We start from the raw sequence: 42,412 nt of genomic DNA on the forward strand, positions 1-42,412 counted from the left end.
ACAAACAATCAGCAAGACTGCTCACACGAGCTTTCATCAACCCGGATGGGCATCTGTTGCCCACGGGCCGGTGCTCTTCCATTTCTTGGAGATAGCACTATGCACACCCCCGATCAGCTTTCACTGGCTCGAATTGACACAGCCTTCGACCAGTTGAATTCGCTACTGGACGCTCGCGGCGTTCTTGATGACGAAGCGACACTCCGTGCCACAGCCATGCTGCGTCTGGAGATCGCTCGCGCTATGGGTCAATCTGACCGCATTTCTGCAGCTGAGCTGACGCTTCAGGAGATGAACCCACTTCTGCAAGGTTTCGACCTCCGAACGTTCTCTGGGTGGACATCTGCCGCACTCGCACTGTTGAAAGGTGTGTCCCCAGGTACTGCCCTCTGGGATCAGGCCTTCGATGGTTACCTTCTTGAAGAAGGGGGCTTTCTGGTGGCCGTGGCCGCTTCTGAGGTGAAAAACGGCCAGATCCGAACGTTGGATGGCCAATACGACGATGCCACCCAGGTGGACTCGTCAGCCTGGGACAGTGGTCGTGAAACATGGGATGGCTGCAAAGACCCGTCACTGGGTCGTGATGTACTTCTTAACCCGAAGTTGGTGGTACTGGAGACCATCCCCGCTGATTGAGTGGGTTCACCCACTCCTTACCTGTGAAGCTTGAGCCCCTTGGGGTTCAGGTCTTCCCAATGCCCCTTTCATTAGGGGGCTTTGGCAAGATCCATATCGCCAGCGTTCCGCTGACGATCGAAGCGGTAGCTGACCGTTCCCGTAAGGGTAGAACCAGCATTCACGCGGTTTAGCCGTACCTCAACCTGCCGGGTTCCAGACCCGGTAGGGGCTGTCCCTGGCTCTTCCATTTGGAGACTGTCATGACAGCAGATACTTTGTCGCGCCCAACGGGTGCTTCCCTTCTTTCGGTGAATCATCAACTATCGCTCGTGGTAGACCTCGATGAGCGTGGTTCGTTTCGCGCGCATGTCGAGAACTGCCTCGGCCGTTCGATCTATGAGTTCAGCAATGAAGACCCTGAGACTGGCCAGCCCGATGCCGATGGCCTGTGGCTTGTTGAATTCGGGTTCATGCGCCATGCCCGTGATACGGACGGCCTGCTGGACTACCTCCGGACCATGGGAATTGTTGGAGCAAGCGCAACACTCGTCATCGAGGAGTGAACCATGCATGTCAACGAAATCCGGGATTTCATTGAACGTGCTCCCAAACGGTTTGCCTTTGATGGCCAGCGAATGCGGAATCACGCGCATGTCCGATACCAATGGTTTTCCCAGATTTCCATTGGGTCGATCGATTCACGAATCAACCGCAGGGCGGGGATCGTAGACAAGTGGATACCGTGGGTGAACCCCACCTACAAATCCATGTCCAGGCACAGAAAAAAAGTTGCCAAACGGTCACAGTTCATCAGGGGACTGGGCGCCTCACCGTTCTGAACGACCCCGCGCGTATCGGAGCTTTCATCATCAGCCCCGGATGGGCATTGCCTGACCGGGGCATGCCCAGTTCAACCTTCCTCAGGAACAACAGCATGTTTAGTTCAAATCCATCATCACTGCTCTCTGGGCCCACCCCCCGCGAAATGGAAATTTCCATACACGCTGGTCCCAGCCGTGAAGCCGACATCACCGCTCTCTATGAGCAGCGTGATGCCTACATCAGTCACCTGGCAGAGCTGGGTTGCATCAACCTCCAGAACCTTGGTGAACTTGATCGTCTCGGTCGAGTTAAAGTGGCCAGTGCCCTTTGGGGCCTCTGCACAACGGAGGCTCAACAAGCGCTCCTTGCCGATCAGCACCACCAGGTGAGATCCTGTGCAGTGATCTCGTCCAGGTATCACTGACCTCTCATGCTGGACTTCTACTACTCCACCATGCAGGGGGGTAAGTCAACGGCTCTCCTGCAACGCCGCTACAACCTGACCTCAATCGGTCGCCGCGTGTTGGTGATGACCAGCTCGCTTGATGACCGATTTGGGGTTGGCAAAGTGACATCCCGCCTCGGCCTCCAGTGTGAAGCGACGCTTTACACCAGAGAAACGGTGTTCACCATGTCAGATGCCTTCATTGGCGTCGATGAGCTGCTGATTGAAGAGGCGCAGTTTCTGACGGCTGTCCAGGTGCAGCAGATCCATAAGAACCTGTGCACGGGGCAAGGCCTTCAGGTCGCTTGCTTTGGTCTTAGAACCGACTTTCAGGGCAACCCGTTCGAAGGAGCCGCGTCCTTGCTGGCCTTGGCCGACAACCTGCACGAGATCAGCACCTTGTGCCTGTGTGGGACGAAGGCCACCATGAACCTTCGAGTCGATCCCAACGGTCATCCTGTCCGCGAGGGTGATGTCGTCGAAATCGGCGGTGACAGCCGCTATCGGCCAGTATGTCCAAAATGCTTTTACTGACCCCTGCGGGCCTCTAACGAGGCTTCGGGGAAGGTGGGGCTCAAACAGATCCTCTGAGCCCCCTCTATGGGGCCTCAGGGCTTTCCAAAGGTATTTCTCGATGCCTTTGGAAAGCGATTTCAACTCGCTGGCCTAGAGTCAGTGAATGAACCGGCAGCTGGCCGTGCCTCCCCTGGCAAAACAGCATCCCTTTGGCGCAAGCCAATTTAACCCTGTCGGGCATCATGCCCGTTAGGCAGGTGCTCGACTTTTTCTAGGAGATCACCTTGAACACAAGAGCGCGAACCGTGTCAGTCCTCGAAGGCGTGGCAACGATGGAGAGCGGAGATGTCGTTGACCTGACATCCATACAGGCGACGCTGAACGAGGCCTTCGCCGAGACCGGCGATCAGCGATACATGCGTGCCTCGGACAATCTGGCCAGGATCACCGGGCTGGAACAAACTGCTGCTGGCTTCATTCCTTCAGCCGCCACCTGAGAAGCTAATCCGAAACTCTTAAACCCATACGTTCCTGCGCAAACAAGGAACTGTCGATGCGATTCCAGTTGGCGAAAGTCCGTTGATTGCGGCTTTCTTCCGAGGGGTGCCGCAACGACCTCTGACCAACGCCAGTTCCATTGACTGGTCTCAAATCAACGTCAGCCGAAAGGCATGCCGTTTCGAACCCTAAAGCCCAGCGCGCTTCCTTCGGGAAACGCCTGGGCTTTTTTTCGTCTATGCCTTCCTCATGCACGTAGCGAAATGGCCGGGAGCAAAGCCGACTCTGTGATGGTATAAGCCCGCATGCTCAAAATCCTCAGAACACTTTTTGGCGCACCGGCCGTACCCCAAACACCAGCTGGCAACGACGCAACTGAAGATATTCAGGGTCATCACACTGGACATCGTGTAGTTGAGCAAGCGGAACCAAGCGTAGTCCACGGCGCATCAGAAGCGCGTCTTGAGGAGGTGGGGGCAGTCCAGCCAGGACCTGGAGCTGAACCGGCGCCTGAGCCTGTGCCTCAAATCCCAGTTCCCAAGTCGCAGGCTGACATCGATGCTGAGCTGCTTGCATCGCCATCGTGGATCAATGCTGTAGCCAAGGGTGAGCAATCCTGGTCCGAAAATATGGACGCTCTGCTTGGTGCGATCCAGCTTGCTCAGGATGAGGGCAGGGCAGTGCCCTTGATGATGCTGTCCCAGTATTTCTGGCTCAAAGCGCCGATGGCTGAGCTGGGAACCCAGAGGCTTCTCACCGAACTGCGTGAGCGCATCGAGAAAGACTTCGCGGTGAAGTCTTACCGTACCTACATCGAGGACAAGACCAAAACCCGCTGGAATAGCTACCCTCGCTCTGTGGACTTCTACGTGGGGGAGTACCTGCAGGTGCGGCCGAGCTACCTGGTAGGACTCCGCGATCTGTTCGAGCGCATCCCGGAAAGGATCGCAGTTGTTGAGGGGCATTACGACACCTTGAACGCTGGCGTCAAGGAGTTCAGGCCTGCAGCTGGAGGGGACAACCTTCTGCGCTTCAAGGGCTTCTTGACGAAGTACGCTCAAGAGCACTTGCCGGGAGTGACCCCTCTGGACTTTTTCCCTGGTGACTCACCACGCTACATCCGAGACTACTTCCAATCTGATATCAAGACTTCGGGGTACCTGCTGCTCTGGGCGATGATGGATGTGGTTCAAGTATCACGTAGTGGGGCGGCTCCATCGTCAACATCTCAAATTGGCATTGAGTTTGAGCGCAAGTTGATTGCAGAGATATCGGAGAGATTTCCAGCAGCACGCATTGAGCCAACCCCTGCAACTGGTGACCAAGGAGCTGATGTGATCTTGGTTGTCGATGGCGTGAAGATTGTCATCCAGGCCAAGAAGTACACGGGGGTAGTTGGGAACGCCGCCGTACAGGAGGTCTTTGCTGCCATGCAGTTCTACGACGGCGACTATGCCATGGTGGTCACCAACTCGCGGTACACGCCTGCAGCGCAGACGCTTGCCACCAAGATCGGGGTTGAGTTGGCCACAGCTGATGACTACCTGCGCAAGATCCAACAGCTGCTTGTGTAGCCACTTTTTGATGCACAATGAGGGCTGTGGTGCAGTTGGGCTTCTGTTTACCTTCCGCTGCGAAGGACAGGTGGCCTGAGTCTCACCACCCAAAATGCCTTTCGGCATTTGGTAAGGTAGCTGGCCTTGCTTTCGGGCGAAACAGCATTTCAGGCTTTATGCCACTCCACCCCCTGGTGGTTCCGGCTCCCGCCAGGGGCCTTCCATTCCTCCTATTCAGGAGATGCTCCCCATGCACCGCGAACCGACGTTATTCGGACTGACAACAGAACAGTTGGCAGAGGCTGCGAAAGATGCTGGCCGACGTGCCATCTTGAAATCGGTCAAGGCCGGAATTCCCGTGACTGGATTGTTCGAAGGTAAGGTGCAAACACTCTCGCCCACCGACCCACGCATTCAGCGCCTTGTGCAAGGTCTTGAAGTGGACAGCCGGGAACGATCTTCGTTCACTTCCTAGCGACAGGTCTTTGTCGGCTGGCTGGGCGTCATATCGGGTATTGCCCGTGGCTTAATGCCACGGTTGCATTGCTCCCAAACCAGCTCCCGAGCCCACGATAGGTGGGTTTCGGGGCTTCCCAAAGGGCCTCCCCTGGGGTTCTTCGGAAAGCGATTTAACACACCCGCATACTGCAGGTGTTTTGATGCGGCAGCTGGCCGTGCCTCTCTTGGCAAATCAGCTTTCATAGGCGTAAGCCAAATTCAACCCTGGCGGGCATCCTCCCCGTCTGGGCGTGATGTCTGTCCTTTTCAATGGAGAACATCACAATGAAGTATCACCTTCCGGACGACACCAGGACGGACTGGGCCTTGAATGAAACGCGAGGCTTTGAGCCCAACGAACGGCAAAAGCTTGTGATCGAGGCTGTGCGTCGGGCGATCGATGAAGCCAAGCTCTTCTATACCAAGGACGTGTATGCCTACAGCGTCAAGCTCCTGATGCCGGACGCTGAGACCCTCTCGAAGCGCTCCACAATAGTGGAGGGCGGCGAGGTTGGCATGGACATCTACTATGCCAGTCGATACATCGATGCCCGCAAGGCCTTCGCCCGGGAAGACGCTGCAGCTGCGAAGCTCAAGCCGATGGTCGGAATGAAGCTGGGAAAACTGAGGTTGCAAAACCTCAAAAGCTGCACTGCCTCCGTCATCACAAATGTGGCCGTCGATTCCATCATCGTCGATGCCTCTCACGGTCCCAAACGGATTCGCTTGACAACGGACGCCCGTGGCATTGCGCACATGATGGATTTGGCCTTCGAGTTGGGTCAACGTGAAACCAACTTCGAGCAGTTCTGTTCTGGGTTGCTCACGCCAGCCAGTTTGCGGCCCAGTGAACCAGCGCCGACTGCATGTCTGAGTCTGTTCTAAAAGACCCACAGCCGCCTTTACGCGCATCTCTCAACCAGGATAGGACACACCAAGGCCACAAGCAGCCTTGCAATTCTGGCCTTCGGTATTCATAAACAACCCAGACGGGCACACGATGCCCGCAGGGCCTGTGCTCGTTGTTCGACAAGGAGAACTTACATGAGCACAACGACGACACAAATCACTGGTGCCGATGACCAGCCCCCAACTCTTGACCGTGGCGTCTTTCTGCTGGCTGAACTCAGCTGGGGTGACGATGCCTATGCCGAACATGTTCCCACTGCCGCTTTGTATCGGGTAACACCGAAAACTCTGGCAAACCTCGATCATGTTTTCGGCCTCATCGAGGCGGGTGTTTTGTCGCCTGACGGTGGATTCGTAGCCATCCCTGAAGGCGACGCTGCACTCCTTGGGTGTGTGGCTTTCACAAGCGATAACGCCCTTGCATCAGTACCTGGTTTTTACAACCATGAGCATGATCAAGTCATTTACCTAAGCGGATCTAACAACATGGAGATCGACGGGGTGAAAGCTGACTTCCGACCCGAGTCCGAGGTCTTTGCTCCACTCCCCGGAGAAGAGTTTGCCTACATGAGCATTCGCGTGCAGAAGGAACCTGATTTGGACCTGACGCTGTGTGCGTCGGGTCGTTCTGGGCCCTGGAAGCTCAACGGGTATCTTGAGCGATGGACCAATCTACGAGGTTTGATCCTTGACGGTTTGGCAGTACCTCGCAGCTGATTTTTCTGCGGAGCAATGGCACACCTTTGAAGTGGATCTGAATCGATAGCTCTGGGCCCCTGTGGGTCCAGTGCTTTCCCAAACATTGCATCTGGAGTGTTTCGGAAAGCAGACTCTTCCCTTCAGCATGATGCTGAGGGTTTGACCGGCAGCTGGCCGTGCCATTCTGGCAAAGCAGCAACCCAAGGCGAAAGCCATTTTCAACCCTGACGGGCACTTGCTGCCCTCGGGCCGGTGTCCGTCGTTCATCAAGGAATACGGACATGACACACACTACTTTGGAACAGGATTCCCTGGCTGAAAAAGCATTTGCTGACTATCAATTTGGGACCAACATCATGGTCACCGACTCATCTGGGTGGGCGTACACAACACCTGGCAATGAGCGGACTCGCAAGGTCTTTGTCGAGAGTCTTGGTATTGATGGAGAGCACGCACAGACCTCAGTTCTGTCCTTCACAGTTCGGTTTGATCCGATCACTGGCGGGTTGTCCGAGGCTTATGCCATCGACGAGAAGGGTCAAGTCTGGGGCTCCCTGCCAATGACTCCGCTGACAGCCAAGTTCGTCGTCGGCGAGTGGTCCCACATGTTTGGTGCTGGTAACTCGGAGACTCGGTGCCGGATCGTGATCGATCTGAAGAAATCCTCTCTCGTCGCTGCGCAGGAGTGGGTCGGGTACAAGTTCGTTGCTATTCACGGTGAACGCTTGAAAGACCTGGCCGAGAGCGTCATCGAAGTCAACTTAGCACACGAGAACATCGACGAATGGGCCCCCGATCCGGTGCTCACCGACGATCTTCCTGATTGGGCGATGGACACTATCCACGCGGATGTGAATCAGACAACGCATGAACCCTTGCAGGGTATCCCCTGCGAGATCGGTCTGCGCCTGACGCTGGACGTAACGTATTCGCTCAACGGCGAGAACGCGACAGAGATGATGAGTCGTTTGCAGAAACTCTGCGAGCAGGCAATTGGAGACGGGATGTTGACCGGTGAATCGGACGCAGAAGTCGTCTCATACACCATTGATGTGGTCGGTTCCCCTGATCCCATCAGCGAAAAAGAGGTCGCCGACTTGATGCTCAATAGTATCGAGAATGGCTCCCTCTCACTCGAAAGCATTCCTGACAAGCTGGCCCAGTATGGGCTCATGGAACGAAATGCTTTCATCGATGAAATGCGGGAGCGTATCGCGCATCTCGCAGATTGAACTGACTTAGCAACCAGGTCCCCTCGTGGGGCCTGGGCGCATTCTGAAGAGCCCTGGTAACTCAGGACCCTTCAGAAAGCGATTTCACGACTGCCTGCTTATTGCAGCGGTTTGAAATGGTAGCTGACCATGCATATACGCAAAACCAGCGATTCCTCGTCGGCCACGGCCGATTTCAACTACCCAGACGGGCACCACTGCCCAATGGGGTTGGGTCCGTCTTTTCACAAGGAGATGACCCATGACAAATTGCACCGCAAGGGTTGCGCAAACGAAACTCGGTATCAGTTTCGAACAGTGGAAGAACCGCCCAGTCTTCAAAGCCCACTGTCGAACCTACAAGATCGCCGCTGAACTGTGCGGTTTGACTCAAAGCGTAGGCTGCGGCTCGCTGACGCTCAGCGGTGAACATGCAACAGCCCTTCAGGGTTTTCGCCGGCTTGCGGCCTTTCGTGATCCTGGCGCAAATGCCTTGCGTTTGCGAGTTGCTCGCCACATCAAAGAGCAGCGGCGTGAATCGGCACTCATGGTGTAAAGACTTCTTTCCACCTCAAGAGATTGTGCGAACCCTGAAAGCGTTTTCCGAATTGCGCATCAACTAGGACTGCGCTGAAAGTATTTCTCCACCCAGACGGGCCCCTGTTGCCCGATGGGCCGGGGCTCGTCATTTCCTCAAAGGATTTCCCATGACAAAAGCCCAAATGACAACGACACCCGCAAAGCGTTACTTCGTGGACGTGACCGGTACCGGTGATGCGATCGGAGCTGCCAATCTGGCTGAGTTCACCTTGGACGAAACGGTAGCTCGCGACATCCTCAGGCTCGCAGGCATGGCCCGCGATATGAAGCTCAGCCGCCTTGAGCGATTCGATAACAGCGCATCATTCTTCATGCACATGCCTGGATGCCCAGAAGCCGATGCATTGGGCGATGAGAACGATGTTCGTGTCGATTGCACGAGTCTCGTGGTGACAGGCACTGACTTCTACTATCGTTCTTACGAGAAACACAGCGGCGCTCCAATGTCCTGTGCACACCAGTCTTTGACTGAGTTAGCAAGCCACTTCGGGATCGAATGGAGTGTCCCAGCCGACACAAAGGAGGAGCTGCTGCAATGGCATGTTCTCGGTGCGCATGGGAATGGTAATTTCTTCGATATTCATGTGCATGCACCAGAGCCACTGGCTGCATTCGGTGTCGCAGCAAAGATGCTTGAAGAAGCAGACGAGGAGGGTGATGCCCAGTTCTTCGCTGCTGTTCAGGATGGAAGTCGATACGAGCTTCCCGGCGATAGCGTCGTGGATCTATCGACAGTCCTGGATCCTGAACAGAAGGAAGTTTTCTCGGTACCCGACAGCATCTGACCGGACATCCCCATGAATGCCCGCGAACAACTGAAGGCTGCAGCTGATTGGCTCGGCTGGCAGCATGAGAACCTGTCCTTTGGATTGGTGAACTCTCTTGATGCGCTGCGTCTCTTCGACTATGCGCAATCCAACGGAAATCTGCCTGAAATGGCAGATGAATGGACACCTCGTCAGCGGATCAAGGCGCTCGGCTACGACCCTCTTGCGCTGCCCGAGGCAGACCAGGGCAGGGTAGTGGCAAGCACTGGCGCTTGCGAAGCCTGGGATGCCCTTCATGAAGCGCGTGCACTGATTGATTCTGTTGCATACGTGGCCGCTGAAGGGGATAGCTCAACGGTGATAGCGTCAATCGATGCCGTCATCGCAAGACCCTCACATTCCAAACGGATGAGTCGGTAGATATGAAACTCCTGAGACCCACCTGGGTTTCAGGGCTTTCCAAAGTGCCTCGCAACAGGCGTTTTGGAAAGCGAATTCATGACTGTCTGCGTAAGGCGACGGTTTGATGTGGCAGCTGGCCACACCCGTTAGGGAAGATCAGCATACCCGGCGTAAGCCTCTTCTTAAACCCCAGATGGGCACCTGCTGCCCAACGGGTCGGTGCCCGTCTTTCTCAAAAGGAAACGGAAAATGACCCTGAAATGCGAAATCATCAGCAAAGGCCGCTGTCAAGCAGTGACTGGCTCTGAAATTGAAGAACTACGTGTAGCGAATGTGTCTTGGTTCGCCTACTGCCAAAAAAGACTCACAAAAAATCATTCCGACGCTCTTTCAGCGTTGAATAAGCAAACACAAAAAGACCAATCCCGACGTGCATCAGTTGCTCAATGAGCCGGTGAGCTGCTCTCGTCGATAAAAGGAGACTGACGATGTTTTACGACGTGCCCCTGCTCATTCCGCCCCTTGAGGCCTTCATCTTGGTCGAGACGGGTGGGACAATAAAACGAGGAGTGGTCACCGGCCACGACACGAAGGATGGAAAGCCGATCATCATGTATCAGCATGACCATGTGATGCCTGACGAATCTGTCATCAAGGCCGAAAAATGGGCTTGGCTTGAGCAGATCGTTGAGATGTCGTTTTGATTATTTAATGCCAACCCAGACGGGCAACTGACGACCGCTGGGCAGGTGCCCGTCTCTTTCAAAAGAAAACGGAAAATGCACGCAAACCGGAGAGTGCAAATGACTTCAGATATGACAATCATGGTCCGCCGACTGACCGGAGACACTTTTGAGTGCGTCAATGGGCACGGGCGCCTTCTTGCAGGCCTTAAAGCCACGGGAAAGGTGACGGTCCAGGAAACTGAGACCATGGAGACATTTGACGTTCACGAAGTGGATGGTCAGATTGTCATCCTTGATGACGGGAGCAATGATCGCGCAAGAACGATTGCTGCCCTCGCAATTAACCGGGCTCGTCAAGCCTGACATTGGTCTTCAAAGCCCAGTGCGCATCTTCGGATGTGCCTGGGCTTTTTTCATTGGTGTAACGCTCTAAGATTCCTCGATGTGGAGGCGGCATGCGGCCTGGGATGCGTAAATCGCCGCTCCAAACCGTTCATGACAAATTTGGAGGCAGCAGTATCCTGGGCACCTTCGAGGTGTCCCACATCCAGTCTTGCCACGATTGCGAGCCGTCCAGATACCTGTGCTCCCCCATGTGCAAAGCCCCAGAGGCGATACCTGCACCGAAATTCGCTAGAGGAAGCCTCAGGAAGGGCTCAGAGCGGTCAGCGGGGTAGACGATCACACGCTGTCCGCTCTCATCGCCTACAGGCACTTCAATGGGAATGCAGGGCATGTCATCCATGGCCTGGTTCTTTGCGGCTTCCGGTTCCAGACCTTGTTCTACATGGTGTCGCCTCTTGCTGTTCGCCAAGGCACCAATGTGCGAACTGCGCACCAGCCACACGACTGAAACGCCACTGGCCCGATAGCGCGCGGTCCTGCTCCGGTACTCGTCCCAATGCTGTTGGGCCAATTGCACCTCGACAGCAAGAGGCCCACGTGCCGTCTGCACCAAAACGTCTGCCTGCCATTGTTCGCCCGATGGTGTCGTGCCAGGCTGCTCGACCCTTGCTTGGTGGCCAGCGGCCCGCATTCCGAGCGCCAATTTGATCTTGGCGATTTGGTGCTCGACGGACTCTGGAGCAGTCGCGCCGCCCAGGCCCGGTGCCGCAGCAAAGAACTGTAGGCCGTGAGGGCTGCGCTTGAGAACGGCCGGAATGCGGTGGCGGCTGATGACAAACGTGCCTATCGGCAGCTTGCGCCATAGCGCCCAATCATCTGAGGGGGTAGTGAACGACTCGACTTCCAGGCCTGTCGCTGCGACGGTCGCAATGAGGCTCATGGTGCGATTGTCCTGCAGGCCGCACCCGGAGCGGAGATGCGCGATTCAGTGGGGTGCGCCACAGTCTCATAAAACGCCAAATCTATCTCACAGTTCTGCGTGTCTGACGAGCAGTGCCAGCGCAACGGGTGATGGGACCGTTGGCCGGAATATAACCCAAGCACACACGCTCGATGTCTCCTCTGGATGCCGCAAGGGGGGCGGACTTGAGGTTAAATGTTGCAATGGCACGCCTCAAAAGACTCCTGGCAAACGCGCACCGAATTCTGTCCGAGCCCATCATACCCATGTGGCCGGTGGAGCTGCTGCAAATGGTGGACGCGATGGTTTTCAGCATGCCCGAGGGCGCGACGCCGCCCGCGCTGCCTCCCACGCCATTTCGGAACCTGCAAGTCGTTTTCGACGTGATGGGGCAGGGCGCCCAGGACATCCAGTTCTGGGATGGCGGCTGCATGCTCCTTTCGATCCGGCGCAAGGCCAATGGTGGCAGGCTGGGGGCCAGTGCCACGGTACTCTACGTTGCGTGGCGCAGCCGGGTTTCAGGTGACAGGCGAAGGCTGCTGAACGAGTGTGCAGCGATGTGCGGGGTGGAGATGGAAATCGGTCGCCGCCAAGGTGGCGAGGTGACGGTGTTGCGGCACCGGCACGAAGAATCTGGCCGGAAGACCTGGGAAGCCTGGCCGCCCCAAAAAGGATTGGTGATCGCGCGCATGGGCCACGGCACCCGCGTCATATTCGTTGATCCGGTTTCGCGCGAGTATTGAGCCCTCGGTGGCTGGGCCCGGTTACCGAGATTCCTTGATTTCGAGGCTCCACGCAACCTGGCGTGACAAACAGGGACTTCTTCATCCTCTCTAGCTCCTGCGACGAGACGGGCAGGGCGCGCATCGAAGAGGCCGCTGGGCTTGTCATAGCAGCTCGGCCAGCCATCACACACAGCATGACGGTGGGGGTCCGACTCTGATCTGATCCTTGTTGCCAACTCCTGAGAGTCTCATCTATGATTCTGGCTTCGGTCCAAGAGATCGAAGCGGACTTAGGGGCCGTTGCGCTGGCGTGCAGAATCTTGACGAGAACCCCAAAAAATTGCTCCCGACCCCATCTCCACGATTCATCCTCCCTCGTGGTGATAGCCAGCGTCACCGCGACAACCAGGAAGAATCACATGGCTATCTCCGCTTTCGTCTCTACGTCCGGCAACCTGCCCAAGCTCAAAGCCAAGCAGCTCTCGAAGGCATTCCCCCATCTCAAACTCTCGGCAGCACAAGAGGCGACAGCTCGCGCCTTGGGCTATTCATCGTGGTTTGAATGCTCGCAACGTGGAGCGCTGGGCCAGCCGAGCCCCTCCGATCAGGAGGCTGGGTTGTCGGTGCGTGTGGCCAGGTACTACCACCAGGCAGGCGTGCTTATGAGCATCGGGATCACGCCTTACGAGGCTGATCGTTGGGTGCGCACATGGGGGCTGACAGGCCAACCGACCTTGGCCCCTGAATACGGGCGCTCAACGTACTTCGCCTGGAACGAAGCCCTTGAGCGATTCGAGCGCGGAGAAATTGAGGAGTCCCTTCTTTTAGAAGAGTTCGGTGAGCAGTGCTACTCAAAGTATCCCGAAATTGATCGCCCCCAGCGAGTCTGTCCGGGGGTCATCTTAGGCCCCATGGGAAAGTACCCGCACTATGTCGTTGACCCCGCAATAGCCGCGCAGATTCCAATCTATCTGCGCGGTCCCCATAGCAACTTTCACTACGAAGATGATGGCGACGTGTTGGCGATGTGCGTTCCTGGCTTCCCGGCTGGCAAAGCAATGGTAAAGATTTTCCCCAGGCTCAATCGCATTCAACATGAATGGCACTTTGGAACCAAGCATCCAGAAGCAAGCGATAAGTCCATCGCCAAACTGGTTGCAGCAGCAATGGCGCGACCTGATGAACTCATGGTGGTATCCCAACGCTGGATGCCTACGCCAGGGGGGGAATACGACCACAGTCGATATGCATTGGCTTGCCTCCGAGGATCTGATTTCGCGGCATTCCTAAATAGAAAAGGGGTCATTGATCCATCGTCTGTCATCTGGTTTCGCGACGTGGAACTGTCCAGGCACTTCGAAGAATGGAGCGATTGGTTGGATGGCTTTGTGTGGGGACCAGAGCTTCCACCGTTGCCCGTGTTCGAGGGGGCAAGGAAACACCAACCCAGCGTTCCACTGTATAGCTATCCCTTCATGAAAGCTCCCATGTCGGGAGATGAGTATGGCGGGAATTCAGAGCATCATTGTCTGCTCCCTCTGGATGAAGACTACGACGATGAGTACGCGACTGATGAAGCCGATTTCGTTGGGGAATTGAATGGTTGAAAGCAAGACCCCTGTTCAAGGGTTTGGTGAGGCTGCAGAGGCAGATGTTCTCCACCAGATACCTGAAGACGAGCGAGTATGGTTCGCCGACCGTGAGAGGTTGGGATGGGTGTTCTGCGTGGGCTTGTCGCGCTACGCGTCGGAGAGGTCTGGGCGAAAGACTGGGGCTATGTTTAGACTGGTCACGCCGGCAACTGGAAAGCCAAACTTCGAGTGCCGGTTGCAGTGCTCGGTGGGCTCCAAGTCTGTGACACTGACCTCAGGGCCATGTGGATCTTCACGCGAAGCTTTCGAGCGCGCTATGGACCAAGCAGCGGGGCTTCCGTTTCATGATGAATTGAACTGGCAGGAGGCACTTCGTGAAAAGGTGCCTTTCGATGGCATGAGGGCTCCTAAGTTCGTGAACTCGGTTGCAATCGGCATGCCTGCAATCGTCTGTTCTCTGCACTGGGGCAATAGGGAGCACTCTCGTGAGGTTCATTCCAGCAGCCATATCAGTCGCGTGGATGCCTTCAACGACGCTATTGAACTAGCAATGGCCATGGGCCCTGCGCCCGCAGCGTCCCTGGCAACAGTTAAGCAAGTGCCCAGTGCCCGACCCATTGCTTGGGTTTCTGCTGTTCGATCGCAAACGGGAGATCGGCTAGGTGGAGCCCAGGTGTCCGTGGACTTTCTTGCCACTGGAGCCGACGTGATTTGCCGAATCGATTGGGGTAATGCGTCACGTCGTAGTGTTCAGTCCCAGCCAAAGGCGACCCGAGTGGTAGCGTTCGATCAAGCCATGTTGCTCTTGAAGCGCACACTGGTCGAGTCTACAAATCAAGATCCGCCCGTGGTTGTCCCACGACCAAAGTCGGGACCCATGGGGGCGCAGGACAGAGCATTGCTCTCTGAGGCGAAGGAGCGCTGGGGCGTTGAGCGCACCTGGTTGATGAGGCTCGACAATCCTTCCACCGCGCAGATCCAACGGCTCCATGACTTGAACACATTTCAGGTTTTGCTTGACTGCTTGCGGTGTTACGAAATTGATCGTGGGGCTCGCGAAGTAGCTCTTGGCCGCATCACCAGGGAGCTGCAGCGCATCCATGGTGAACAAACCGATTCGGCAAAGCGCGTTCGGTTCGCCGCCAGTTTGCGAGCGCTACTTGGAAAGCGTTTTGCTGAGGCTGGAGAGACGGTTTCGTTGAGTCCATCCTTCGCCAGCCAGGTCATGTCTCGGGGGTATCAGCCAAACACTGTCATCCAGGAGCTGGTGAAAGAGCAGTTGCTGAGAAGGACGCCAACGGGCACCTTGTCGGTATCAACGCTCGGGGCGAACCTGCTTGAACGCCACATCGGTATGGACGTGAGCCCCGGAAGCGTAGGGGCGAGCTTGCCGCAGGGAGTCATGCGGATGCTCCTGGATCTCAAGGACGCGAGAGCCGAAGGCGCAACGTGGCTTTAGCACCCCCTTGAAGTGGTCCCGCAAAGAAGCGGGTCGTGGATACCGCGTTCTGACTTTCCTTGATGTTGAGGATCGGCGCGGGATATGATCGAAAAAGAGCCTACGCGGCGCCCTCTCTGCATTTCATCAACACCATCGAATTACAGAGAGCTACATGACCGAGATCACACGCGCCAAGACCCTGCACCAGGGTCAATTCACCCGGCTTGTCAAAATCACCCAGGCCACCTCGCGGTACCCGGAACGCGACGTTCTAGTGCTGATACTTGGGCACCACCTCGGCATGCGCATCACTGAGATTTCGCGCCTGACTGTTGCCGATGTGATGCACGGCTCGGGTAAGCTGCGCAGCGAAATCAGCATGCGCGAAGCGATCACAAAGGGGTGTCGCCAGCGATGCGCTTACCTGGCTTCCAAGCCTGCTATCCAAGCCCTAGAGACCTACCTGCAGTACCGGATCGAGCGCGGCATCGGCACTTTGGTCGGCATTGGCCCATACAGGGGCTTGCTGCCCCATCAGCCTCTGATTTACAGCAGCCGGGGCGATGGTATGTCTCAGAACACCAAGAGGCGTGTTTTAGAGACAGGTCTGCAGCGCGACTACAAGGCCTGCGACAGCCTGCAGGCCCATGTGACGAAGCTGTACCAACGCGCAGGCATCAAGGGCGGATCAAGCCACTCCGGGCGCCGCACGTTCGCCAGCAAGGTGCTGGCCACCACGGGCGACATGGAGACTGTGGCTCAGCTTCTGGGTCACACAAGCATCGATTGCTCGCAGCGGTACGTGGACGTTGATCAGGGCGTGCTACAGGCGATGTTTGCCGATGCGGTCTAAGCGCCTTACAATATGCAGTTAAGTAAGGAGATTTACATGACTGAATCCACGATTACTGCCAAGGGACAAACGACCGTACCGGCTGAAATTCGGCAGGCCATTGGCGGCGTTCCCGGAACGCGGCTCGTTTGGCATGTGCTGTCTGGCGGGCGCTTGTCCGTGCGCGTCAAGAACAAGTCCGCAGCCGAGGTGAAGGGCATCGTCAAGGCCCCTAACGGGCGCCGCCTCGAAATTGAAGAGATGCGGCCTTGATGATCACCGGCTCTGTCGATACCAATGTCCTCGTGCGCTTGGTCGCGCAGGATGATCCACTGCAAGCACAGGCGGTGGATCGTCTTTTTGCGCGTCATGCCAAGAAGAGCGAAATGCTCATGGTGCCCATTACCGTTGTGCTGGAGCTGGAGTGGGTGCTGCGGTCAAGGTTGAGCCAAACGAAGACCCAGGTGCTTGAGACGATTGAGGCGCTTCTGACAGTTGTTGAGCTGAGTTTTGAGGCCGAGGATGCCGTCGAGCAAGCCTTGCTTGACTACCGCGATGGCAATGCGGATTTTGGGGAATGCCTGCACCTCGCGCTTGCGCGCAAACAGCGGGCATTGCCGTTTTACACGTTCGACAAAAAGGCCACTAAAGCCTCGGGGGCGAAGGCGTTGTAATGGCAACCCAGAAGAAGCCTCCGGTAGGCGACACGACGCGAACCGAACGTGCGAAAGCTCACCTTGAGCGACTGGAGCAAGCCAGTGGCAAGCGTCTGCTTGTTGACCTGGATGCCGATGGGCATGCGGCGCTGAACGCGCTTCTCGCGGACGGCTACGGTGTCACAAACAAGGCGGTCGTTAATCGTGCACTGATCGCCGCCAGCAAGCGGATTAAAAGGGCTTGACAGCGTTTATATAAACGCTAGAATGAAACCTTCAAATAGTGGGGCCCACAATGATTCGTACCAAAGAGCAGCTTGTCACAGCCCTCGGCAACGGGAAGCGCTTGAATGGACAAGCGGGCTCGCGCCCTTCCGCTCCATGGAACTACGAAGTTGATGGCGTGACTGTCCACGGCAACGCAGTCCAGGCTGCAGACAAGGCTGGTTTGCTTGTCTGCACGGTGAGGCACTGGAACCACTGCGCATACCGCGTAAAGCGCACCCCAAAGGCCACGGCCTGAACCAAGGAAAAATGTGAAATGACCCTCATAGATCGATTCGTCAAGTGGGCAATCAGCCTCAAGGGTGCATCAGCACTATTCGTTGTTCAGTCTTTCGCGGTGCTTAGCATCTTCGGAGAGAACCTAACAGTCGGTCGCTTCATCGCTATTGCGTGGCTTTGCGTACTTGCGGCATACATCGGGGCAATAGGTGGCTCTCGATGGCAAGCGAAGCAAGTTGATTCACCCAGACCGGCTGACTAGCTATTCGCAGTGGCTTCCGCTTACAAGCTGTTCGGCATGAGACAACTCTGGAAGCGCACCCCTGAAGGAAGACACCATGCCTGAGATCGGTGCGGCCAATGTTATGCACAAGGTTGAGCCTGATTTGTACCGTGCTGAAAACGGGTTCACTGCCCGTCGCGAGGATGGGCTGACTCCCACCGGGAATCCGGTTGGCCTGAGATGGGTGTTGCGCGATGCCTCGGGAGCTTGGGTGGATGTTCACCAGTACAGGCATGACCTGTTCGAGCACAACGGTTTTCGGACCTCGTACTGAACTGAGAGGAAAAAAGCATGCACAGCGAAAGCCCCAATAGTGATGGCGAATCTCTGACAGTGATGATCGCCGGTACATCCGGCGAACCAAAGTCGCTGATGAGCTTCCTGACCCCTGCCGAGACCACAAAGATCATGCAGTGGTCGAAAGATCAGCCTCGCAGCCCTATGGGTGCAATCGACATGATGTCTTGGCCAGGGTGGAAAGCGGTCATGGAACGGCGAGCAAAAGATGCTGTGGAGAAGCCAATGGCGCCTTGGTTTCATCTCAAAGGCAAGTAAAGGAAAGAGTCATGCGTTTGAGTTACTGGTTCATTTTGGTTACTTTGGTTTTGTGCGGAGGGCCAACGCTTCTTGATCTCATTGGATTCGATGTGCTACGCGAAATTGGTCCAACGTTCGCAACTGGCTGGTTGGCGTGTGCCGTTATTGGCCTGATCGGGGCTGTTGTATCGACTTGCATCGAAAACCACAGAGTAAATAAAGCAAGTGCCTTGGAAAGCACAAACGCTGAATAGATCAAGGAAGCCAGTGAAGAGACCAACCGTTATCAGCTGTAGAGTCTTCGGCGGTCGCAGCCCACTCACGGGAAAACCTGTTGGTGAGCGCCACCGTTGGGATGGGGGTGCCTGGGGTGTTGGGCGATGCGATTTCTGTGGGCATACCCTGGATCAAGTCCTTCAGAAGCCGAAACAAGGCTTGTCCCTAGAGCAAGCAATTGAGGCTGGAATTACCCAAGAGGATGAAGCCGGATGGCGGCCTAGCTGGGAGCCGGGGCAATACGGCGTAACCAAGGGTTGGTACATACGGCGCAAAGCCGTTGGACATTGGGGCTTTGAGTGGATGAGGGACGCTCGCGGGAATGCTCTTCGGCTTGACACCAAGGAAGATGCATTGACAGCCATCGCTGTCGCTGCAGCGGAAGACGAGTCGAGAAATAGGAACCAATCAATGACTTTGAAGGTGCTTGCATGTGAGGTGGATGGGGTCAAATCTGAGGACTCAGTTGAAGACCTTGATGCGGCACTCGCGCTTGCCAAAGCAAAGCGGAACCAAAGGCATCACCGCGTTGAAATTCTGGATGGTGATTTGACGACGCATCGCTGGGATCGAACGCATGTAGTTGGTGAGAACCGCTGGCGAAAGGTCAATCCGGGAGAAATGCGATTGCTGGGGCCTGTTCCTGCGATTGTTCGTGTCGCGAGGCGACAAGTCGCGGTTTGAGAGGAAAAAGGATGCACTACAAATTGGGATGGATTGACATTGCCATCGTATTTGGCTTAGGTCTTCTGCTGACAGCAATCGTGTATTCCATTCTTGAAATTCAGAGTGGCAATCGGCATCGTGAAAGCGCGTTGAAGCAAGAGATTGCCCACAACCTTTCAACGAAGTGGAACGACTGCACTTCAGCAAGGAGGTGGGTGGCTGACTTCAAGTGCCCCCAGTAAAAGGAATTCATGACAAAGAAATCAGAGGACAGCCTCGCGTTTAAGACCTTTCTTTACTGCCCTGTTCCTGGGCTTGATCTTGTAGCAGGTGCAACAGTTCTCGCCGTCACCGCTGCAGCCGAAGCATGTGCTGATGGCATCAAGAGCGCCGTTAAGGAAGGGGTCAAAGAGGCAGTTGAGGACTGCCAGCGAGCTGCAATCGCCTCGGGGGAGGCAGTCGTGCAACGTCAGCTTGCACCTCTGGCTTCTAGTCTGGAGTCCATTGCATCCGCTGTAGGGGGCGTGGCTCCGAAGCCTGTAGATGGCAACACAACAGGGAAGCCATGAATTTCAACTACCACGAATGGGCTACACGGCACGTGCGGCCTGGCGTTCACAAATGCAGCCCCGGCGAGCATTGCCTGTATGTCGCGGCATCATTGTTGATGTTGGCGATCTGTGTCGGCGTGCTTTATTGGGCGGTCTGGTACCTGGTCGCAGTGTTTGCTGACGCAATTGCTTCAACCGCCCAAAAATAATCTAGGAAAGCTGAGAAGCATGGTCGCTCTACTGTTGGACCTGGAAAACTTGATGCACACATCGTTTGTGATCGAGGCATACCGAACAGTTGAGCGTGCGCATGGCCAACCCCCTGCGGAGTGTTTTGCATTCGGTTCGCACATGCATGTTGCGCATACAGAACAACTGGCTAGGCGCTTAGATATTGAAGTCGTAACGACCAGCTATGGTGTGAAGAATGCAGCGGACAAGGAACTCGTTCGAGTAGCAAGAACACTGTGGCCAAATCGGAGCGACACAATCGTCGTGGGGTCTGGTGATCGCGGGTTTTTGAAGTGGCTCCGAAATCTAAGGGCTGAAGGGCTGAGATTGGAGTGCGTGGCGCGCGACCACCAAATATGCAAGGAAGCCCAAGCAAGTTATGACGCCCTCTATCGGATGGATGCCAAGAGGATGAACCTTCCAACACCTGCGGACCTGCGGCAGGCCGTTATCGACTGCATCCCGCAGATTCAGGCTGGCCCTGTTTTGATGGAACATGCGACCGGAATCTTGAGAGCGAGCAGGATTATCCCTAGGAATACCCCAGGCCCCGTCTTTTTCGACAGGCGCGCCAACTTGTTCAGGACAGCGAATGGAGGCCGCTTTGTTGGACTTCTTTAGATTGATGGAAACAGCCGCATGCCAATGACTACAACGCCACCCACTTCGCTGCTTCGTGTAGGCACTTTTGTCCGTGTTCGGGATGACCACGAGGATCGGACGCGCGCTGGCCGCGACGGTATGGTTGCCTCCAGTTCTGCGCAGTGTTTGGGACTGATCTTCGGCGCCGACCGGGATGGGAGAGAGCAGGGCACCCGTTCGGTGGGCATTGAGGCCTGGGATGCTGCTGAGCTTGATCTGGCCACCGCCGAATTCTGATCCAATTAAAACGCATGTCTGACACGCTTCGCACCAGCGCCCAGTGGAAGGGCCAAATCGTGGTGGCTACTTGCGAGTTCAAGAATCGCGGAGGCGACACGTTCCATGCCGGGGACCGGCTGATCGTGAAGCGCAAGCTGCGAGATGGCTCGTTCGTGCTTGCGCGGCCTGCTGCAAGAGTCAGCGGTGTTCAGTCGGCAATGTTCATGTTGGACCCGGATCAACGTCAATTCTGACCATCTTGAAGAAAACCACTCCGTGCCCCGCTACAAGACACCATCGTTCCAGAAGACCTATGAGGCAATGCTCGCGGCTGCGCGGGACAAGTCGAGTGAGCTGTACCACGATGGGAAGCCGCATCGTGGTGCTGGTCACCGTACAGCCTTCTGGGATGGATACGCGGGCCTGGAGAAAACGGCCAATGTTGTGCCTGGCACGCTGAGTTCTGTGTGCTACGCGGCAGGCAAAGAATTCGCCAAGGCGAACCCTGGGATCGCGGTCGCTGATGCAGTTTGGACGCCCGGAGTGACCCGCCAAGGTGGCTCGAAAGTTTGAAGGGAAAGAAGACCATGGCAATGCAAATCGACGTTGAAACTCCAGAGGGTCAAATTGCAGCGGAAGCTGCTGACGATCTGGTCGTTATCAACAATGCTCTGAAGCGCGAGTTCCCCGGAGAATGGTTGACCAGAGCCTGTCGAATTGGGAACGTCCCCCAAGCCCGACGTGAGCGTCTGCGGGCCATGCTGGCTCAGAGGGTTGAGCAGCTCGATATGACGACGGCGCAGGGCGGCTTGTCTCATGGATGCTTCACCGTGTCCCAAGCCTGAAGAAGGAAAGCAGATGCTCCCAAAATCAACGTTGCATTCTCTGAGTCACCACTTGGCCTTGAGCGTTGTCGCGATATTGGCATTCATTGTTGTCAGCGACTACATGCGTTTTCGTCATTTAGCAGAGAGCGGAAGCGACGTGTGGTACTCAACTTCTTGGCTTACTGCGCCGGCAACCAATTTCATCTTGGCGGGACGCGATTCCAAAGAGTTCTGGCAGACCAATGCGGTCGGGAATGAGCGGTGGCTTGTCCGAGAAGTTGGATACGAGGACACCACGTTCTGGACAGATCTCAAACGTGAGGCGGTACCTGGCAAATGAAGGAAACATCCATTACAGCGATGACTGAAATCCTCCAGCGTATTGAATCGCTGAATGTCAATTCACGAGCCATCACTGCAGAGCCAGTGCGCCCGCGCATCAAGGCCCTAATAGACGCTGGATTGTTGAAGTCCTCTCGCATGCTCAGCGGCCCCTTAGGCTTGCCCACGGGCGAGGTCTGGCTGCGCGTCACGGACGATGGCCGCAAACTGCTCACCAACTGACTCTGGAAAGAACAAATGTCAAAAGCAAAACGGAATGGAGTGAACGGCTGGACATGGAGGGGCGTCTCGCTCTTCTTTGCCGCCATAGCTGCAGTTTGGGCTGTCCGCATTTTTGTGGACTCCACCATCCACCCTGTTGCGGATAGCAACACTGTGATGAATCTAATGGATGCATTGATGGTCTTCGTCATATCTTGGACGACCCCAATCTTTACGCTAGTAGCTCTGTTCTCGTTCTGGCGCGGCCCTTGCAAGTCGCATCCAAATTGGATGAAGTGCGTAGTCCCTACCTAGTCAAGGAATGCTCTGTGTCAGCCAAACCATTGACAAAAGCGGAGGCGAAATGGCTCGCTGATCTTGAGAAGTTGTTGCAGTCATGCCCATCAAATCGACTGGGCGCATACACAACTGGAGACGCCACGCTGTACATCTACGACAGAGATGTGTCAGACGCTTGGTTGGCTGTGAATCATCGTGCAAGAGACGTGTTTGATGCATCTGAACAGCATCGGCGTGCTGGTTCGCAGTTGGGTTTTATTTCAACCGGCATTCAAATTGACAGCTGTGCAGGTTAGTACATCAAGGAAACAGTAGTGCATTACCAAGTCATTGCCATAACTGGTGAGATTGTGGCCACCGCTATAACCAAAGAAGAGGCATTGCAGATGGCCAAGATCCACAGTCTGTCAGCTGATCGGGTTTTTGAGATAAACGATCAGGATGGGTGGATCGGGCTAGGAATTGGGCTGGCTTTGTTTCTCTTTTGGTTGGGGTGGCTTATCTTTCAATTCAGCACTGAGCAGTTAAAGCTCGACTGGCCAGTGCTGCTTGGAAACCCACTCCCAACCTTATTTTTTATCGTCGTCCTGCCCATTGTGGGGATCGTTCAGATTGCAAAGGGATGCAAGCAGATTCTTGATTCTAGGCGGGTGGCAAGAGGAAATCGTCGTTCGGAGGTTGAACTACCAGCTCAGTGAGCTTTTGGGTCTGCAAGAGGCTTATGGGAGCGACCCGGCATACAAGGAAGAAGTCCAGTCGATAGCCGCAGAAATCTCCGGAATTGACGATGCCTTTGTTTCTTACCCAGCAGCCACATTCTTCTTAGCAACTGCCTGAAGCACGAAGGAAAAATGACGATGGAAGCATTGGATCTAACAGTGACCAGCGCTGTGTTCGCCGAGGAGGGGCAAGATGTGAGCAATCGCGTCCTTCTAGCTATACAGCCATATATGCATGCTCAGTTACCGAATCCGCTCTGCAGCGGTGATGCGGTGCGACTTGGACAGTCAATTCTCATCTTGAGTAGCGAAACTAAGCCTGCGAATTTGCTGGCTCCTGAATTTGCCTGGATGTAAAGGAAATCAACCATATGGGACAGGCATCACAACGTGCAGCACGACTAAAAGGCCTCCAGTTACTCTGCGTAGGGCCTTCTACCCTCGACACGCACGGTGCTGCGGTGGTGTTCGTTTCAAAAAACCTCCCTGATGCCAAGCAGAGATTGCTTTCAGCAGTTAAGGATGTGATGACAAAGCATCGAGCACTGGAAACGCTTGAACGCCTTATTCGCGAGTGTCAGGAGGATGTGGGTTGGATCGTGGTGACGTACACGCCAGATGGAGGCGTTCTCTACCAACAACTGGTGAACTCACTGGAGGCCATTGGACATGTTCTCAGTTTGCTCGGTGAGGGTTACGCGGCGCGTAAAAGCAGGTGGACTGCAATGGTGTTTGGTACTCCAAGTGATCTTGAGACAGTGCGCTCGCAGGCGGCTAGGTTTCAAGCTGATGTTGAATTGAGTCTGCCAGCCGTTGCACCTGTCATTGCCGTTCTCCAAGGGCCTGATCCAAAGATTCTTCTTGAGATTCCCCGCTCGGATGTTGACCAAATGAACTTGGCCCCAGCATTGCTATTCTTCGATACCTTCACTACGAGTATTGAGGCGGTAGAAAGGATGGCAGGCAATGTAGTTGTGAGCTTTTCAGGCTATGACGACGACCCCAGATTCCTCGGGGAGGTTCCTGCTGTGAATGCGTTCCTGCGCCAGTTAGTTTCTTTTGCGCCGTGGACACCGCTCGTGTTGGACACGGCGTGCTTCCTTCTCTTTGTGAAGGCGCTCGACAGTCGTGTGCTGATTCAGAATACCGGCGACCAAAGGATCTTGGTTGAGTCTTCACCCGCCGTCTCTAAGTCGATTCTCGATGGCTTCACATGGACAATCGCAGAGTTCCTTGCTAGTCGATTATTCGTAAATGAAGTACCAGCATCTTTGAGAGGCAATATTCTCGAATGGAATGCATTCTTGAATTCAGGCCCAGACGTGAGACCGGCGCCCGAGTGGGATCTTTGAGCTATAGGAAATAGGCGGGATAGCGTGGTCGCAATAAACCAAGACGTTACACCTCCACTGCCTCCATTAAATCCACTTCATTACGACGAAGATGGGGTGATGATTGGCCACGATGTAGTTCCGATGGAGGACCCGTCAGACGGTGTTTTCTGGTGTCAGGTTTGTGGGGGGCATCCAGATGACCCAATTCATCAGCCGGGATACAAATCTTGAAGGATGAGACGCACGCCCATGACTACAACGCCACCCACTTCGCTGCTACGTGTCGGCACTTTTGTCCGTGTTCGCGATGACCACTAGGACTCGCGCTGGCCGCGACGGGATAGTTGCCTCCAGTTCTGTGCAGGGTTTTGGGCCTGATCTTCGACGCGACCGGGATGGCGGCACCCGTTCGGTGGGTATTGAGGCCTGGGAGGCTGCAGAGCTTGATCTGACCACACCCTAGTTTTGGTCCCAGGAAAAAGCATGGGACGCGCACTTACCTCCATAGCCGCATGTCAAGAGGCCAATGCGATGGCGCTGGAGAAGGCCCAGTTGCTCTGGTCGTCGAATGCGCCCTCATTGCCTGCGGTGCTGAGCTGACAGTAGTGATCACGAATCTCGCGCGGCGCATGCACCTCTAGCTCTCGTTCCCGACGAAAGCTTGAAACGAAAGAGTTGTATGTCACACGACCAAGCGCGGACGATCCTGGCCAACTCCGAGGCAACTATCGCAGTGGACGAAGAGGCGGGCACAGCGACGATCAACGGGACTGTCACCATCGAGGAGCTGCAGGCCATTACGCAGCTGCTTGAGTACGACGCCTAATTCGAGAAATACAAAAAGGCAAAAGCTTGCATCTGACCTGATCGGAGGCTCAGTGTTGCTTTTCGTCGCTACTGAGGTGGCGGCGGCATGTAACACGATGCCTGCAGAACACCTATTCAAACTCGATTGTCTGTTCCCGTTTCTGATCAACCACCTCAAGCTGGCGAAACAGGGCCGATTGGGTCGCTTTTCGGGGGTGGTTTGTGCGGTGTGGCCCCCGACAATCTGGTCAAAAGGAATCCTGTCTATGAAGAACCAGTACGGTCACGGTCTTTTGAGCCCACTGCTTGTCGTATTTGTGACGGTGGTGGCAGCTATCACTGTCTATGCGACCTGGGGCCCGGTATACGAAGAGCAATGCGTAGAACCATCCGTCCAAGAGATTGAGGCCGCCAAGAGGATCAATGAACAGGTGTCAAGTCTATATGGCGGCGAGTACACGCCCAAAGCGAAATGCTCGAAGCTACGTTTACGCTGATTCAAAGGTGAATCCGTGTCTGCCAAAACATTGACCAATGGCTGAAGCGAAATAGCTCACTGATCAAGAGATGCTATTGCGGTCATAACCATAAAAAGCGTCTTGGCCATGCAAAACTGGTGATATAGCCATGTAAATCTACGATAAATAAGTGTCAAGCGCGTTTGTGATGCCAAACATTTCACCGTTATAGGTATTGGAAACATCTGATGAATATCGGTGCGGTCCCTTGCACTTGAGAGGGGCTTTGACGAGCTTTTCAAACAGACGGTTGTCCAGGCTGGCTAATCAATGTAAGATTCTTGCATTGCTAATTAATTGCAATATCTTGCGAAAACGTGAAGACTACCCCCGTCAATGTCCAAGGCATATTTGTTTTACTTTCTTCTAACTGAAATTTGAGAAGCCTGGCTATGTTGAAGAATGTATCAGCGACCTTTCCCTCTCCCTGGGAATCTGCTTTTAAAACCATTAAGAGCTTCATCCATGCTGAATCGACAGTAAGAGGCGAAGTCCTTACAGCCAATGCACAGCAAAATCCTCGGAAAGTGCACAAAAAATATGAGTGGACTCCGGAGATCGAGGCCCAACTCGGCACCATGGGGGATCGACAGCTCGCACAGAAGCTCGGTGTTTCCCGTACCCATGTCGCCAACCGTCGCAAGTTGCTTGGAATACCGGCGAAAGTTGAATCTGAATCACCCAGCGGCAAAATCGATTGGTCCCCATCAATGGACGCCCTGCTTGGAACCTTACCTGACAGTGAGATTGCAAAGCAGCTGTGCATATCTACAACCAGTGTCCGTAGACGGCGCATGTTCCTGTGTATTGCTCTCAATGTGGCGCCAAGAATAGCCGACACGTTGACCGAAGAACAAATCGCATTGCTGGGAAAAGAACCTGATAAAAAACTCGCTGCGCAATGGGGAGTATCGGCGAAAGTTGTGCGGGCCCGCCGAAAACAAATGAATATTCCCGCGTATGACTTGTCACGCCGCTGGACCCCTCATATGGAAGCCCTGCTGGGAACCATTCCTGACGCCGAATTAGCGCAAAAATTAGGACTTTCCAGCAGGAGAGTAATTGCGCGTCGTAAAGCCCTGAAAATCCCGGAGGCAGGACCGATGCCGTGGACTCCGGACATGGATGCACTACTGGGGACCATGAGCGACTGGCTTCTGGCCAAGAAGCTTGGATGCAAAGCAAATATTGTTAGCAGTCGTCGTAAAAGTCTGAATATTCGTGCATTTTCTGGCAATGGCCGAGTCGTGAAGTGGTCGCCTGAAATTGATACCTTGTTGGGAACAGTACCCGACATGAATTTAGTTAAAAAGTTGGGGATGTCTTACGGGACGATTCGCAACCGTCGTATTGCATTGGGAATTCCTGCGTTCACAGAAAAATTTTGGACGCCGGAAAACATCGCGCTGCTTGGGACAATGCCGGATCACAAAATTGCTGAGATGATAGGAGTAGGTCTCTCAACTGTCCGCTCGCGGCGGAGGGAGCTGAGCATCGCGCCTTATTCCGATATTGGTGTCAGAACAAGGCAATGGACAACAGAACAAGATGCTTTAATGGGTACCATGACCGATTTGGAAGTAGCGCAGAAATTGAAACTTCCATATACAGCGGTACGCCAGCGCCGCATTACTCTTGGCATTCCCTCTGTTCTTGAGACGCGATGGACGCCCGACAAAATTGCGCTATTGGGTACCATGTCAGATAGAAAGCTTGCCATGCAGCTCGGGTTTAGCCGCTCTGCAGTGATCAAGCGTCGCACAGATCTTGGCATAGAGATTCAAGACATGCGCCACCAAGGAAAGAGCCATGTAAAACGACCGAAAGGGAATGCATAAACATGAAAAGCTGGGAGCTGGGGTCTCGCACTGGCTGCGCCACTTAAAGACACAGCAGAGTAGACAGCGGCATGGAAAGCGAAAGCCGCAGAACACCTGTTTTAATCGGTGGCCTTATGGCCCGCTGGTGGGAAAGAAGCCCGACCGTCTAACGTCATGTTTTTCCTTGAATTTGCGTGTGTTTTCTGCGCATGAATATAGTTCTAAAAAATTGGTGTATATATGGAATTGTTGTTGGTGATAGTTGTGGTTTTGATTGTGGGTTTTTATATCAAAAACAAAAGAAAAGACGATGCATCACCAGGAGCATTTCAATCGCCAGATTTCGAAGACTCGGGAACTCAATTCGAGAGTGGCGGGGTCAGGGACATCAATATCATGCAAAGCGATCGTAAAGGAGGTCTTCGGGATGTTGGAGATATAGGTTTGTAGTTTCCGTGAAAATCTTCATCAAAGAGTCCTATGTTTCAAGGCCGATAAATGCTCACTCCCATCCAAATTGCGCACGTCGCTGCAGTGTTTCCTGAAGTAAAGGCCCAGATGGAGACATATCTTGCCGAAGGGGTAGACGTAGTGATTGGCCCTCAAGACGAGTGCGGTCCGGACGTGCCCCCTATTGCGATCGCAGTTGCTTCTGATCAGGCATTCTGGATCGACTGCTGTGAGACTGTTGAGAAAGCCAAAATGCGTGCCCAAGAGCTTGGGCTCAACGTCGTTCGTAGCTAATTTTTCTTCTCGAATGTCCTGCATTTTCAAAGCGACAGGTCGTTCGTTTTTTACAACCCAAAGCTCACTGCGGAAATCCAAATAATGAAATACAAATACATCGCGTTCACCATGCTTTTGGGTGCAATGGCTATTCCAGGTATGGGGGCAGCACAGACCGTTCCTGCATCTGCCAAGAAGTTACAGCCGACGTTAATCACGTTCTCAATCGACAAAGGGACTGAGAGGGAGTCTCTGGGTAAAATACAAATTGAGTCCTGGAGATCAGTTGCTGGAAAATACTCTTTACTTCCGAAGTCTGACGGCGATTTGATGATTGCTCTCTTTAAAAAGGGTAGTGGGTTGCCAACGGCGATTGTGCCTCTTGCGAGCCTGGTTTCTGCCGAATGGGTTTCGCTTAATGTTTTTTTGCCAAATCGGTTCGCAACGAACGAAAGTAAATTCGAAGACATTGACACTACCCAGCTGTGGAAATGCGACAAAGGAGCAGCGCCAACTCCTCAGACCTGTTTCCAGCCTTCAACCGGGACTATAACGATGCAGCCTATATCTGGTGCTGTCAGAGTTCAGTCCATTCAATATTTCAGTGATTTATGGGCATTGGCAATTTCCTGCTCGACATCGCGTTGCCCTAAGCGTGAGCTAGTTCAAAAGTTTGCTTTGATGTCTCCAGACGAGTATCAATCACTTTTTACATCTAGGAATGCTGAATACAGTTCTATTGCAAATGCGGAGGCGCAAAAGCAGAAAGTCATTGCCAATGCTGAACGCGAAAAAGAAAAAATAGAGATTCTTGATCGAATCAATAATTCGCCAGCAGGAACCGTGGTTAGTTGCGAATCAACCACTTTATTGATTCCTGGTCGTAAGTTGTCTGAGGTGACCTTTCAATGTATCAAATTAGCGAACAAGTGGGTCATTCCATTAAAGGATTTGATCGCTGCTGGATGGTATGTAACGGATGAATCACGAACCCCAACCTTGAATCAAATTGGAGAGCGGGCTGACAAAATCTGGCTTCAGTTGCGCAAATCTTGATTCTAGAGAAAGGATTTCTCATGCCAATGTCACCTGAAGTAGCGTCAGCTAGGACGAGAATTAGAAACCGTCAGAGAATATTATCGACCATCAGCCTGTTTTTCATCGCCGTTCTGCTGGTTGGTGGAACCATCATCAAATGGCAATTGTTGGACATGTTCCCTTGGTATGGAAGGTGTCTGATAATTTTGTTCTTGTGGTTGTCTCCGGTATTGGTTTTTTATTCTCGACTGTCGAAGAAACTGTCAGAAACGTAAGCCTCTTCTTGAGTGCATAGAAGAATGGTTTTGGAGCACATAGTTTCGACTTGCAATGGAGTCGAAACGAAAGAGAATTAGTGCTTAAATCGACTTCGCCAATTTTTTTTGATGGATCGCCAATGTCTGATCTCAACTATCTCGACGAAATTGCAAGGGAAGCCTGGGACGGTGAATACCGTCGTGTGGGTGTCCTTTCCACAGGAGAGCGTCTTTACGTCGCCTTGGCTTCTGGGCGCATGCGAGAGCTTGCACCCAACGACTCGATCGCATATGCCGTGGATCGTGTAGGCCCAGAGTGGATGGCCCACATGCTGACCGTGTGGCGTGCTACGCCACAGCCCCGTGATTGATCCCAGGCGATCCGCAAATGCCGCATCACTCCAGGCGCGCAGTCTGCTTTGCCTACGGCCCGACCAAGCCCAGTGAGGGAGCTTGATTTGGCTCGATACATTGGCGCTGTTCGCTTTGGCGATGGCCATCTTCTCTACTTCGTCTACGACGGAACGACCGACATAGCCCTACCAAGTCTGTTTCACACTGCCGAAGAGGCGTCGCAGCACCGTCGTGAAACGCCCGCGCAGCTGAGAAAAAATCTTTCCCTTGGTGAACCGGTGGGTGTCATGCCATATTTTGAGCAGGCGAACCCTGAGGTGCATTTCCACACCAGGGCTGACCGTAAGCTCATGCTGTTTACGGGTCCAAGATCAATCGAGGAACAAATGACCGCCACAAAAGGCGGATGGTTCGGACTCGATTGACCCAATCTCATATTGATGGAAGGAAGGCCCCCGTGAGGAGCGGCAGGGCATGACATGCAGACTCAATCGAGCACCGAGGAAAAGCGATACCAGCTCCGCCAGATGGTTTTGATCAATGCTGGCACCAACAAGAATGTTCCCAGCGCGCGCATCACCGCTATAGATCCACGCGGTGGCGCGGCCGTCCTTGGTGCCAATGGCGTTGGAAAGACCACGACGCTACGCCTCTTGCCTCTCTTCTTCGGCTACCTTCCCAGCAAGCTGGCTACAGGTGCCAGTGGACCTTCAGGAACGATCCGGTTCCTGCTCCCAAACGACACAAGCGCCATTGCCTATGAGTACCAGCGCGGTGATGTGGGGGACCTTCGCCTTGCAGTGCTTCGCAGGCGCACTGATGACGAAAATGCCCCGGTATATCGAATCTACCGAAGTGGCTTCGATGAGCGGCTGTTCGTCAAGGACGGCCTCTTTCTAACGGACGCTGAGTCTCAGGATCAGGCCAACGAATTGGGGATTGAATCGACCAAAATGCTCTCATCCCCAGAGTACCGGTCTGTAATCCTTCGTTCCTCAAATCCGCTCAAGGACAAGCGGTTGCGCGACTATCGCGTAGAGCATTCCTTCGGCCCCAATTCATTGGACCTTCTGGACCGCCTGATGGGCGCCATGTTGATGGACAAGGTTGATCTGAATGACATCGTTCAGGTCGCCATCAGCCGTGTCCAAACAAACATGGGACAGAGCGAACACGGGAAAATTCCCTTCAAGCAGAAGACCTCTCAAATCGAAGATTGGGTGTCGCTCCGCCGTGCATGCGAGGAGGCGATCCAACTTGCCCCCAAAGTGGCTGAGCAGAGGGACGCTATCGAGAAGTATGCGAAGCTTGAATCCACTCTGCGCGGGCTGTATTGGAACGTCAGCAACCTGAGAGACCTAAAGCAAAGCGCAAAAAAAGAGGCGGCGGAAAGTCTGACCCTTTTGAACACTGGTCGCGCAGCGGAAATCGAATTGGAAACCACCGACCGAAACGCCCTTGAAGCATTGGTAAGCGAGAGAAATGGGGAAGCTCTGGCTGCGGCCACGCTAAGTAGTGAGCTTGGAGCCAAGTGGGAACGCTTTGTAGAGCAAGACGCTGCAGTTTGGCAGACCAAAATTCTCAACGAGCCCGCCTTGCTGGAAAAAAAGGAAAGATTGGGAACACGTATCGGGCTGACCACAGCCGCGATGACGGAAGTGGTAAAGGGTTTCGATGAACTGAAAAACACAGCGACAAAAGCCACAGCGGAGATAGTCAAGGGATTTGAGGCGAAAAAAACCGGCCCGCGCGAAGAGTACGACGCTAGTGTTGAAAAGATCAACTCGCAGGAGGTTGTCTCCAGCAATGAGGCTCGGAATTGGTTTGAAAAGAAGGCCAGCGATCTTTCCCAGACAATCACGCAAAAGTCGATTGAGCTGGGGGGGTGGCAAGCCACGGCTAATAGACCTCAAGCTGACAAGCGATTCGTCGATGCCTTGCGAAGTGCCAATGAAGCGCTCCTTTCGCATGGCAGGTCGTTGAACAGTGCACAGCAAAACCTTGCAGTCAAGACGGCCGCCCAGGTGACCGCGATAGCGGCCTTTCAGCATCAGGAGGAAGTGGTTCGGCAGATGCGCTCCAAGCTCAGCATCGCGGAAACTGAATTCGACAACGTGCAGGCTCTTGCATCACCCGCCGAAGGAACCTTGCTCCGCGCGCTGAGAAACCATCCCAATGATCACTGGAAATCGAATCTAGCGAAGACCTTGAACGAGGAGCTGCTGAAGCGCTCCGATCTTGCACCAGAGTTCATCGAACTGGAGTCGTCAACGCTGTACGGGTGGGGACTGCACCTAGACCAGGTTTCAACCCCAGCTTGGGCGGACGATGAGGCTTCGCGGGCAGCGATTCAGGTCGCACTGGATAAGGTATCGACTGCAAAAGCCCACCTTCAATCGGCCTTAAGTGCATTGGAGACTAGCTCGGAGGCTGTCAAGACCGCTGTTGCCGACCTCAATCATGCGAAGGGTGAACTAGCCATCTGTGAAGGCCAGGCCGACACGCTTGACATCACCAAGGAACAGGCAGAGCAGGAACTTTCCAATGCAACCCGTGACGCTGGTACTAGAGCTGCAGAAAAAGTCGAGGAGTTGAACGCTGAATTGGCGGCGCTCAACCGAGATTTGGCAGGAGTCGAAAGCGATAAAAGCGCCCGTCTCGCCAGTATCCAACGCGAATACAACGACCTACGTAATGCTGCTCTCGTAGCCAGAAATAGCGCGCTGAAACAGATCGACCAGGCTATCGAAAAAGCGGAACGTGAACTTCAAAGCGAACTTACGTCCCTGGATGAGCAGGTAGAAAAACGCTTAGCAGACAGCGGGGTTGATGTCGAAGGACTTTCTGGGCTGCAGAAGGAACTGGAGGATGTCAAGGATGAGCTTCGCCAAATTGAGTCCCACAAGCCACTTGTGGAAGCCTGGGAGGAGTTCCAGGCAAAGGGTGGCATCGCCAGCGTTTCAGCGGCCAGGGATGTTGCCAAACAGGCGGGCGATCGCGCTGAGGCATCTCGTCGTGACCTCAATGCATTCGATGACAAAGTCCGCAACAGGAATCGCCAGTTCAACACTGACGTGGAGGCTCTGGAGAGGCGAATTTCTGAGTTGGAGATTGAGGCGAACAGTCTCGACCACCTATTGAGCAGTTTTGATGGGCGCCCAGCCTATGTGCAGCCAACGACAACGCTCAAAGATAAGGCGGATGTTCTTCGAAGTCAGGTTGAGGAGGCGCGCTCAGACATTGACCTGGTGATGGGGGGCATTCGAACCCGCCACAACCACATCTCAGGGAAGCTGCTTTCTGGTCACAAGCAGTTGGGCAAGTTCGTTGAAAACTGGCTCAGCCAAGACACTGCTCGCATGGGGTCAGACATCGGTCAGGCGATCGCGTTGTGCCAGTGCCATGGACAGATTGGCGCTGAGGTCATTCGGCCCAACAATCTGGAGCTGAAGACCATCTTCGCGAATATCGACGCACTGCACAACACGCTTCTGAATTTCAAGACCGAGGTGGGCCGCGTCAACCGCCAGGTCCAGGATGGTCTCAGCGGCGTGACCTGTTTTGAACGGATCAGTGACCTCAAGCTCAGGATTGAGACCACCTTCGAGGATCTAGGCTTTTACACGAAGCTGAAGAAGATGGCCGAGCTGATCAAAAACTACCAATCCAGCCCCGCCTACATTGATGACCGCGAACTCGCTCCACGGGAGATTGCCAGTGCACTGGGCGACTTTTCAAGCGTGTTGGGCCGTGATGGGAGCCTTGAGATCAATCTGGGGGCGTACATCACGGTCGGTGGCAGCGTCGTTGACAACGGCACGCTGCGCGAGTTCAAGCGTCAAAGCGAACTTGAAGCCATATCCAGTAACGGCCTGACCAGCTTGGTGATGATCACCTTGATGATCGCCCTGGTGAACACCATGCGCGGAAGCGATCCAGTGTACGTGCCGTGGCTCACGGACGAGATTGGAGATTTCGACAAGGGGAACCTCAAAGCACTGCTGCAGATGCTCAAGGACAACCGCATCGATTTCGTGACCGCCTCTCCTTCACTGGACCTGATGCAGCGCGGGTACTTCGCTCGACGGTATCTCTTCGAGGATCGTGGCCGGGTGCGCTTGTATCAACCGCATCCATCAAGCGAACCTAAGGCGGTCGTGGAGGAGACCAGCGTATGAACACCCAATGCACACGATTGCTTCTGGAAGGGGAATACATCTGCGACGTACGCTATCCCACCGAGTACGAGGTTCTGCAGGATCCAGCTGAACAGGAGAGGGTGGATAGCTGGCTTGCCGGCCTGAATATGCGTCTCGCGCGCTTGGGGGGGGATGGGGCGTTCTTCATGGCGCCTCTTGTGGTGACCGCCCTTGACCAGGCACGCCTGCGCAGAGAGTTGCTCGATTTTCGTGATGTGTACGGGCCTGCCGTCGTGATGCTTGACTTGATCCGTCAGGCGGACAGTCTTGGTCTTGTGCTTTCGCCAGGTGAATACATTCCCTTGTTCGAGCTGGAGTCTGCGGTGGCCAACTCGGGCACCCTGGAGATGTTGCTTCGGAGCAAGTTGGCGGTGATCCATGATGGCAATCCACGCAACAGCGTACGGGAGAACCTGAGACGCCTCCTTATGCACCTGGCCAAAGATGGCTATGTGTACCTGGCCTCCAAGGAGACGGAGACCTACCGCGTAACAGGCAAGGTAGAGCAGCTCTATGCCGTGCTGCAGTTCCTCAGCGAGAACAAAGTGATACCGGACACGGAGGTCGATGAGTCGGAGGTAGATGATCCGGATCTGATTGACTTGGCCAACGCTGATGAGGACCCCCTATGACTGAGCGTAGCGATCAGGTCGAGAAGCTGCTCGGGGTCCTGCACCGGCATTCCGAACTCGTATCCGAAGCATTCGATGGAGAGTTGACTGGCGTCACTCGGCAGCGTGCCAAGGCCATCGAATCTCTTTTCGAGGCCGGTGCCCTCAAGCCTTACGACGAGGACACCTACCGCCTAAACCCTCGCCTTCGTGAGTTCATAGCGGATCATTTGTCCAGCTATCACGCCTACCAGTCTCTGCGGGGTGTATCTGGAACGCTGCGCCAGGCTAATGCCCAGTGGCGGGAGTTGCGCCGTCTCAAGGAAAAGGGCACGCGGCGGAACGTGGACACCATACTCGCCGCCCTGGATGAATCGATTGCCGATATCGCATACAGCATCGAGCACAACTTGGCGATGCTCTACGTGCTCCTAGGGTCGCAGTTCGGGAACGTGGTGGGACTCCAGGCGAAGATCGCGCAGAACGCCTATTACGCCGCCCAGGTTGTCTCATTTCTTAGGGACATGGAGTACATCCGGCGATTTGTTGAACGCGTGGATGATGAAGCCATTGCATCGGGTTTAAGCGGGGTGAGAACCTTGATTTCCCGCAGGCTGGGTTCTCGACTGCTGGGATGGACAGGGCAACTCAAGGATGCTCAGGCAGCAATCACCCGCAGGCTCTTTGATGCTCGGCGTATGGAGGCTCGGCTGAAGAACCTCTCCAACTTCGCCCTTTGGCTTGACCGTAACAAAACGACTACTGGGTGGGGGCTCGAAGGCGTAGATCTGCAGAATGCTGCGGTGGCCCTCTGGCGGCCTGAGCGGATCAAGGTACGGCCGCAACCTGACGTTGGGGATTCTGATGTACTGGTATCTGAGGGGCTTGCCCGGATCGTAGGGGCACTGCCTCCACCCAAGCCAGAACCGAAAGTCAAGCCTCCACCTGTTCCCCAGAGGATGATCACTGACGAAGACGACGGCGTTGTCATCGAGGAGGAGGCCCCCCACGAAAGGGCGCTGCGTGAATTCATTTCCGCGTTGAATGCCCCGGAAGCTGGGTATCAGTCCTTGGCCAGTTTCAAGCGCCAGTACCCTGACCTCGCAGACCTGGATGAAGGTGCATGGTTGATGTACGGCTTTGCTCAATTGCAGGGCCCGGAGTACAGGCTGGAGGTTCTCTCTACACCGATCCCAGGTGTGTTCGTTCTCAATGAACCCTTTTACGACATCTTGGTGAAGAGAGAAGCGCTGTGAGCCTTACATCGGCGGAGCGAGCATTCCTTCAACGTCTGGTCGCGGTGAAGCCTGCAGACCGCGAAGCTGGGAGCGTAGCGGTGTTCTTCTGCAATGAATACGGCTTAGGGAAGCGGGCGGGGCGCTATGTCCTCTACGAAGAGCGCCATTATTTGCATGCAGAACAGCTGCTCCGACTTCATGGACTTCCAACCCAAGGACTCGGATCCGGCGCAACACGTGCTACGGCAGCTCAGTATGGCGGCATGTCCGAAAAAGCAGGCACTCTTGGTCCCCATGAGGGAGAGATTGCCGTGGTGGCAGGCCCTGGATGCACGTTGAACGGCATGCCTTGGACAAGTCCTCCTGGCATGTGTCTGGTAAGCACGGCAGAGGCACTGAAACCGATAGGCTGTGACGTGATTTGCATCGTCGAGAACTGGGAGGCCTTGAAAGCAATTCACGCTTACCGTTGGATCGACGTGTCATCCAAGGCAGTTCTGTATGTTTTCCGGGGTGACAACAAGTTCTCTGCAGCGAACGTTGGGGCCCTTTTGGACGTACGGCCCGAGCCCCTGTGGGCATTCGTTGATTTTGATCCCGCAGGATTGGGAATAGCCTGCGGCCTGCCGGTTGCTCGCCTTCAAAAGCTCCTGTTTCCGGCGTGGGAATGGATGGCTACAGCATCCTCGAATCAGCGCGGACGCCAGTTGTACGCCCAACAGGAGCCTCAGTGGGGGGCTACCCTTGATCGTGCAACAGCCGCTGTAGTTCAGGTGGCATGGAAGGCCCTCAAGGAGGGGAGGGCTGGCCTCACCCAGGAACGCATGCTTTTGGCCCCCAAGTAGTGATCTATGAGGGCAGGGCCCGTACCGCATCCATGACCTTTGCCCCCAGCTGACGGGTATTCATGTCTTTGCCCGCTCCATTTGTGACCTCGATGCCCAGCTTGGCAGCAAGTTCGCGCAGCACACGAATCGTCGGTGTGCACGCCACACCGCCCTTCGTTACCGTGATGGTAGTGCTCTCGTCCCGCATGATCTGGAAGTCATCGTAAGCGACAATCTCAGGCTCGCCTGTCGGGGTGGACAACACGACACTGACATTCTCTGCAGGGAGCAGATCCGTGATGCTGGAGATCGCGTCCATGACTTGATCGCCCCAACGTTTGGAGACAGCGAGGGTGCGGCCTTCTGCGTGGAGAAGCATGCTGTCTTGGCTGAAGTAGCCGCTACCCGGGTTCCCAGTCCGCTCAAGGAGCTGTGCCTCACTCAGTTGGCCAGGCGCTGACAAGAAAACGGAATCACCTTTCGACGGTAGCGCTCTTGCGATTGCATCAAGCTTCACACCCTGTCGAAGTGCTTCCGCGATGATTTCGTAGACGACGCGGCGGCCTGCCAGGTTGGCGAAGGTCCTGCCATCGATGGACAGGTTGTACTTCGTCATGTTGCGCTCGGAGGATCTTACGACGGCCTGCTGTGCTTCCTTCTCGCGGATGGCCACCTGGTACTGCGCCGCTTCGGGGAGCGGGATCACCTGCTGCACATCGAGCAGCAAGCGGCCGTCAAGCAGGTGAGGGCGCATCTGTACACACCGCAGGTCAAGCCCTTGCTTGTTGAGCCATAGGACTGTCGTGCTCAATTCGGTGCCGAAACTAGCCGCTGCCAGGACGATGCGCACCTCCTCGTCCAACTCGACACGCTCACCGTCGTCAAGCTCCAGAAAGTCGCGTATGGCCTCCTCTGGGTCATTGGTAGAGCCGATGCTTGCGAGGTACTTGCGATGTGCCTCCACAGCTTGTTCGAAGCGCATTGCGCTGATCATGGCCGCATAGCGAATCGCCTGCAGCTCCATGCTGGCCCCGTCTTCGCGTTTGAGTTCAACAACTACCAATTTGCGGTCCTTGTCGAGGCACAACAGGTCGATGCGCCGGTTTGCGCCAACCCAGTCGCCAAATTCTTCGGCCAGGACCATGGTTGCCACACCTGGAGTGATCGCCGAGATCTGAGCACGCAGGGCCTTCTGAATGTGCTTTCTCTCATACTTCCCCATGCTGGAGAAGCTGGTGAGAGGTATGGGTGAGAGGGAGTCGTCACCACTCATTTCGTAGAGGGCCATGGTCTTCCGGGTGATTTCTGGGATGGTTGTTCGACTATAAACGTGGGACCTACTCGGCTGCGAACCAACTATCTGTTATGCCCTCCTCAGTCTCTTTGTCAGCTTATTCGCCCGAATGGGTCCGAGCCCGGTGTCTTGAGGAAGAGTGCCCCCTCCATCCCGGCATGATTAAAGATAGGAGGTGGGAGATCTTGAAGGCGTGCGTAAAGCTGAAGACCTACGACGAAGACCAAGTAATTCTCATCGGGCTGACGCGCAGATGTCCTTTGGACAAGCATGATCCTCTGTAACTGAAAGCGTTGCTCATCGCATGATGGATTGATGTGTGCATGCACACTAAGATAGCAAGGCCGTCGAGCGACTGGTCTCTGCCGAATCAAATCGGCTCGTCAATGCAAATGAAAGGGTCTGCCGAAAATGGAAGTCACAGTTCAAGTGGATGAAGCATCACTCATTGATATGGAAGTCTCTGCAGATCAGCTTGCGGATGCGATCAAACGACAGATCGAGGGAGGCTTAGATCTCGATGGAGATGGCAAGTTGTATCTCAACGACGTAGCAGTCAAGGTTGTGGTCTCCGAGGCCGACCAACAGCAGTTGGCTTGACATTCACGGTCTTTGCGCAGCCCAAACCCACAATCCCTAGCCCAAGGAGGTCAAGATGATCTTGGCGAAGAAAAACGGATGGTTGATCCTGGTGCGCGTACTGCGCAAGACCCGCAACGGCACGCATGTACAGCCCGTAGATAGCCATCATTCCCAATTCGTTTCGAAGCGGGATGCATGCAGCATGTTGTGCAGCGACATGAGCACTGCAATGGCGTTCGTGAACGGCACCGAGCGGTGAAGAGAATTCAGATCACGGCGGATGTGCGAGAAGTCCGCTCAGGCCTGACGCAAGCCCTCGATGCAAACCAGGTGGTCGAGGTCCACTATGCGGAGATGACAATCGGTGACTATCTTCTGTCACCTGATGTTGTCGTAGAGCGTAAAGCGGCACATGACTTCGTTGCAAGCATCTTCGATAAGCGTCTCTTTGGCCAGATCGCCCAGATGAAGGCGACATACCCTCGGGTGATCGTCTTGGTTGAGGGTGATGTTTTTGCCACCAGATCCCAGATTGCGCCAGAGGCTTTGCGTGGTGCGCTTTCCTGGCTGGCCGTCATCGAAGGGGTCAGCCTCATTCAAACCCGCAACCCAATCGACTCGGCCAGCTTCATTGAGGTGATGGCCCGACACGCGCAGGAAGGTCTGGGCTACGAAATCTCTCTGCGGGGCTCAAAGCCCAAGGACTTCAAGGTCCTTGCCCAGTTTGCGGTTGAGGGGTTGTGCGGGCCCGCTACGGCAAAGAAGTTGCTCGCGCACTTCGGGTCGGTTGAGCGCGTCTACAGCGCTACGACGGATCAGCTTTGCGAGGTGAAGGGAGTCGGCCGCAAAACCGCTGAACAGATTCGCGAACTTGTCACCTACCAGGTGAACGGCTGACAAAGCTCCACTGCCCAAGAGGCTCTCATTCTGTAGAGGGCCTATGGACCTGACTTCCACCAGTGCCGGTGTAGACCCTGGTCAGTAAAATGGTGTGCATGAACACGAAAGCCAGGGCCGCGCCCCATGAGAACAATGAGCGTCTGAAAGTGCTTGTTGCTGAGGCCGGTCTCACCCAGGTAGCGGCGCTTGCGCTTTTCAACAAGGACATCAAGGTCCGGCCTCTTGCAGAGTCAACCTGGAAGGGCTACTTTTGTGCTCGCGATTCCAAACGCTATCGTGGCTTTGGTCATGAACTCTTGGCGCACGCGGAGGAAGTGTTTGGAAAGCAGCTGCACGCTGCCGACAGCGAAAAATGATCCGAACTCCCCGAAGTAAGCTGGTCTGGGTCGTAGCAGGGACGATGCTGACTCTTGCAGGCGTGTTCTATGGGGCGAAGCAGCTTGGGAGAATTTCCGCAGAGAAGGACCACGCCCGCCTGGATGCTGACTTGGGGTTTTCGGTGATGGGGCTCGCTCAACCTGATCGTGCACTTCTCGCGTTGCTTGCGTTGGAGTGCGATTTGGGAAGCAAGCCAGAAGGCAGGCAGGAGACCCTCCAATGTCTGCGCTCTGCTGCCGCATATGGCCCCAGGGTCATGCAACACTTCCCAAACGCCCCCGATCGGCTGGAATCGATTCTTACGACCAGAATTGGCCGGAGCTAGCCGCCGCCCGCCTGCTCTGGGCGCAATCCTTCATTTCCAGTACACTTCCCGGAACCGATTTCCAGTCTCAGATTGGCAGTCAATTTGTTCACAACGGTGCCAATAGCGCCTTTGTGAGCGGTAGCTGGCCGTACCCTAGGGTGAAGCAGCATCAACTGGGGCTCTACGCCCTTTTCCAGCCCACCGGGGAGTTCATCCCCACCATGGGTTTGTGCTCCTCTTTTTCATTGAGGAGCGAACATGAATTCCCACGGCACTGCTTGTGCCTCCCAAGAAAACCCCACCAATGGCCAGAAACGGGCCAAGAAGGGTGGGGAAACAGGTCCAAATGGGGAGTGGTACCCCCCGGGTGCCTTTATCGCCACCAAGGACCTCCCCAAGCGAACAAAAGACTGGATTTCTCGCCTACCGCTGGAACGCCCAGTGGTCATCGAGCTGTCTTCAAGGTCTTCCGCCGCGAAAGTGACCCAGCGTCAAGTCGGGCTCGTTTCCCTTGCGGCCGCGATCTCAGAAGTCTTCACCTACGGCGAAGTCGTAAACGAGGTGTACATCGGCTATCTCCGTTCGCGAGGCGGGGGTGAGTTCGCCGACAAACTCCTGACTTGGGTTGACCTCTACAAGTCTGGTGAGCGCCTGTTGAGCATCTACGAGCACGCGGACCTGGCGACGGTCGAGGACCTTGTGCTCTTGGCTCAGGCCGGAATGCCCATGCCATTGGGGGCTCTTGAGAGAAAAGCACCAAAGGTACGGGAGCACATCGAGCATCTGATTCGGACAACAGCAAAACGCCACCCGGAGGGGTAACCTCCGTACGCGGCAGTCTCAAGCGAGCGCTCCTCTTCATGAGGGTGCTTGCCAATCCCTCACGCGTTGGGGGCTCGGTAAGCATTCAAGCCATGTGTCTACGACACAAGGCATGACGGCAGCTGGCCAGGTCGCAGACCAACACAGCATTCATCGTGTCCGAATAGGCACATCAACTTTGACCCACCGGGGATTTCACCATCCCCCAGGGGGTGGTGGTCTCCATCTTCAAAAGGAAACCACAATGAGCATTCTTTCTTTCCCCGACCGTGGCCCATGGGGCGATTCCCGCTGGCGTGGAAACTGCTCGGGGCACATTTACCGAGAGTTGTTCGAGCAACTGAAGCCGCAGTCATTCTGCGACCCCATGATGGGCAGCGGAACATCGATCGAGGTCGCGCAGGAGATGAACATCAAGGCCTTCGGGTTGGACCTTCACTCTGGGTTTGATGCACTGCGAGATAGCATCGTTGAGCGGATTGGGCAGGAGGTCGAAATGACGGTATCCCACCCGCCATACGGCGCGCAAGTAATTTACTCATCGAACGTATGGGGTAGCGAACCTCACCCTAGTGATTTGTCGCATGCAATTGACGACAACGACTTCCATGAGAAGCTGCAGGTAGTCATGCTGAACCAAAGGGCAGCAACGGTACCTGGTGGCATCTACGGAACTATCATTGGTGACTGGCGCCGGAATGGCCGCTACACCAGCTACCAGGCAGAAGTCATCAGTCGCATGCCAAGCGACGAGTTGGCAGCAGTCTTGATCAAGGCGCAGCACAACGTGATGAGCGAGAAAAAGCACTACGGCCGTATGAAGTTCCCCTTCATCCGTCACGAGTACATCCTCCTCTTCCAGAAGCCTAAGCATGTGATGTCGATGTTGTCTGATCTCGCTTCCATGGCCCGCCAGCAGAGCGCGCGACTGACTTCCACCTGGAAAGCAATCGTTCGTACCGTGCTGATGAGCCTCGGGGGCTCCGCCTGCTTGGCGGAGATCTATGCAAAGGTCGCTGAAAACGCGCCTGACCGCCTTGCCGCGAATCCCAATTGGCAGGCGAAGATCCGTCAAACGTTGAACTCCAACGAAGACTACTTCGCCCCGGTCGATCGTGGTGTCTGGAAACTCGCTGCCTGATCGCACCGCACCGCAGAAAGCGTCGCGGAGCAATAGCAAAGGTCCGCAGGCCTAACCAGGCCGGTACGCGGCAATCTCAACCCACCAGGGGCACCTAACCCCGGTGGGGGAGGGTGCTCCACTTTCTAGGGGTCTCCTCGTTTTCAGTGCAATAAGTGACGGTACGAAAAGCTAGCACTGGC

56 protein-coding genes are annotated in these 42,412 nt (G+C 55.0%); 53 read left to right on the forward strand and 3 right to left on the reverse strand.

The window, feature by feature from the left end; all coding sequences use genetic code 11:
* Positions 1 to 99 precede the first annotated feature (99 nt).
* Together ACODSU_RS08550 and ACODSU_RS08555 are read left to right on the forward strand one after the other, a co-directional pair.
* Positions 100 to 636, forward strand: coding sequence for a hypothetical protein (locus ACODSU_RS08550; protein WP_488841640.1), 537 nt, complete (start codon positions 100 to 102; stop codon positions 634 to 636).
* A gap of 242 nt (positions 637 to 878) precedes the next feature.
* Complete coding sequence (locus ACODSU_RS08555) at positions 879 to 1,181, forward strand: hypothetical protein (RefSeq protein ID WP_488841642.1); 303 nt, start codon at positions 879 to 881, stop codon at positions 1,179 to 1,181.
* 392 nt (positions 1,182 to 1,573) lie between these two features.
* Here the strand turns inward: ACODSU_RS08555 and ACODSU_RS08560 are convergent, their stop codons facing one another.
* The gene (locus ACODSU_RS08560; protein ID WP_488841644.1) at positions 1,574 to 1,822 is read right to left on the reverse strand and encodes a hypothetical protein; all 249 of its coding nucleotides are present in this window, start codon (positions 1,820 to 1,822) and stop codon (positions 1,574 to 1,576) included.
* Positions 1,823 to 1,870: 48 nt separating this feature from the next.
* Between ACODSU_RS08560 and ACODSU_RS08565 the strand changes: the two genes are divergently transcribed.
* The 13 genes from ACODSU_RS08565 (at position 1,871) to ACODSU_RS08625 (ending at position 10,590) form a co-directional block, all read left to right on the forward strand.
* Positions 1,871 to 2,419, forward strand: coding sequence for a thymidine kinase (locus ACODSU_RS08565; protein ID WP_488841646.1), 549 nt, complete (start codon positions 1,871 to 1,873; stop codon positions 2,417 to 2,419).
* A gap of 266 nt (positions 2,420 to 2,685) precedes the next feature.
* A complete protein-coding gene (locus tag ACODSU_RS08570) occupies positions 2,686 to 2,898 on the forward strand; it encodes a hypothetical protein (protein ID WP_488841648.1) in 213 nt (70 codons plus the stop codon).
* 306 nt (positions 2,899 to 3,204) lie between these two features.
* Positions 3,205 to 4,473, forward strand: coding sequence for a restriction endonuclease (locus ACODSU_RS08575; RefSeq protein ID WP_488841650.1), 1,269 nt, complete (start codon positions 3,205 to 3,207; stop codon positions 4,471 to 4,473).
* A 232-nt stretch (positions 4,474 to 4,705) separates the two neighbouring features.
* The gene (locus ACODSU_RS08580; RefSeq protein ID WP_488841652.1) at positions 4,706 to 4,930 is read left to right on the forward strand and encodes a hypothetical protein; all 225 of its coding nucleotides are present in this window, start codon (positions 4,706 to 4,708) and stop codon (positions 4,928 to 4,930) included.
* A gap of 308 nt (positions 4,931 to 5,238) precedes the next feature.
* Positions 5,239 to 5,838 carry a hypothetical protein gene (locus tag ACODSU_RS08585; RefSeq protein WP_488841654.1) on the forward strand — a complete coding sequence of 200 codons (600 nt, stop codon included), beginning with the start codon at positions 5,239 to 5,241 and terminating at the stop codon, positions 5,836 to 5,838.
* Between the two features lie 159 nt (positions 5,839 to 5,997).
* Entirely contained in the window at positions 5,998 to 6,579 is a 582-nt protein-coding gene (locus ACODSU_RS08590) for a hypothetical protein (RefSeq protein WP_488841656.1), read from the forward strand.
* A gap of 263 nt (positions 6,580 to 6,842) precedes the next feature.
* Positions 6,843 to 7,793, forward strand: coding sequence for a hypothetical protein (locus ACODSU_RS08595; protein ID WP_488841658.1), 951 nt, complete (start codon positions 6,843 to 6,845; stop codon positions 7,791 to 7,793).
* Positions 7,794 to 8,034: 241 nt separating this feature from the next.
* The gene (locus ACODSU_RS08600; protein WP_488841660.1) at positions 8,035 to 8,328 is read left to right on the forward strand and encodes a hypothetical protein; all 294 of its coding nucleotides are present in this window, start codon (positions 8,035 to 8,037) and stop codon (positions 8,326 to 8,328) included.
* Between the two features lie 151 nt (positions 8,329 to 8,479).
* A complete protein-coding gene (locus ACODSU_RS08605) occupies positions 8,480 to 9,157 on the forward strand; it encodes a hypothetical protein (RefSeq protein WP_488841662.1) in 678 nt (225 codons plus the stop codon).
* A 12-nt stretch (positions 9,158 to 9,169) separates the two neighbouring features.
* Positions 9,170 to 9,559, forward strand: coding sequence for a hypothetical protein (locus ACODSU_RS08610; protein ID WP_488841664.1), 390 nt, complete (start codon positions 9,170 to 9,172; stop codon positions 9,557 to 9,559).
* A gap of 231 nt (positions 9,560 to 9,790) precedes the next feature.
* Complete coding sequence (locus ACODSU_RS08615) at positions 9,791 to 9,991, forward strand: hypothetical protein (RefSeq protein WP_488841666.1); 201 nt, start codon at positions 9,791 to 9,793, stop codon at positions 9,989 to 9,991.
* Between the two features lie 38 nt (positions 9,992 to 10,029).
* Positions 10,030 to 10,245, forward strand: coding sequence for a hypothetical protein (locus ACODSU_RS08620; RefSeq protein WP_488841668.1), 216 nt, complete (start codon positions 10,030 to 10,032; stop codon positions 10,243 to 10,245).
* A gap of 99 nt (positions 10,246 to 10,344) precedes the next feature.
* Positions 10,345 to 10,590, forward strand: a complete 246-nt coding sequence (locus tag ACODSU_RS08625) for a hypothetical protein (protein WP_488841670.1) — start codon at positions 10,345 to 10,347, stop codon at positions 10,588 to 10,590.
* A gap of 130 nt (positions 10,591 to 10,720) precedes the next feature.
* On the opposite strand, the gene ACODSU_RS08630 is transcribed toward ACODSU_RS08625, so the two are convergent.
* The gene (locus ACODSU_RS08630; RefSeq protein ID WP_488841672.1) at positions 10,721 to 11,512 is read right to left on the reverse strand and encodes a competence protein CoiA family protein; all 792 of its coding nucleotides are present in this window, start codon (positions 11,510 to 11,512) and stop codon (positions 10,721 to 10,723) included.
* A 224-nt stretch (positions 11,513 to 11,736) separates the two neighbouring features.
* Between ACODSU_RS08630 and ACODSU_RS08635 the strand changes: the two genes are divergently transcribed.
* From ACODSU_RS08635 to ACODSU_RS08790, 32 genes are all read left to right on the forward strand, one after another.
* The gene (locus ACODSU_RS08635; RefSeq protein WP_488841674.1) at positions 11,737 to 12,276 is read left to right on the forward strand and encodes a hypothetical protein; all 540 of its coding nucleotides are present in this window, start codon (positions 11,737 to 11,739) and stop codon (positions 12,274 to 12,276) included.
* A 401-nt stretch (positions 12,277 to 12,677) separates the two neighbouring features.
* Complete coding sequence (locus ACODSU_RS08640; protein ID WP_488841675.1) at positions 12,678 to 13,865, forward strand: hypothetical protein; 1,188 nt, start codon at positions 12,678 to 12,680, stop codon at positions 13,863 to 13,865.
* Positions 13,866 to 14,166: 301 nt separating this feature from the next.
* Entirely contained in the window at positions 14,167 to 15,309 is a 1,143-nt protein-coding gene (locus ACODSU_RS08645; protein WP_488841677.1) for a hypothetical protein, read from the forward strand.
* Positions 15,310 to 15,463: 154 nt separating this feature from the next.
* A complete protein-coding gene (locus tag ACODSU_RS08650) occupies positions 15,464 to 16,144 on the forward strand; it encodes a tyrosine-type recombinase/integrase (RefSeq protein ID WP_488841679.1) in 681 nt (226 codons plus the stop codon).
* A gap of 36 nt (positions 16,145 to 16,180) precedes the next feature.
* On the forward strand, positions 16,181 to 16,396 hold the full coding sequence (locus tag ACODSU_RS08655) for an AbrB/MazE/SpoVT family DNA-binding domain-containing protein (RefSeq protein ID WP_488841681.1): 216 nt from the start codon (positions 16,181 to 16,183) through the stop codon (positions 16,394 to 16,396).
* Complete coding sequence (locus tag ACODSU_RS08660; RefSeq protein WP_488841750.1) at positions 16,396 to 16,797, forward strand: type II toxin-antitoxin system VapC family toxin; 402 nt, start codon at positions 16,396 to 16,398, stop codon at positions 16,795 to 16,797. Before ACODSU_RS08655 ends, ACODSU_RS08660 begins: the two co-directional genes overlap by 1 nt.
* Positions 16,797 to 17,024 (forward strand): hypothetical protein, encoded by a 228-nt coding sequence (locus ACODSU_RS08665; RefSeq protein WP_488841683.1) that lies wholly within the window; start codon positions 16,797 to 16,799, stop codon positions 17,022 to 17,024. Before ACODSU_RS08660 ends, ACODSU_RS08665 begins: the two co-directional genes overlap by 1 nt.
* Positions 17,025 to 17,621: 597 nt before the next feature.
* Complete coding sequence (locus tag ACODSU_RS08670) at positions 17,622 to 17,840, forward strand: hypothetical protein (protein WP_488841685.1); 219 nt, start codon at positions 17,622 to 17,624, stop codon at positions 17,838 to 17,840.
* Positions 17,841 to 17,857: 17 nt separating this feature from the next.
* On the forward strand, positions 17,858 to 18,121 hold the full coding sequence (locus tag ACODSU_RS08675; protein WP_488841687.1) for a hypothetical protein: 264 nt from the start codon (positions 17,858 to 17,860) through the stop codon (positions 18,119 to 18,121).
* Between the two features lie 669 nt (positions 18,122 to 18,790).
* Complete coding sequence (locus ACODSU_RS08680; protein ID WP_488841689.1) at positions 18,791 to 19,063, forward strand: hypothetical protein; 273 nt, start codon at positions 18,791 to 18,793, stop codon at positions 19,061 to 19,063.
* Positions 19,064 to 19,296: 233 nt separating this feature from the next.
* Positions 19,297 to 19,614, forward strand: coding sequence for a hypothetical protein (locus tag ACODSU_RS08685; protein ID WP_488841691.1), 318 nt, complete (start codon positions 19,297 to 19,299; stop codon positions 19,612 to 19,614).
* Positions 19,611 to 19,805 (forward strand): hypothetical protein, encoded by a 195-nt coding sequence (locus ACODSU_RS08690; protein WP_488841693.1) that lies wholly within the window; start codon positions 19,611 to 19,613, stop codon positions 19,803 to 19,805. The genes ACODSU_RS08685 and ACODSU_RS08690 overlap by 4 nt, the downstream gene beginning before the upstream one ends.
* Before the next feature lie 19 nt (positions 19,806 to 19,824).
* Positions 19,825 to 20,448: an NYN domain-containing protein gene (locus tag ACODSU_RS08695; protein ID WP_488841695.1), complete on the forward strand. Its 624-nt coding sequence runs from the start codon at positions 19,825 to 19,827 to the stop codon at positions 20,446 to 20,448.
* A gap of 18 nt (positions 20,449 to 20,466) precedes the next feature.
* Positions 20,467 to 20,706: a hypothetical protein gene (locus ACODSU_RS08700; protein ID WP_488841697.1), complete on the forward strand. Its 240-nt coding sequence runs from the start codon at positions 20,467 to 20,469 to the stop codon at positions 20,704 to 20,706.
* A gap of 14 nt (positions 20,707 to 20,720) precedes the next feature.
* Entirely contained in the window at positions 20,721 to 20,942 is a 222-nt protein-coding gene (locus ACODSU_RS08705; protein ID WP_488841699.1) for a hypothetical protein, read from the forward strand.
* Between the two features lie 22 nt (positions 20,943 to 20,964).
* Positions 20,965 to 21,261 carry a hypothetical protein gene (locus ACODSU_RS08710; RefSeq protein WP_488841701.1) on the forward strand — a complete coding sequence of 99 codons (297 nt, stop codon included), beginning with the start codon at positions 20,965 to 20,967 and terminating at the stop codon, positions 21,259 to 21,261.
* Between the two features lie 14 nt (positions 21,262 to 21,275).
* Positions 21,276 to 21,533 (forward strand): hypothetical protein, encoded by a 258-nt coding sequence (locus tag ACODSU_RS08715; protein WP_488841702.1) that lies wholly within the window; start codon positions 21,276 to 21,278, stop codon positions 21,531 to 21,533.
* A 318-nt stretch (positions 21,534 to 21,851) separates the two neighbouring features.
* Positions 21,852 to 22,079 carry a hypothetical protein gene (locus ACODSU_RS08720; protein ID WP_488841704.1) on the forward strand — a complete coding sequence of 76 codons (228 nt, stop codon included), beginning with the start codon at positions 21,852 to 21,854 and terminating at the stop codon, positions 22,077 to 22,079.
* 308 nt (positions 22,080 to 22,387) lie between these two features.
* Complete coding sequence (locus ACODSU_RS08725; RefSeq protein ID WP_488841706.1) at positions 22,388 to 22,654, forward strand: hypothetical protein; 267 nt, start codon at positions 22,388 to 22,390, stop codon at positions 22,652 to 22,654.
* Between the two features lie 18 nt (positions 22,655 to 22,672).
* A complete protein-coding gene (locus tag ACODSU_RS08730) occupies positions 22,673 to 23,056 on the forward strand; it encodes a hypothetical protein (protein WP_488841708.1) in 384 nt (127 codons plus the stop codon).
* A gap of 392 nt (positions 23,057 to 23,448) precedes the next feature.
* On the forward strand, positions 23,449 to 24,429 hold the full coding sequence (locus ACODSU_RS08735; RefSeq protein ID WP_488841710.1) for a hypothetical protein: 981 nt from the start codon (positions 23,449 to 23,451) through the stop codon (positions 24,427 to 24,429).
* Positions 24,430 to 25,090: 661 nt separating this feature from the next.
* Complete coding sequence (locus ACODSU_RS08740; protein WP_488841712.1) at positions 25,091 to 25,237, forward strand: hypothetical protein; 147 nt, start codon at positions 25,091 to 25,093, stop codon at positions 25,235 to 25,237.
* Between the two features lie 247 nt (positions 25,238 to 25,484).
* Positions 25,485 to 25,715, forward strand: coding sequence for a hypothetical protein (locus ACODSU_RS08745; RefSeq protein WP_488841714.1), 231 nt, complete (start codon positions 25,485 to 25,487; stop codon positions 25,713 to 25,715).
* 413 nt (positions 25,716 to 26,128) lie between these two features.
* A complete protein-coding gene (locus tag ACODSU_RS08750) occupies positions 26,129 to 27,574 on the forward strand; it encodes a hypothetical protein (protein WP_488841716.1) in 1,446 nt (481 codons plus the stop codon).
* 222 nt (positions 27,575 to 27,796) lie between these two features.
* Entirely contained in the window at positions 27,797 to 28,006 is a 210-nt protein-coding gene (locus ACODSU_RS08755) for a hypothetical protein (protein WP_488841718.1), read from the forward strand.
* A gap of 48 nt (positions 28,007 to 28,054) precedes the next feature.
* Positions 28,055 to 28,300, forward strand: a complete 246-nt coding sequence (locus tag ACODSU_RS08760; RefSeq protein WP_488841719.1) for a hypothetical protein — start codon at positions 28,055 to 28,057, stop codon at positions 28,298 to 28,300.
* 84 nt (positions 28,301 to 28,384) lie between these two features.
* A complete protein-coding gene (locus ACODSU_RS08765; RefSeq protein WP_488841720.1) occupies positions 28,385 to 29,338 on the forward strand; it encodes a hypothetical protein in 954 nt (317 codons plus the stop codon).
* A gap of 697 nt (positions 29,339 to 30,035) precedes the next feature.
* Positions 30,036 to 30,356, forward strand: coding sequence for a hypothetical protein (locus ACODSU_RS08770; RefSeq protein ID WP_488841721.1), 321 nt, complete (start codon positions 30,036 to 30,038; stop codon positions 30,354 to 30,356).
* Positions 30,357 to 30,410: 54 nt separating this feature from the next.
* Positions 30,411 to 34,109 carry an ATP-binding protein gene (locus tag ACODSU_RS08775; RefSeq protein ID WP_488841723.1) on the forward strand — a complete coding sequence of 1,233 codons (3,699 nt, stop codon included), beginning with the start codon at positions 30,411 to 30,413 and terminating at the stop codon, positions 34,107 to 34,109.
* Complete coding sequence (locus ACODSU_RS08780) at positions 34,106 to 34,762, forward strand: hypothetical protein (RefSeq protein ID WP_488841725.1); 657 nt, start codon at positions 34,106 to 34,108, stop codon at positions 34,760 to 34,762. Before ACODSU_RS08775 ends, ACODSU_RS08780 begins: the two co-directional genes overlap by 4 nt.
* A complete protein-coding gene (locus ACODSU_RS08785) occupies positions 34,759 to 35,997 on the forward strand; it encodes a hypothetical protein (protein ID WP_488841727.1) in 1,239 nt (412 codons plus the stop codon). Before ACODSU_RS08780 ends, ACODSU_RS08785 begins: the two co-directional genes overlap by 4 nt.
* The gene (locus ACODSU_RS08790; protein ID WP_488841728.1) at positions 35,994 to 36,824 is read left to right on the forward strand and encodes a DUF7281 domain-containing protein; all 831 of its coding nucleotides are present in this window, start codon (positions 35,994 to 35,996) and stop codon (positions 36,822 to 36,824) included. Before ACODSU_RS08785 ends, ACODSU_RS08790 begins: the two co-directional genes overlap by 4 nt.
* Before the next feature lie 4 nt (positions 36,825 to 36,828).
* On the opposite strand, the gene ACODSU_RS08795 is transcribed toward ACODSU_RS08790, so the two are convergent.
* Entirely contained in the window at positions 36,829 to 38,094 is a 1,266-nt protein-coding gene (locus tag ACODSU_RS08795; protein ID WP_488841730.1) for a hypothetical protein, read from the reverse strand.
* Between the two features lie 417 nt (positions 38,095 to 38,511).
* Here ACODSU_RS08795 and ACODSU_RS08800 point away from each other — a divergent pair, with 417 nt between their 5' ends.
* The 6 genes from ACODSU_RS08800 (at position 38,512) to ACODSU_RS08825 (ending at position 42,230) form a co-directional block, all read left to right on the forward strand.
* Positions 38,512 to 38,700 carry a hypothetical protein gene (locus tag ACODSU_RS08800; RefSeq protein WP_488841731.1) on the forward strand — a complete coding sequence of 63 codons (189 nt, stop codon included), beginning with the start codon at positions 38,512 to 38,514 and terminating at the stop codon, positions 38,698 to 38,700.
* Positions 38,701 to 38,755: 55 nt separating this feature from the next.
* Complete coding sequence (locus tag ACODSU_RS08805; protein WP_488841733.1) at positions 38,756 to 38,941, forward strand: hypothetical protein; 186 nt, start codon at positions 38,756 to 38,758, stop codon at positions 38,939 to 38,941.
* A complete protein-coding gene (locus ACODSU_RS08810; protein WP_488841735.1) occupies positions 38,938 to 39,579 on the forward strand; it encodes an ERCC4 domain-containing protein in 642 nt (213 codons plus the stop codon). Before ACODSU_RS08805 ends, ACODSU_RS08810 begins: the two co-directional genes overlap by 4 nt.
* A 98-nt stretch (positions 39,580 to 39,677) precedes the next feature.
* Positions 39,678 to 39,938, forward strand: a complete 261-nt coding sequence (locus ACODSU_RS08815; protein ID WP_488841737.1) for a hypothetical protein — start codon at positions 39,678 to 39,680, stop codon at positions 39,936 to 39,938.
* 587 nt (positions 39,939 to 40,525) lie between these two features.
* Complete coding sequence (locus tag ACODSU_RS08820) at positions 40,526 to 41,089, forward strand: hypothetical protein (protein ID WP_488841739.1); 564 nt, start codon at positions 40,526 to 40,528, stop codon at positions 41,087 to 41,089.
* Positions 41,090 to 41,333: 244 nt separating this feature from the next.
* Positions 41,334 to 42,230 (forward strand): hypothetical protein, encoded by an 897-nt coding sequence (locus ACODSU_RS08825; protein WP_488841741.1) that lies wholly within the window; start codon positions 41,334 to 41,336, stop codon positions 42,228 to 42,230.
* Positions 42,231 to 42,412 lie beyond the last annotated feature (182 nt).

The organism is Acidovorax sp. FG48, assembly GCF_057809085.1.

Excerpts from the sequence above, each read along its gene's own strand:
- ACODSU_RS08605 (WP_488841662.1), top strand. The coding sequence starts at position 8,480 with ATGACAAAAGCCCAAATGACAACGACACCCGCAAAGCGTTACTTCGTG.
- ACODSU_RS08720 (WP_488841704.1), top strand. The coding sequence starts at position 21,852 with ATGAAGGAAACATCCATTACAGCGATGACTGAAATCCTCCAGCGTATT.
- ACODSU_RS08715 (WP_488841702.1), top strand. The coding sequence starts at position 21,276 with ATGGCAATGCAAATCGACGTTGAAACTCCAGAGGGTCAAATTGCAGCG.
- ACODSU_RS08585 (WP_488841654.1), top strand. The coding sequence starts at position 5,239 with ATGAAGTATCACCTTCCGGACGACACCAGGACGGACTGGGCCTTGAAT.
- ACODSU_RS08575 (WP_488841650.1), top strand. The coding sequence starts at position 3,205 with ATGCTCAAAATCCTCAGAACACTTTTTGGCGCACCGGCCGTACCCCAA.
- ACODSU_RS08670 (WP_488841685.1), top strand. The coding sequence starts at position 17,622 with ATGCCTGAGATCGGTGCGGCCAATGTTATGCACAAGGTTGAGCCTGAT.
- ACODSU_RS08620 (WP_488841668.1), top strand. The coding sequence starts at position 10,030 with ATGTTTTACGACGTGCCCCTGCTCATTCCGCCCCTTGAGGCCTTCATC.
- ACODSU_RS08555 (WP_488841642.1), top strand. The coding sequence starts at position 879 with ATGACAGCAGATACTTTGTCGCGCCCAACGGGTGCTTCCCTTCTTTCG.
- ACODSU_RS08735 (WP_488841710.1), top strand. The coding sequence starts at position 23,449 with ATGGGACAGGCATCACAACGTGCAGCACGACTAAAAGGCCTCCAGTTA.
- ACODSU_RS08640 (WP_488841675.1), top strand. The coding sequence starts at position 12,678 with ATGGCTATCTCCGCTTTCGTCTCTACGTCCGGCAACCTGCCCAAGCTC.
- ACODSU_RS08650 (WP_488841679.1), top strand. The coding sequence starts at position 15,464 with ATGACCGAGATCACACGCGCCAAGACCCTGCACCAGGGTCAATTCACC.
- ACODSU_RS08690 (WP_488841693.1), top strand. The coding sequence starts at position 19,611 with ATGAATTTCAACTACCACGAATGGGCTACACGGCACGTGCGGCCTGGC.
- ACODSU_RS08745 (WP_488841714.1), top strand. The coding sequence starts at position 25,485 with ATGAAGAACCAGTACGGTCACGGTCTTTTGAGCCCACTGCTTGTCGTA.
- ACODSU_RS08615 (WP_488841666.1), top strand. The coding sequence starts at position 9,791 with ATGACCCTGAAATGCGAAATCATCAGCAAAGGCCGCTGTCAAGCAGTG.
- ACODSU_RS08780 (WP_488841725.1), top strand. The coding sequence starts at position 34,106 with ATGAACACCCAATGCACACGATTGCTTCTGGAAGGGGAATACATCTGC.
- ACODSU_RS08700 (WP_488841697.1), top strand. The coding sequence starts at position 20,467 with ATGCCAATGACTACAACGCCACCCACTTCGCTGCTTCGTGTAGGCACT.
- ACODSU_RS08665 (WP_488841683.1), top strand. The coding sequence starts at position 16,797 with ATGGCAACCCAGAAGAAGCCTCCGGTAGGCGACACGACGCGAACCGAA.
- ACODSU_RS08800 (WP_488841731.1), top strand. The coding sequence starts at position 38,512 with ATGGAAGTCACAGTTCAAGTGGATGAAGCATCACTCATTGATATGGAA.
- ACODSU_RS08550 (WP_488841640.1), top strand. The coding sequence starts at position 100 with ATGCACACCCCCGATCAGCTTTCACTGGCTCGAATTGACACAGCCTTC.
- ACODSU_RS08610 (WP_488841664.1), top strand. The coding sequence starts at position 9,170 with ATGAATGCCCGCGAACAACTGAAGGCTGCAGCTGATTGGCTCGGCTGG.
- ACODSU_RS08795 (WP_488841730.1), bottom strand. The coding sequence starts at position 38,094 with ATGGCCCTCTACGAAATGAGTGGTGACGACTCCCTCTCACCCATACCT.
- ACODSU_RS08685 (WP_488841691.1), top strand. The coding sequence starts at position 19,297 with ATGACAAAGAAATCAGAGGACAGCCTCGCGTTTAAGACCTTTCTTTAC.
- ACODSU_RS08580 (WP_488841652.1), top strand. The coding sequence starts at position 4,706 with ATGCACCGCGAACCGACGTTATTCGGACTGACAACAGAACAGTTGGCA.
- ACODSU_RS08600 (WP_488841660.1), top strand. The coding sequence starts at position 8,035 with ATGACAAATTGCACCGCAAGGGTTGCGCAAACGAAACTCGGTATCAGT.
- ACODSU_RS08755 (WP_488841718.1), top strand. The coding sequence starts at position 27,797 with ATGGAATTGTTGTTGGTGATAGTTGTGGTTTTGATTGTGGGTTTTTAT.
- ACODSU_RS08645 (WP_488841677.1), top strand. The coding sequence starts at position 14,167 with ATGGACCAAGCAGCGGGGCTTCCGTTTCATGATGAATTGAACTGGCAG.
- ACODSU_RS08625 (WP_488841670.1), top strand. The coding sequence starts at position 10,345 with ATGACTTCAGATATGACAATCATGGTCCGCCGACTGACCGGAGACACT.
- ACODSU_RS08590 (WP_488841656.1), top strand. The coding sequence starts at position 5,998 with ATGAGCACAACGACGACACAAATCACTGGTGCCGATGACCAGCCCCCA.
- ACODSU_RS08655 (WP_488841681.1), top strand. The coding sequence starts at position 16,181 with ATGACTGAATCCACGATTACTGCCAAGGGACAAACGACCGTACCGGCT.
- ACODSU_RS08775 (WP_488841723.1), top strand. The coding sequence starts at position 30,411 with ATGCAGACTCAATCGAGCACCGAGGAAAAGCGATACCAGCTCCGCCAG.
- ACODSU_RS08565 (WP_488841646.1), top strand. The coding sequence starts at position 1,871 with ATGCTGGACTTCTACTACTCCACCATGCAGGGGGGTAAGTCAACGGCT.
- ACODSU_RS08695 (WP_488841695.1), top strand. The coding sequence starts at position 19,825 with ATGGTCGCTCTACTGTTGGACCTGGAAAACTTGATGCACACATCGTTT.
- ACODSU_RS08740 (WP_488841712.1), top strand. The coding sequence starts at position 25,091 with ATGTCACACGACCAAGCGCGGACGATCCTGGCCAACTCCGAGGCAACT.
- ACODSU_RS08680 (WP_488841689.1), top strand. The coding sequence starts at position 18,791 with ATGACTTTGAAGGTGCTTGCATGTGAGGTGGATGGGGTCAAATCTGAG.
- ACODSU_RS08785 (WP_488841727.1), top strand. The coding sequence starts at position 34,759 with ATGACTGAGCGTAGCGATCAGGTCGAGAAGCTGCTCGGGGTCCTGCAC.
- ACODSU_RS08595 (WP_488841658.1), top strand. The coding sequence starts at position 6,843 with ATGACACACACTACTTTGGAACAGGATTCCCTGGCTGAAAAAGCATTT.
- ACODSU_RS08705 (WP_488841699.1), top strand. The coding sequence starts at position 20,721 with ATGTCTGACACGCTTCGCACCAGCGCCCAGTGGAAGGGCCAAATCGTG.
- ACODSU_RS08820 (WP_488841739.1), top strand. The coding sequence starts at position 40,526 with ATGAATTCCCACGGCACTGCTTGTGCCTCCCAAGAAAACCCCACCAAT.
- ACODSU_RS08630 (WP_488841672.1), bottom strand. The coding sequence starts at position 11,512 with ATGAGCCTCATTGCGACCGTCGCAGCGACAGGCCTGGAAGTCGAGTCG.
- ACODSU_RS08765 (WP_488841720.1), top strand. The coding sequence starts at position 28,385 with ATGAAATACAAATACATCGCGTTCACCATGCTTTTGGGTGCAATGGCT.
- ACODSU_RS08825 (WP_488841741.1), top strand. The coding sequence starts at position 41,334 with ATGAGCATTCTTTCTTTCCCCGACCGTGGCCCATGGGGCGATTCCCGC.
- ACODSU_RS08675 (WP_488841687.1), top strand. The coding sequence starts at position 17,858 with ATGCACAGCGAAAGCCCCAATAGTGATGGCGAATCTCTGACAGTGATG.
- ACODSU_RS08635 (WP_488841674.1), top strand. The coding sequence starts at position 11,737 with ATGGCACGCCTCAAAAGACTCCTGGCAAACGCGCACCGAATTCTGTCC.
- ACODSU_RS08805 (WP_488841733.1), top strand. The coding sequence starts at position 38,756 with ATGATCTTGGCGAAGAAAAACGGATGGTTGATCCTGGTGCGCGTACTG.
- ACODSU_RS08750 (WP_488841716.1), top strand. The coding sequence starts at position 26,129 with ATGTTGAAGAATGTATCAGCGACCTTTCCCTCTCCCTGGGAATCTGCT.
- ACODSU_RS08660 (WP_488841750.1), top strand. The coding sequence starts at position 16,396 with ATGATCACCGGCTCTGTCGATACCAATGTCCTCGTGCGCTTGGTCGCG.
- ACODSU_RS08815 (WP_488841737.1), top strand. The coding sequence starts at position 39,678 with ATGAACACGAAAGCCAGGGCCGCGCCCCATGAGAACAATGAGCGTCTG.
- ACODSU_RS08760 (WP_488841719.1), top strand. The coding sequence starts at position 28,055 with ATGCTCACTCCCATCCAAATTGCGCACGTCGCTGCAGTGTTTCCTGAA.